Source organism: Siminovitchia sediminis, from assembly GCF_042680885.1.
Taxonomy (GTDB): Bacteria; Bacillota; Bacilli; order Bacillales; family Bacillaceae_C; genus Siminovitchia; species Siminovitchia sediminis.
The window spans coordinates 1-57,671 of record NZ_JBHUEO010000008.1 but is presented as its reverse complement, the minus strand read 5'-3'; the positions used below and the strand labels follow the sequence as shown (position 1 = coordinate 57,671).

The window sequence follows — 57,671 nt, the reverse complement described above, 5'->3', positions numbered from 1 at the left end:
CGTAAAATACCCCTACCATCACTCCTGCACATAATTGAATTTGAACCGTTTGGCTTACTTTGGACAGGCCGCCGGTAAATACTCCTTTTGTGTTTTTACGGACAGACGGGAAAATAAAGCTGACGATAATCGCAACTATTATGGCAGATACGACTTGGAAGGTAACCCCCTGAACGATCGGGATTTCCTTTAGCGGATCTAAAATTGCTGCGAAGAGAGCCCACTCTGTGAAAATATTATATTCAAACAGTGTGTTCGCAATCACAATGGCTACCAGTACGGCAAGCGGTACTAATGTTATCCATTTTTCCTTTAAAATTTGAAAAATTGATTGGGTTGTCTTTAAATGTTCCGGCATCTTTTTTCCGCGGACAAACCGGAATGACTCCAAAATAGCGAAGAGCCCTCCGATCGCCACAGTGACATAAGCGAGTTTGATCACCGGGCTCGGATCAATTCCCACTAAAGAGGCAGAAAGAAACACCCCTTGGGTAATCGGCGGCATGAGGGACCCTACGGATGCGCCCACTAAGATCATCATTCCGATCTGTTCAGGTTTGACTTTCAGCTCATGCAGGGAATTGATGACCAGAAAACCAATAACGGTGGCTGCTGCAATCGCATCCCCAAGGAAAGATCCGGCAATGATCAAGGTAATAAATACCGCGGCAATCAAACCCTTTGGAGAATTGCCGAACAGCGCTCGAAGGCTGTTTAATGTCGTATCCATCGCACCGAGCTTTACTTGTGACTCTGCATAAAGGGCTCCGAAGACAGAGAGCATGATGACCCAGGACAGACGGTCAATTCCATCGATAAAAGCGAGCAAGGTTTCCAGCGGTCCAAGACCGGAAATAATGGCTGACGAAACAGCAGCAGCCAAAAGAGCAATTTTGATGTTTCCGCCAATCTTTGGTATTTGTTTGACCAACGCAATAATAAATAACAATAATAACGGTATAACAATTTCAAGCATATGGTGATCCCCCTTATACTGGAAAAAACCCCAGTTCATTTATGCTCATCTACATCATTGATCGGGGACTTCATGTACATTCTTTTAATCTCGAAAGTTGGTTTATAACGTTAAATACATATAGTTCGTCAATGTCGTAATATCATATATAGGCAGATCTGTCACTTCACGGATTACATGTTTATAAGGAGGCATATTGGTACATTCCAGAACCAGCGCTTTCAAATCAGGGTGCTTCGAAACAAAATCCGCTGCTGCCTGTTTCATTTCTTTGGAAACTGCCGCTTCATCCAAATCTCTATCTTCTCTAATAATGGCCCCTGAAAACGCCGGCATGCAGTCCATTCCTTTTACAATAACGTGATGTCTATGGGCATTGACCCCTTTAAAATGAGCTTCCGTCAAACTGGTTTTCGAAGCTGTCAGAACGCCAATCGGTTCACCTGCTGCTGTACATGCCAATGGAATCTGCAGTAAACTGGAGGAATAAAAAGGTACGCGCAGCTGCTTCTGAATCTCTTTTTGAAAAAGAGCCAAAAATCCGCAGCTCGTTGTAATCGCCTGAACTCCCTCAGCCTCCAACTCCTTTGCGGACTGAATAAATGGTTTCAATAAATCGGGGTCACCTTCTATTACTACCCGCGAAGGACTCGCCCCTTTCACCTTCTTGTACAAAACCGGAAAGGAAAACGTATCTTTGTTGCCAATATCTCCTGCCGGCCTATGAAACTGGGTATCCAACATAAGAATGCCTATTTTTGCCTGAATCATCTCAAAGGGATTCTTTGTCACCTCCTGATGTAAGATGATACTAGCCGCAAATGACAGTTATTCAATGTAGAATGCATGTACATTAATTTATATGCGAAAAATAAAACACACATACCACTTTCATTCACTGGGAACATCCAGCCTGACTTGGGACTCCGCATATAATCTTCTGAAAATGGATAAGGCGATGACACATAATAAAATTCAGCCAGTCAACAGATGCACTTAGTATTTTCCATAGCAGAAAGCCCCAAAATAAACGTGAGTGGTGCCACCAGTAGAGCCACACGGATATTTCGCAAAAACGGTATTGTATTCACTAAGGCAATAATAAACAGCAGCGCGATGGGTATAATGATTTCCCCCATCGCCCACATCCTCATTCAAAACATTGACTTCTCAACCTTTTGCTGACACCTCGGTTACTTCATTGATAAATGATAAAAAAATATGTCCTTTTTTAGCCCCTGATTACATGATTTTCATAGGGGCGTATCCCGTTATATAGGAGAGTGAAGGTACAAGGCTCCAAATTCCTTTAAAGGATATACTTTTGCCACTTGAACAGGTAAAATGAAAAATAGATCATTTACAAAAAAAGTGGGGATAAAATGATTAAGGCTTTATTTTTTGATTTAGACGATACGCTTTTATGGGATAAGAAAAGTGTAAAAGAGGCTTTTGCCGCAACGTGCAAAACAGCGGAGGAACGTTATGGGCTGGATCCGGAACAACTGGAAAATGCTGTTCGCGAGAATGCCAGAAAGCTATATTCCTCCTATGAAACTTATCCTTTTACCCAGATGATCGGAATTAATCCTTTCGAAGGATTGTGGGGAGAATTTAAAGATGAAACAGAGGATTTTCAAAAGTTAAGCCAAATCGTACCGGAATACCGCAGAGATGCCTGGACTGCCGGCCTGAAAGATGTGGGAATAGATGATCCGGAATTTGGCGCTGAACTTGGGGAGCTTTTTCCAAAAAACCGTAGAAAAGTCCCTTTTACATATGAAGATACGTTTGAAGTGCTCGATACATTAAAAAGAGACTATCAGCTTGTAATGATCACCAATGGATCACCTGACCTGCAAAATACAAAACTGACGATTACCCCGGAGCTAGTCCCGTATTTTGATCATATTGTCATTTCCGGCGGTTACGGAAAAGGAAAACCGGACAAAGGTATATTTGAACATGCCCTGTCATTGGTTTCTTTGAACAAAGATGAAGTGTTAATGGTGGGTGACAACCTAAATACAGACATTTTAGGCGCCAACCGGGCGGGCATCAGATCCGTCTGGATCAACAGGGAGCAAAATAAAAGAAACGAAGTAAAGCCAACCTATGAAATTCAACGGTTAAGCGATTTATATGAGATCTTGAAAAAATTAAATGACTGATGGGCTACGGCTTGTCAGTCATTTACTTTCGATTTTATTTAGACTCCCGAAGAATCACTCGAACTGCAGGTATGTACCAGGGTAGAGAAGTTTAAATTTTCAATGTGAGGAGGGTTTGATTTGTCAAAATTTCCAATAAAATCAGCTCTGGCCATTGGCTTGCTTGTGTGTATATGGGGAATTTCCTGGCCTATCTATAAAGCGGCACTAACGTTTACCCCGCCCCTCCTCTTTGCAGGTATGCGGGCGCTGATGGGCGGCGTTCTTTTGACACTTATCTTAATGCCCTCGTGGAGAAAAATAAAATGGCGTGAACATTGGCGGAAATATTCTATAGGTGCCTTGTTTAATGCCTTTTTCTTTTATGGTTTTCAAACAGCCGCTCTACTTTTTTTACCGGGAGGATTATCTTCAGTTTTAGTTTTTTTGCAGCCCGTTCTGGTTGCCTTGTTTGCCTGGCTATGGCTGGGAGAGCAAATGTCCATCCTTAAAATGATTGGAATGCTTTTTGGGTTTTTGGGGATTCTTATCATAAGCATGGATGGATTCACAGGTACCTTATCACCTATAGGAATTATAATAGCTCTCATGGGGGCTGTCAGCTGGGCACTGGGTACGGTTTATGTCAAGACAGTAAGTAAACAAGTGGATGCCTTATGGCTTGTCGCTATACAATTTACCCTTGGTGGAGCCGTTCTTACGGGGATGGGGATGACCACTGAAAATGTTTCAGACATCGTGTGGAATCTTCCTTACATAAACGGGCTGGTATTCGGCGGTGTGTTTGGGGTAGCGGTTGCATTTGGGCTCTATTTTAAATTGATTCATGCGGGGGAAGCAGGCAAAATCGCTTCATTTACTTTTCTCGTTCCTGTGATTGCCGTCATCTCAGGGAATATATTTCTAAAAGAGCCTTTTACACTGTCACTTCTTACTGGTTTGGCTTTAATTGTCCTCAGTATTTCCCTCGTTAACTATCCGGTTGGCGGGAGAAAGATAAAAAAGAAACTCTCTGCTTGAGAATTTTACACCAGTATGGGGATACAAACAGAAAAGCCCTCCTAATGACGGAGGGCGATGAATAAGAAAATCGTTCTGAAGAAAATGAATAGAAAAACCGGTGATTTTACTCACTCACATAGGTAGCAGGAAATGAGCTCTCGAGTCCCCCTTCAGTGAGAAAGCATAGAAAACGGCTCCCGAGACACCGGTCTTTCCTTTTTAAAAATATTGAATAACCGCTCCACCTGCTGCACCTGTCAAAACAATGACCCAAGGAGGCAGTTTCCAGAACGCAAGCATGCTGAATAAAATGGCTGCAAAGGCAAAGTCGACAGGTGCTAAAATGGAGCTTGTCCAGATCGGCTGATAAAAGGCTGAGATGAGGATCCCCACCACAGCTGCATTTACGCCCATTAAGGCACCCTTTACTTTAGAGTTCCGGCGAAGGCTGTCCCAGAATGGCAGCGTGCCCAATATGAGTAAAAAAGCGGGAAGAAAGATGGCAACGGTCGCCAATAAGCCGCCTCCCCATCCATTCATGACAGCACCCAGATAGGCAGCAAACGTAAACAAAGGCCCCGGGACAGCCTGAGCGGCCCCGTACCCTGCAAGGAAAGCTTCCTCACTTACCCAGCCAACAGGGACAAATTCCCGTTCCAATAAAGGCAAAACAACATGTCCTCCCCCAAACACCAATGAACCGGACCGGTAGAAGCTGTCAAACATGGCAATCCAATGAAGGGAAGTAGCTTCCCTAATAATCGGAAGCAGGACGAGTAATCCAAAGAATAATACTAAACAGGCGGTTCCAAATTTCCGTGAAACTGGAAAATGCAGTTTGGCATCGTCATCTGCCTGATGCTGTGTATAGAGCAGATAACCGGCCAAGCCGGACAGGAGGATGACTCCTACCTGCGTATAAGCTGTTGGCCATAGCAAGGTAACGGCCAATGTCAGCAGAACTATTGCTTTTCTTTTTAAATCAGGTGCCAGCTTTTCAGCCATTCCCCATATGGCATGCGCCACAACAGCCACGGCAACAATCTTTAAACCGTGTATCCAACCTATTTCGCCGATCTCCAGTCCTTGAAGGATCAAAGCAAATAGTATGAGAGCAAGAACAGATGGCAGGGTAAACCCGAGAAATGAAACGATCCCCCCTAAAATACCCGCCCGCATGACGCCGATGCCAATCCCGACCTGGCTGCTCGCCGGCCCGGGTAAAAACTGACATAGTGCCACCAGGTCAGCATAGCTTTTTTCATCCATCCATTTTCTTCTGCGTATGTATTCCTCATGAAAATACCCCAGATGTGCGACAGGCCCTCCAAATGAAGTAAGCCCCAGCCTTGTGGAAACTAGCAGGATTTCCAACAATGACCGTACAGAAGGATTGCGGTGCTTCACTTCTTTATCCCCCATATACTTCTCTCCTTTAATCCTTAATTTCTTTAAAAAGCTCATATGCTTTATTTCTGGCCTCATCTAAAACAGTGATTCCTTTATCAGTTGCTCTGTAATATTTTCGGATTTTCCCTTCCACTTTCTTTTCCTCTTTTTCCAGAAGCCCATCAGCTTCCATCGAATGAAGAATCGGATACAAAGTCCCCGCACTGATGCTGTATCCATGTTCCTTCAGCTCTTCCAGCATCCATAAGCCAAAGATTGGATGTTCTTTTGCATGATGTAATATGTGTATTTGTATGAAACCAAGAAATAACTTACGAAGAATTTTATCCTCCATGTTTTTCCTCCTATCGATCTCCGTTATTGTTTTCCAATATCGGAAACCGAAATTAATTATATCACAGACCCATATTGAACTGGTATGATTTACAAAATCTTTACATTGCAAAAAATAAGTGTTGATGCACCTATGAGAATCCATTCTTTTGGCCTATGTGAATAGGCACGTAATAATGGATTTATGTGTACTGAAACCAGGTAAAGCGACGAAACTTTTGAAATTAGTAATGATTTACCAGCTGTTTTATAGTACTATTTTAGTAGGCCGGCAAATTTAGGAATTGCCTCCCAATATTCAACAGGAAAGGAAGTTCATGATGAGAATTATGCTCCAAAACGACGCAGGATTATCAAAGGAGGTTAAGGTTGGATTCAGCTGGACGACGTTCTTTTTCGGTTTCTTCCCTGCTTTATTCCGTGGGGACCTGAAATGGGCAGCCATCATGCTTATAGCTGAACTCGCCATCGGCTCATTTACACTGGGTCTTGGTTCTTGGGCAGTAGCTATTATATTTGCTTTCATTTATAACAAAATTTACATAAAAGAGCTGATTGAAAAAGGCTATAAGCCTGCAAACGAAGAAGCGAAAGCAGTATTAAGGCAAAATGATATATTGTCAGAGACTGCCTGATGATTGATTAAAACCCAACTACTGTGTATCTGCAGCTGGGTTTTTTCTTATTTACACCCTCTCCCCCGCTCCTCTCTTCCCAGCAACTGACCCCTACACTTTTTATAAAAGTGACACTTTCTAAGATACCAAACCTCTGTTAAAGTTATGAATAAATCCGAAGTAACAGATAACTTCAATAGTGTTTATGAAGAAAGAAGGTTTGTATGATGGAAAGAACAACGAGCTATTCTACAACCACATCCAAAACATTTGATCTGATTTTAACAGCCCTGTTAATCGCTCTTGTCTTCGTGGCTACCATGCTGCTGAATATTAAACTGCCTATCTCTGCAAACGGAGGCCTCGTCCATCTTGGTACAGGCATGCTATTCATTGCATCCATTTTATTTGGCCCAAAAAAAGGGGCGATGGCAGGAGCTGTGGGCATGGGGCTGTTTGACCTCGTATCCGGCTGGACCTTGTGGGCGCCTATCACCTTCCTGTCCCGCGGTATACAGGGATACATCGTTGGAAAAATTGCGTGGTCAGGAGACCGTCGGGGAGGTAGCCTTGGATTCAACGTGCTTGCCATGCTCGTATCCACTCCTCCAATGATTGCCTGCTATTACTTGTGGGAGCGCATCCTCTATGGAAGCTGGATCGTCCCGTTGGCATCCATCCCTGGAGACATCGTCCAAAGCGTCATTGGTATGGCTGTGGCCATTCCGGTTTGTATCGTGTTGAAGAAGACGCCTATGTTTAAGTAGGTCATATGTCGAAAAACCCGTATGCATGCGCATACGGGTTTGTTGTTTTCTTCATTCATTTTTGCTTTTATCAAGGTTTTTCCAAAATTCTTTGGCTACGAGCCGGTAGCCTTCTTTACTTAAATGGATGTTGGACGGATTAGGAAGATACATTTCATAGTGTTTGGCTATAATCCTTTCAGTTGGCACAAAGGTATCGCCATTCGCCGCCGCTCTTGACTCAATAACCTGATTCAATGCATCCAATAACAGCAATAGCGCATCCTGCTGCTCCGACGGCAAGTATGGGAACGGGTTATAATACCCCATTACATATACTTTGGCATTCGGGTTCAGCTGATCGATCGTACTTAAAATAATTTGTAAATTAACAGTCACCGCTCCGATTACCGCAGGTATTTGATCAGGTGTATTCAGGGCTTGCAGTAAATCATTTGCGCCAATATCAATGGTTATGAACTCAGCCTCTGAAATTTTTTCCTGAACATCCTGCCTTATTAGAATGTCTTGCTTTAGGTCTGTTGAAGTATATCCAGATACTCCGAAATTGGTGTAACCGACAGTATACTGAGATTGTTCCATACGATTGACCAGATAGTCAGGGTACCCTAATCCAACGCCACCCGTGGGGGTGTATTTGGCAATCAACTTTTGTATGAAATGGCAATTAAGAAAGTTAGAGTATCTGTATTTTTATGCATACATCATGAGGCTTGACATGGAGCCTCTATGGTCATGAAATCAGGCAGCACGGCAAGCTTATAGCTTGCCTGGCATAGGAGCCTATCATGACCACCTCTCCACGTAAAGCCGTGGTTATTCATAAAATAATGCATACGCTTAATTGATACATTATTTAAATGCCACATACAGTGGGGGTCACACCTGCTGCCAGGGAATCCCCCAACGCTACATAATCGACTACCTTTTTATCTACCTTTTTTGCAAAAGTGGCCATTGGCAAGGAAGTGACCAAGGCGCCTGCTAATAAACAACTAGCCAGCATTTTCTTCATTTTCACCGACCCAACCCACCCTTCCGTTCTTTATTGAGAATGCTTTCATTATAACAAGAAAGCGTGACGCAGGTAAATATATTTTATCTTAGATATCAGATTTATCTTCTGTAAGTCTTACTGGAACTTCATTTTACTGCTGCAATGTGCACTTTTTTCCTAGCCATCAACATTTTGCTTTTATCTAAGAAATTTTAATGTATTAAACTGCAAATATACCTGCTTTAACACGATAAGGACTAAAGTGGACGTATATAAGTAAAATTTGAGTGTGGACGTTTCTTACTTAATCTAAAAGCATGAAGAATTACTTTGTGAAGCAAATAGTTCAAAGGCGCTTTGCCGCCTCTAATAGCGGAAAACTTAACTTTAATGTTTGCAAGCGCTTTTAATTTTCTGATCGAACAAAGTGATTCAACTTGTCATCGTGCAATTCCTATATATTATTAAGCGGCGGAATCTCTGTAACATTTTTTTGGGGAGTGCCAGGCACTCCCCGAATTTTGTCAAGGCCCCTAACGGCTCAATGAGGCCTCCGGAATCAGTTTAAAGCCCTCGATCATTGTATCTTCGTCCACTTCAATTAATAAGCAGCGCTTCCCGTCAATGGTCACCTGTCTCACATACTTTAAATCTTTTGGACTTATGGAGATATTGGCCACTTTCGTTTCAATTTTAATAGACTTGGAATTGTACTTAGGTAAAATGCTGCTCGCTTTGAGCTCATATTTCTCATCATCAATGACTTTTTTAAATGCCATTTCGACTTTGTCTGTATTGACATCTTCTACCCCACTGACCTTTAACACGCGTTCCACGTCCTTATAATCCAAGGTCGGAGTCTCTTCCTCCTCATCCTCCTCATCTTGAATCATACGGTTAATCTCTTCATATACATTGGAAAGTGTGTACGCGTCGACTTCTTCCCCCGCCACATCTTTCACGATTTCTTCAAAAACAGCTTTATCTTCCTGGGCAGTTGCGATCTCCTCTCCATTTAACACATCCTCGATAAAGTGATAATCCGGCTGATTCGCTTTGCCTGCTGAGTATAAAATATGGTTGACATCTACTGCGTTTTCGGTATACGCAGGATACAAAAATCCTGCTGCCGGAGAAGTGAGATTAATTATAGAGTCCACCACAACGCTTGATTTAAATTCTTTCTCAATATAATCAAATACCAATGACTTTTTAGGCTGCTCCGTCTGGTTCATGCTGCACAAGATGAAGGAATAGGAGTACATTTCGTCCCTTTCGCTTTCTTCCGTTACTTCACTTTTCCTTTTCGTAGGCTTCTCGTATTCACCACGAATAAAGGTGACCACCATATCTTTTTCATATTGTACATCCCGGAACATTTTCTCAACGATCAGCAGCATTTGTTCCTTCCAATCTTCAACATCATCTGTCTGAAGGCCGTCATACAGTATAAACCGTGTGTGATTTTCAACTTGTTCCCTAAACTTCACTTCAAATAATTTTACATCCAACTGACCGGTCAGCACTTTTTTAAAATTGCTCATAAACAACTCCTGCTGCTCCCGGTCCAGCATCGAAAAAGGCTGGCTCTCCTGGTGGTAAATCTCGCTGCTGTCCTTCCGGATATACACATTAAAAATATCGCCAATCTTTAATAAATCATTGTCCAGCTTAAACTGTTTACGAATATTGGCTACGTCTTTTTTATTCATGAGTGCCTGTCACTCCCCGAATTTTGTCAAATCATTTAAAAAAGGAGTCCATCTGGCTCATGGACCCCCCTTATTATATCAGCATCATCGGCTAATCTACTTATATTATTTTTTTAATATCTACCAGTAAACGGACTTTCGTGAGAAAAGCTAATATCCCTTACCAGCCATGTTTATAAGAAATTCCTCATCACGGCGTTGAAGTAATCACCCAAACCTCCAACTTATTTCTCCGTTACCATCCTTATTTTCAATTAACTGAATAAAATCTCAATTACCCTCATTTATTCAATCCTTTTAAATGTATAACCACTCATTAAAACCCTTACATTTTCAGCTTTGTGAACATTCTTTGAAAGTCATTGTTTAATAAAAATAATTATAATATATTCCTTGACTTTAATAGTTTGTCCTATATAATAATAATTGTAAATAAGAAATAGTTATAGATAGTTGATTTAAGACTATCTATCAAAAAATTTAGGAGGAATGTATACCATGTCTCTTATTGGTAAAAAAGTAGAACCATTTACAGCACAAGCTTACAGAAACGGTGAGTTTGTTGAGGTAACAGATGAAAACCTGAAAGGTCAATGGAGTGTTGTTTGTTTCTATCCAGCTGACTTCACTTTCGTCTGCCCGACTGAACTTGAAGACCTGCAAGAACAATACCCGGCTCTTCAAGAACTTGGAGTAGAAGTTTTCTCGGTTTCAAGAGATTCTCATTTCACGCATAAAGCATGGCACGATACATCCGATGCCATTGGAAAAATTACTTATACAATGATTGGTGACCCTTCACACCAGCTTTCTCAAATGTTTGAAGTGTTTGTTCCAGAAGAAGGCCGTGCAGACCGCGGTACGTTTATTCTCGACCCAGAAGGTGTTATTCAAGCAGTAGAAATTAATGCAGAAGGCATTGGCCGTGATGCAAGTACACTGATTGACAAAATTAAAGCAGCACAATATGTGCGTAATAATCCAGGTGAAGTTTGCCCGGCTAAATGGAAAGAAGGCTCTGAAACACTTAAGCCAAGCCTTGACCTTGTTGGTAAAATTTAAGGAGTGCGATCAACGATGTTGGATGCAGAGATCAAATCACAACTGGAACAATATCTTAAACTATTGGAAAATGATATCGTACTAAAAGTCAGTGCGGGTACAGATGACGTATCAAAGGACATGCTTTCTTTGATTGATGAGCTGACATCCATGTCATCTAAAATTAAAGCAGAAAACGTTACTTTAGAAAGAACACCAAGCTTTAGTGTCAACCGTGTTGGAGAAGATACCGGCGTTACCTTTGCCGGTATCCCTCTCGGACACGAATTTACATCACTCGTTCTTGCTTTGCTGCAAGTCAGCGGACGTGCACCAAAAGTAGAGCAAAGCGTGATCGACCAAGTGAAGGACCTAGAAGGCGAGTATCACTTTGAGACTTACGTAAGCTTAAGCTGCAACAACTGTCCTGATGTTGTCCAGGCACTGAATCTGATGAGCGTTCTTAACCCCGGAATCACACATACAATGATTGACGGGGCAGCTTTTAAAGAAGAAGTGGAAAGCAAAAGCATCATGGCAGTCCCTACAGTTTATCTAAATGGAGAAGAGTTTGGCGGCGGCCGTATGTCAATCGAAGACATTCTTGCCAAGCTGGGAAGCTCTGTGGATCCATCTGAGCTTTCTGCCAAGGAACCATTTGATGTACTAGTTGTTGGCGGCGGTCCAGCCGGAGCCAGTGCAGCAGTCTATGCAGCAAGAAAAGGCATCCGTACGGGTGTTGTAGCTGAACGCTTTGGCGGCCAAATTATGGACACGCTCGCCATTGAAAACTTTATCAGCGTCAAGCACACGGAAGGTCCTAAACTGGCAGCAAGCCTTGAAGAACACGTGAAACAATATAATGTGGATATCATGAGTTCACAGAGTGCAAAAGGTTTGGAAAAGAAAGGCTTCGTTGAGGTTGAATTAGAAAACGGTGCTGTTTTAAAAAGCAAAACGGTGATCCTCTCCACAGGTGCGCGCTGGCGTAATGTTGGTGTCCCCGGTGAAGCGGAATTCAAGAATAAAGGCGTTGCCTACTGCCCTCACTGTGATGGGCCATTATTTGAAGGAAAAGATGTAGCCGTCATTGGCGGAGGAAACTCCGGTATTGAAGCAGCCATTGATCTTGCTGGTATTGTGAAGCATGTAACAGTACTTGAATTTGCATCGGAATTAAAAGCTGATTCTGTATTGCAGGAGAGACTGTACAGCCTTCCAAACGTAAAAGTGATCAAAAACGCGCAAACAAAAGAAATTACCGGTACCGATAAAGTGAATGGCATTACGTACGTTGACCGTGAAACAGGGGAAGAACACCATATCGAATTGCAGGGTGTATTTGTACAGATTGGACTGGTACCAAATACAGATTGGTTAGGCGACAGTGTGGAACGTACAAAAATGGGTGAAATTGTTGTAGACAAGCATGGAGCTACAAGCATGCCTGGTGTGTACGCTGCCGGCGACTGCACGGACAGCGCTTATAAGCAAATCATTATTTCCATGGGATCGGGTGCCACCGCTGCCTTGGGAGCATTCGATTACCTCGTACGAAATTAAAAAAATTTAAGTTGAAGGCCTGTGGCTGATCCGTCGTTTAGAAAGCATAAAATCCCTCCACTTTACTATCTAATCAACAGACTGGCCACATCTCCTCAACTTATTTAATATAGATATGAATGATAGAAATCACTATTCGGCTCAACTGCTGAATAGTGATTTTTACTATTAGTATTAGCCAACTCCCTGGATAGACTTTCCGTCAACTTTCTTCCATGCCCTGCCCCCATTTTCCATATATAACCAGCCCCACGAAAGAATCCTATATTCCCATATTAAATTAAGGACATTCCCCTGTTGCAAAAAGCCAACACGCTCAAACGTAGAATTGAATAGCTCTCCCTGCTCTATTTAAGACAATGAAAGTTTGGCCCCAAAAAAAAGCACAATTGCCAAAGGCAATCATGCTTGTTGAGTACTGTCTGCTGTTTCTTCCGTGCTTTTTAGTTTTTCGACTTCCAATAAGCCAAGGATGCGGGATGTGGAATCATAGATCTTTTCAAAAAGCTCGGGGTTTTCCGCTAACGACAGACCATAAGATGGAATCATGTCCCTAATTTTCGGTTCCCATTCCAGCATTTGTTCAGGGAAGCACTTGTGTAATACTTCAAGCATGACATGAACAGCAGTGGAAGCTCCTGGGGATGCTCCGAGTAAAGCAGCGATCGATCCATCGGATGCGCTGACGACTTCTGTGCCGAATTGAAGGGTTCCCTTGCCAGCTTCAGTATCTTTAATGACTTGAACACGCTGGCCTGCCACGACAACTTCCCAATCTTCGTCCTTCGCACTTGGAATAAACTCACGCAGCTCTTCCATGCGCTGGTCGTTGGATAACATCACTTGCTGGATCAGATATTTGGTCAATTTCATTTCCTTAACGCCGGCAGCCAGCATAGTGATAACGTTGTTTGGTTTTACGGAACCGATTAAGTCAAAATGAGATCCTGTTTTTAGAAACTTGGGAGAGAAACCGGCAAAAGGTCCGAACAACAGGGTTTTCTTGTTGTCTATATATCTCGTATCCAGATGAGGCACAGACATCGGCGGTGCACCGACTTTCGCTTTACCATACACTTTTGCATGGTGCTGGTCTACAACCTCAGGATTGTTGCATACTAAAAACAGACCGCTGACCGGGAAGCCGCCAATATGCTTGGATTCAGGAATACCGGTTTTCTGCAGCAATAGAAGACTCCCGCCTCCTGCACCGATAAATACAAATTTAGCCGTGTGATATTCGACTTTATTCTCATCCATATTATGAACTTTCAATTCCCATAAGCCATTGCTGGTACGCTTGATATCTTCAACGCTATGTTTATAGTTGACTTCAACGTTTTGTCTTTTCAGATGGTCAAACAACATGCGGGTGAGTGCACCAAAGTTTACATCCGTGCCTGAGTCAATCTTTGTAGCCGCAATCGGCTCATCTACTTGACGCCCCTCCATGATTAACGGTACCCATTCTTTCAGTTTTTCAGGGTCATCGGAAAACTCCATTCCCTTAAAAAGAGGATTTTGGGAAAGCGCCTCGAAACGTTTTTTCAAAAACGCTACATTATCTTCCCCTTCTACTAAACTCATATGTGGTAAAGGCATAATAAAATCTTGCGGATCTTTAATAAGATCACTTTCCACAAGATAAGACCAAAATTGTCTTGAAAGCTGAAATTGTTCATTAATTTTTACAGCTTTTTTAATATCTATAGATCCATCAGGTTTTTGGGGTGTATAGTTGAGCTCGCAAAGCGCAGAATGCCCTGTACCTGCATTATTCCATTCATTGGAGCTTTCTTCTCCTGCTTCTTCGAGCTTCTCAAAAACTTTAATTTCCCAGTCTGGCGCTAACTCTTTCAGCAATGATCCTAAAGTCGCGCTCATGATTCCGGCACCTATTAAGATAACGTCTGTTTTCGTTTGTTTATCGCTCATAATACCCTTCCTTATACCTTAAAATATGGAACCTAGGAACATGCTTTTTTATAATTAAACCTTATATATTATAGCACATTTCTTAAATTGTTATGACACATTTCTTAAATATTTTAGCATAGTGTATTCGTAGTTTAACATACCTATAATCTTATGATCATATAAGCTTTTAACAATGTTTCCAAAAAGTAGATTTTTTAGATCCTGTCCAATAGTTGGATGGAAAAAAAGTCTTTTCGGCTTTATTACGGACATACTAAGCACTTTTACCTTATCCTCCCGGCGGGCGCCCATGCCGGCAGTTTTATCATATGCTACCATTTAGTTCCACGTGAAACATAGAGCTGCTGCAAATATTATATTTTAAAAGTATAATTCCTGCAGTCGAGATTGCAGCTTAAACACTTGTTAAAGGAAAAAATCATATCTCCCTCATGGAGAGTGGCTTAAGGCGGTACAATGAAAAAAGTGCAAAGCTATGTTTTCATATTTTACTGGCTCAGCATGTCTTTTATTGAATAAGAAGCTCTATCATTTCAGATCAAATCTTCAATATCCAGTCTTTCATATTCATAAATCTGATTTTTCCGGCCTTTACTTATTTTGCTGCTCAATATATAGGAGCGCCTCCTATTGAATTCCAGAATGGATGATCCTTTGCAGGTATCCTGCTAATAAAAAGCTGCTGAAAAAAATGCAAATTCAAGTACGTTAGTTTCGTTGTTTAAAAAGCTTAAACCGTATTCCCTTTGGGTAAAACATAGGAAAATAACACATCCTATGAATGTTTGCCTCACCATGATCTTATCACTCTTTTTTCACATAAAGCTCCCGGGGAAATTTTGTCATCATTTTAAACGATCCTTTCTGCCAAAACATACTAACCATAATTATGTTACCATGTAGAAGTTGTCAGGTAAGTGAACAGTATTAATTTTCAAGAGGTGAAGTATGAGACAAGCAACTCAAGTTTTTTGGTATGCACTGGCTATTTCTGTAATAGTGGCAATTTGGGGAGCCTTTGCTCCTGAAAATTTAAATTCCTTTACAACCAATTTGACAAATCTGATTTACAGGGATTTTGGCTGGTTTTATCTCCTTCTTGTCATCGCCATTCTTCTTTTCTGTGTTTTCCTGATGTTTTCTCGCTACGGCAGGATGAAACTGGGAAAAAAGGACGACGAGCCCGAGTTCAGCAACGCCTCATGGTTTGCCATGCTTTTTAGCGCTGGAATGGGCATGGGATTGGTCTTTTGGACCACGGCCGAACCGATTTCACACGCCTTCATTAGCAGTCCCATACATGAAGAAGGAACAGATGAAGCAATTAAAGACGCACTGAAATATTCTTTTTTCCATTGGGGGATACACGCGTGGGCCGTCTACGGAATTGTGGGTCTGATTCTGGCTTACTTTAAGTTCAACCGGGGAGCTCCCGGCCTCATCAGCGCCACTTTGACTCCTTTATTTGGAGAAAAGCTTATGAATGGTGCACTGGGAAAGTGGATCGATGTACTGGCTGTGTTTGCAACGATTGTAGGTGTAGCCGCCACACTAGGCTTTGGATCAGCACAGATTACAGGCGGGCTATCCTTTCTGTTTGACCTGCCCGGCAGTTTTTGGATCCAGCTGGTTGTACTTATTATTTCAACCGGTTTGTTCATTTGGTCCGCCTGGTCCGGGATTGGCCGGGGAATCAAGTATTTAAGCAATATCAATATGGGGTTGGCTGTAGTTCTGCTTGTACTTCTCTTCATTGTAGGGCCAACTATGGCTATCTTGAACATGTTTACCCATACGCTTGGCACCTATATTTCCGACTTCTTCCAAATGAGCCTAAGAATGGCCCCGCTCAATGAAGATAACCGAAATTGGATCAACAGCTGGACCATTTTCTATTGGGCATGGTGGATCTCTTGGGCACCGTTCGTTGGCATTTTCATTGCAAGAATTTCAAAAGGACGGACTATAAGAGAGTTCCTGTTCGGCGTTTTGTTTCTGCCTGCACTCGTATGTTTCATCTTCTTTGCGGTATTCGGGGTTTCCGCACTAAGGCTGGAGCAGCTTGGGATTTCAGCCATTTCCGAGTTCTCATTGGAGACATCGACGTTTGGTGTACTCGCTGAATACCCGCTGGGAACCTTCCTGTCCATCATGACCATTTTTGTCATTGTGATTTTCTTTGTTACCTCTGCGGACTCCGCTACGTTTGTCCTGGGCATGCTGACAACAAACGGACTTCTAAATCCTGCAAATTCCATCAAAATCGTGTGGGGACTCATTCAATCAACAATTGCAGCAGTCGTGGTTTACTCCGGCGGGACGCAAGGCATCCAAAACATGCTGATCATTGCTGCCCTGCCTTTCGCCATCGTCATCATACTCATGGGGATATCCTTTATGAGGGGAATCAAAAGGGACTACCGCAAATTCGGGGCGTGACTGTGGTCACATCCTGAAACTTACCGAAACAAAAACCAACGCCCCACAGTGGTGGCGTTGGTTTTTATCTTTATTTTGTTATTGCATTTGGTTCTCCGCAAGTTCCTGAACTGATGGACTCTTAACGGATGCGTAATCGGTCTCTCCTTTGTTCGGGTTGAAGCGGCCCTCCCACTTAGACATAACGACTGTTGCCAATGCATTCCCAACTACGTTGACAACTGTACGTGCCATGTCGAGAAGTCTGTCAATTCCTGCTATAAACGCAAGTCCTTCAAGCGGAATTCCCACTGTTCCCAGAGTAGCAAGCAGCACTACAAAGGAAACGCCCGGCACACCCGCGATACCTTTAGAGGTTACCATCAGAACCAACACGAGGGTTATTTGATCGGCAATACTTAAATCAATCCCGTAAATTTGAGCAATGAAAAGTGCTGCAAGGGCTTGGTATAATGTAGAGCCGTCCAGGTTAAAGGAATAACCGGTTGGAACAACAAAAGAAACAATGTCTTTTGGACATCCAAACCTTTGCATTTTCTCCATCACTTTTGGCAACACCGTTTCCGAACTGGAAGTGGAATAAGCTAAAAGCAATTCATTTTTCAATACTTTAATAATGTGAAATACGTTTGTTCCTACAATCTTTGCGATGCCTCCAAGCACCACTACAATAAAGAATAACATCGTTGCGTAGACAAGGACCATTAATTTTCCAAGCGGAATTAATGATTCTAAACCAAATTTAGACACCGTTACACCAATTAAAGCAAATACGCCAAATGGGGCAAACTTCATAATTAAGTTTGTCACCCAGAACATAGCGTCTGCCACACCTTCAAAGAAGGATAGTACAGGTTTTCCTTTTTCACCAATCGCTGCAATCCCCAAACCAAACAATACGGAAAAGAAGATAATCGGAAGCATATCTCCTTCAGCCATTGATTGGATAATATTACTTGGAACAATGTTGACTATAATATCCAATATTCCATGGCTTTCATTTTGTACTTGTTCCGTTGTTTGGACGTATTGATCAATATTGCCTTTGGAAAGAGAGGACATGTCCAAACCTGCACCGGGTTTGAATATATTTGCAGCCATTAACCCAACGATAATGGCAATCGTTGTTACGATTTCAAAATAAAGAAGCGTTTTACCCCCTAACTTTCCTAGTTGTTTTAAGTCCCCAGTTCCTGCAACACCCACAATTAAAGTAGAAATAATGATAGGCACCACAATCATTTTAATCATGTTGATGAACATCGTACCAATGGGCTGCAAATACGTTTCTACCGCAGGGTTACCATAGAAAATGGCTCCAACGATAATACCGAGGACTAATCCGACCAGGATTTGAGTGGCTAAAGTAAATTTCAATTTTTTCTTCATTTATCTAAGGTCACCCTTTCTAAAGTAATCGCTTCCAAACGAAACAGCTCTTTATCTAGTTTACGGGTGACCTACCGGATCCTACAAAATCCTACATATTATTTTTGCTTTTTTCGTTATACTGTTCTAACGTATCATGATACAGCGCTAGGAGAAATTTTTTTATGTTTACTTTTACTTTTGCCTGTTCACTTTTCTCTTCCTCCATATATTTCATTTGCTTTCTAATCATCTGAAAGTCAAAGTAGCGAGGTGCATAGTATTCAAAAACTGGGTTCATGTAATCAATGGATCCCAAAGAAGCAACATTATTGACGGCTGTCAATATTGTTCTTCGAATCCGCTGCTCAATCGCTTTGCTGTTCATATGATGGATTCCTGACTTCGAGGCGATCGCTTTATATAAGTCCTTTAATGGCGGTAATTGAATCATTTTTCCATATGTATCAATTAAGTATTCCATCATCGTAATGATATCGTCGCTCCCCGCCTCTCCTGCGATGCCCAAATCGTTTAATATTGATAAAACAATCTCCTTAACACTTCTTCGCTGGCTGGTTTTGGCTGATTCACTATGTGCCAATGATTCCTTAATGACAAGTAAAGAATTTCTCAGCCGAATTTGCTCTGCGATTTTTTTTAATATACTTTGGACTTCTATGCGGTTAATCGGCTTATGGATAAAAAATTCTACCCCTTTTTCATATGCTTCCCCAACCATTTCTTTGTTTTCAATTTGAGAGATCATAATAAATTGACCTTGGAACCCCTTCATTTTTAACTGCTCCATGGTTTCGATCCCGTCCAAGCCAGGCATTAACAAGTCAATCAAGACAACATCAGGTTGTATTGTCAATACAGACGAAAGACAATGAGCTCCGCTTTCCGCCTCACCTATGACAACACCAAGATCACCATCTGCTATAATGTTTTTTAACATGGTTCGGCTGGCTTTATCATCATCTACAATAAAATAGCGCAGTTTTACTCAGCTCGCTTTCGAATATTTTTAGTCGGAATGAGGATTCGAAAAACAGCACCCTTATCTGGACGTTCCAGTTGAATCTGCCCCTCAAGCCTGTAAACGATCTCTTTTACATGCGATAATCCAATTCCCGTGGCAGCTGCACCTTTATCGTTAAACTTTGTCGTATATCCCGGTTCAAAAATCGTGGATACATCCTCTTGTGGAATCCCCTTTCCGGAATCTTTTATAACGAAAATCGTCTTCGTATGATCTTCGAATATGCAGAAAAATACATCCCCTTTATCATCGATGGCTTCAACAGAATTAGCGGTCAAATTGTTCAGCAATGCCAACAACGGAATGTGGTGATTCGTTTCAAAATCAACGGAGCAGTCCACATGAAAAGTGATGTCCTTCTTCAATAGCTCACTGTATTTTTGATTAGCAGAAACCACAAGTTTTACCACATCTGAAAGATGAAAAGTTTGTTTGATATTCCGCTCACTTATTTTTGTAAGCCCTGATAAAATTCGCTGCGAGTCTTTTTTAACTTCATGAATTTCTTGGGCAATGCTAAGAGCTTGAACGCCTAAATGATACAGCCCCTGCATTTTCAGATTCCGGTATAACTCATGGCTGGCAACAGTAATTTGTTCGATGTGGTTCATCGATTTTTGCAAATAGAGAGTCTCCGAATATAATTCCGAGCCAACTTTCACCATTTCCTGCACTCGTTTTACTTGTTCCGAAACAGTAATAGAGCTGTATAACCCCACTACAAAGTAACTGCGAATGACCGCAACTCCTCCAAGTAAGGCCCAAGTCATCAAGTCAAATGTAAATTGGCCAAGCATCCATTCCCGAACTAGATGCTCAACACTATTCCCCATAAATTCAAATAATACGGCCCAAGCCCCTAATACAAGCGGAAGCGTTTTGTATCTTTCCACTTTAACGATATGTAAGCCCAGTGCAAATATAAAGTAATACAGACATGTCGGCAAGTGATCTCTAACACTTGCCGAAAATAACACATCGTATAAAAGGATATCCTCTACTATCCTAAAACAGACAACGAGGATCCCTGTTATAAGTCCGGTTCGAATAAGAGAGGCAGGGGGCCAAATTAGGATCAAGAGAAAAAAAGTAATACTGCCCAATCCAAAGCGAAAAGCCTCCCCGCCAAAAGGAATGACTTTAATCTCACTGGTAATGGCAGTTAAAGTTGCAGTCAGAATGAGTGCGATTATATCCATATTTTTAATAAAAACTTTGTTTGTCGATAACATTGGGATCTCCTGTGTGATGAAGGGGTGTTTTACTAAAGGTTTCTCCATAATTTAGAATGTCAGCCGTTGATTGTCAGTTTCCTATCGATAAGTATTATATATCATCTGATGAAAATCGGGGAGTGACTGGGGCACCTCGATACCTGATATGGTAAAGCAAAAAGTGATGTTCCGAAACTCATATTAATAAATGGGTCTATTTCTATTCGTAAGCTGGTGTTTGCGCCATGAGACCAAAGGAAATGACGATCCTTCCAATAGTATTTTTCGCTTCAATAGAGGCCTTAATAACCAAAGAGAAAATATACTTCGTAAATCATTATGATATTTGACCACAAAAAACACCCCAAAAGTACAAGCAACTTTTGGGGCTGATCTCACGGACTCTTCTTTTTATCTACACAAGCTGATGTTCTTGGATGAAATCTTTCAGGATATCTTTTAAATTTGGACTGCTTATTTCCTCTAAATCATAGTGTACACGTGTACTCGGTTTATTAATGGAAATGACGCGAGTTAAATCGATCGGTGTCCCAATGATGACTGCATCACAGTCGGCTCTATTGATTGTTTCTTCCAAGTCTTTTAATTGTTGTTCGCCATATCCCATTGCCGGGAGTACATTTCCAATATGTTTATATTTATTAAACGTTTCGGTTAATGTACCTACTGCAAATGGACGCGGGTCAATGATTTCCTTCGCTCCCAGGCGTTCAGCTGCGACTGTACCTGCACCCAGTTTCATCTCTCCATGGGTCAACGTCGGGCCATCTTCTACAATTAATACACGTTTTCCGGTAATACTCTCCGGATCATCCACTGTAATCTTCGATTCAGCTTTAATAATTGTACTATCCGGGCTTGCTGACTTTATATTATTTTCTACGGTTTGAATAGCTTCCTCTGCTGCACTATCCACTTTATTAATGATGGCTACATCGGTTGTTCTTAGACACACTTCCCCAGGATAATATTTCAGCTCATGCCCAGGTCGGTGTGGATCCAGGACAGTGACAGCCAAATCAGGCTCATAGAAAGAGAAATCATTATTTCCCCCATCCCATAAGATAACATCACATCCATCCGGATCATTCTCAGCTGCTTCTAAAATGTCTGCATAATCTACTCCAGCATACACAACATTTCCACGTGCCACATGCGGTTCATATTCTTCCATTTCTTCAATGGTACAACGATGTTTCTTTAAATCCTCCAATGTCGCAAAGCGCTGAACACGTTGTGCGTTTAAATCGCCGTACGGCATGGGGTGTCTCACTGCAATCACTTTTAAATTATGCTCCAGCAGTGTTTCAATAATTTTCCGGGATGTTTGGCTTTTTCCAGTTCCTGTTCGCACAGCACAGACAGAAATGACAGGCTTATTACTCTTTAACATCGTTTTCTTTGGACCCAACAATGTAAAGTCAGCACCGGCAGCATTCACGATTGCACCTACGCCCATAACATCTTCGTAACTCACATCACTATATGCAAAAACACATTCATCTACTTGCAGTTCCTTAATCAGTTCCGGTAATTGGTCTTGTGAATAAATCGGTATACCTTCCGGGTAAAGTTCACCCGCTAATTCACCGGGATATTTGCGTCCATCAATATCCGGAATCTGTGCTGCTGTAAATGCAACAACATTATATGCTTTATTATCACGATAATACGTATTAAAGTTATGAAAATCTCTTCCTGCCGCACCTATAATCATTATATTTTTTCTTTCCATCAGTACTCTCTCCTACAATTCCAAATGAGTTATTATAATTATAACTATTTATGCATATTAATACAATACCTTTTTATCATTGTCTTAAACACCGTAAATAAAAGGGCAATCCGGAAAAGAATATGAAAACCTTTTTCCGAATGCCCTTTTTTAGCTTAATTCAGTATGGATCATTGCTTCCCACTTTTTTCATATGCTTATGCAAACCAGGATGTGTTTTACATAACTGGTAATCCCGGTCAGTTACCCGAACCCGTAATAATCACTAATTACATATCCGACTGCTTTCGCAGCAACCATTGAGGCATCTTCGTCAATATCAAATTTCGGATTATGGTTAAAATAAGGCTTTTTTACCCCTTTTGGCGTACAGCCAATGTAAAAGTAACAATATTAAAGAAGTGGTTAAATATCCGATGATCTCTCCTTCGGAGGATTGAGCCAGCGGCTGACAATGCTTTGTACAGCAGTATCAATATGGGACCCGGCCACAATCGTATCATTTGCCAGATGCGGGGACGAGCCGTGACCCCAACACCTGTATCCCCAGTTTAAGATAAGATCTGCCAACATGGAGAATCCACTTCGATAGCCGACATTGCCGGCCGGACCCATAGGAAGTAGTGAATACCAAAAATATGTTCCACATCATCAAGTGATCTTGAATCGACAATGTTTTTGGCACCGCCAGTCGGTTCCTCCTCCGCATGCTGATGAATAATTTTGATTGTCCCTGGAAGATCTGCTTTTAACTGAATAAGACAATCCGCCAAGACCATTAAGTAGGCTGTATGTCCATCATGTCCGCAGGCATGCATTACCTCTTCATTTTTGATTTAAATAGGTCATCCGTTTCAGCGTTTTGGCAAGAATATAGTACTAATTCCTTTATTCAAAAAGATGGCGATCATTCTTAAACCTATGGATGATAAAATCGATAAAATACCGGCTTGCGATGGGCAATGTTTTCTTATTTTTATACGCAATGCCAATCGTCCGGATAATAGGCGGAGTAACTTCTTTTGCCACAAACCGGTAGCTGACTTTATTCATAACCAGCTCTGATAGAATGGATATGCCCAGTCCATTTTCTACCATAGACATGATCGTGTAGTCATCAATCACCCGATATTCAATCTTAGGCTGCAGGCCATTTGCTTTAAAAGCTTCCAGCGGCTCGCTTAATTTACCTTCCTCCAGCAGAATAAAAGGTTCGTTGGACAGTTCCTTCAGCGATACTGTTGGCTGTGATGCAAGCGGATGTTCTTGTGGAAGTACTGCCAGCATGTGATCTTGCTTAAGCTCAACTGTTTCCAGGCCATCGGCCGCTTCGGGATTGACAAACCCAAAGTCCACACTGCCTTCGTTAATATATTGTACGATACTTGTATACTCGCCCTGTTGCAGATGGAAGTGAACAGAGGGATACAGTTGTTTAAAATCCCTCATTACACTGGGCAGCCAATGACATGAAACACTGGTGAACGTACCCATTCGAATATTTCCGTTCTCCAATCCTTGCATTTCCCTGCTTTTTTCCAGGAGTTCCCGGTAAGAATTATTCACCTTCTTGATAAATGGCAGAAATTCTTCCCCGTCTGGGGTCAGCGTAACGCCTTTACGGGAACGTGAAATCAACGTAGTGGCTAACTCCTCTTCCAAGGCATGAATCATCTGGCTTACCGCAGATTGTGTGTACCCCAGTTCTGACGCTGCTTTCGTGAAACTTCCTTTTTCAATCACCTTTAAAAAGACATGATAGCGTTTCAATTGAGTTCTCCTACTCCCATCAGAATTCCTTATGCATTTATTGTATTAATTAATTTTACTAATGTAAATAAGCATGCTAGAATCATTTAATATTGAAATGTACTGTAATACCTTAATTAAAAAACGTCTCTAATACATGACCCTGTCATTGCGCATCATTGGAGGAGAGAATATGAAAACATACATGGGTGAATGGAAAAGCGGGCTAAAAAATGGGATTCCCATTGGAATGGGGTACTTTGCGGTTTCGTTTACCTTTGGCATTCTTGCCAAGCAGGCTGGTCTTAATCCGTTTGAATCGGTATTCATGTCTGTGACAAATTTAACATCTGCGGGTCAGTTTGCCGGGCTTACACTTATAGCCAGTGCCGCAGCTATCCTTGAAATTGCTATTACACAGCTCATTATTAATTCCAGATATTTTCTCATGTCTTTTGCCTTGTCCCAAAAAATCGATCCAAACACTTCTGTTTTCCATAGATTGATCATGGCCCATGGGATTACGGATGAGGTATTCGGGGTATCCGTGGCGGTTCCCGGAAAGTTAAGCCCTTATTATGTGTATGGCGTGATGAGTGCTGCCATCCCGGGATGGGCCCTGGGTACACTATTTGGAGTGATTTCCGGAAATGTTCTGCCGCCAAGATTGATGAGTGCATTAAGTATTGCACTGTTTGGAATGCTGCTCGCAGTCATCATTCCTCCGGCAAAAGGAAATAAAGTCATTGCCGGACTGATATTCGTTTCTATGGTGCTAAGCCTGGTATTTACCCGGGTTCAAATCTTTGCCTCCCTCTCATCCGGCGTAAAAATTATCATCATAACGTTATTCATTGCAGGGATCGCAGCTTTTGTCTTTCCGGTAAAGGAGGATACGTATGAATAATACGATTCTTTATATACTTTTGATGGCCCTTGTGACGTATCTCATTAGGGTTCTGCCGCTTACACTTGTCAGAAAAGAAATCAAAAATATCTATATCCGGTCGTTCTTATTCTATGTCCCCTATGTGACATTGGCCGTGATGGTTTTTCCGGAGATTTTAGATGCAACGGCATCGCCATGGTCCGCACTGGCCGGGTTTATAGCAGCCGTTGTTTTCGCCTACCGGGGAGCCAGCATGGTAAGTGTTGCCCTATTTGCCTGCTTTTCGGTTTTTGTAGTAGAACTGTTTTTGTATTGAGTGAGGAATCATACTAATTATTGAAAAACCCCCTTTTGTAAGGTGCTGCCCCCCAAAGTTATCGTAAGAACTTGGGGTCCAGCACCGAAAACGGGGGGTTTTGCTATGTACTGCGAGGATAAAGAAGATTGCTTGGAGCTATCGAGTAGAATCCTGTCCCATGCAGCTCTATGAACACGGGATAATTAAGGAAGAATAGAACGTCAGGACAAAAAATGACTCCTAATACCAATAAAAACACTTGAAAGCCCTCTTTCCCCTGCTGTACTCAATCTCTATTCATTCGATGCAGTAACTTTTATGCCTTGTTCTGCAAACACTTTTTGAGCTGCTTTTAAAGCGTTCAAAACACTCGGGAATCCCGTATAAGGGATGAGGTGCATGATACAACCTACAATCTCTTCTGGTGTTAAACCAACGCTAAGCCCTGTTTTGATATGCATCTCAATCTGCGGTTTTCCTTGAGCAACAAGAGCTGTAATGGTTGTAAGAACCTTTTGCTTGTTATCCAATCCAGGACGCGAATAAATGTCTCCAAAAGCAAATTCAACAACGTATTTGCTTAAATCAGGAGCAATATCTTTAAAGCCTTCGCCTATGTCCATAAACCCGGTTGGATTTTCATCACCTGATGATGTAAGCTCCTTAATCTTCTCTATACCTTGTTGATAACGATCCTTAGCCAATTTCAAATCCTCCTTGGTAAATTCTCCTCATTTTTTTCCATTCATTACATTTAAAATTTTTCTTAAAACGTCGATAAATGGAAACATTATATTCATATTAACAAAGTTTATACTAAATAAAATTCATTTTTATAACAACATTAGTACAAATCGCTTGGTAAATATCATTTCTTAATGAAATGGGGGACTGTCTGTAAAATTGGCTATTCATGTTATCCGGCTATTCAGAACTTCAATCCAGAATATATACATCTATAATATTTTTTTACTTAGATGCCACAACAAAGTCTGTGTCCTTCTGATTATTCATGATGATGTTACGAGTATATATGGCCATTCTTACCATTAGGATTTTATGATTCTCCTTCATTGAATTCAATTTTTATATAATTTTGCCCGAAAAATTTCAAATTATATAAGGGTCCGTAAATTTGGTATGTTAAACTGACCCCTGGATTTTAGGATAAGTTGACACTTTTAAACATACCACTTATTTGTTAATGTTATGCCATAAAATAAACCGATTGAAAAGGAAAGATTACTATGAGATTTAAACCGAGCTATGCACCAGGACCAACGGACGTACGTGAGAATGTATGCTTAGCTTCAGCTAAAAAAACAAATAACCCTGATTTTGATCAAGAATTTATCCACTATTATCATCAGGTATGCCAAAAGATGGGCCAGGTTATGGGTACTGCAAATGAAGTACTGCTGCTTGCCGGAGAAGGGATTCTGGCTTTAGAAGCTGCTTGCGCGAGTTTGACAGAACCCGGTGACCGTGTCCTTGTACTTGATAACGGTATATATGGCAAAGGTTTTCAAGATTTTGTCAAAATGTATGGAGGAGAACCTGTCGTTCTAAGTTTTGACTATCATAAAGACATACCTGTTGAAGCAGTAAGCGACTATTTAGAAAAAGATCATGACTTCAAATATGCAACATTTGTCCATTGTGATACACCGACATCCATCATAAATGATGTCAGCCAACTTTCTCCCTTACTAAAAGAATATGGCATACTAACAGTCGTTGATTCAGTAGCTGGCATGGTTGGTGAACCCATCGATGTCGACCAAAATCAAATCGATATATGCTGTGGAGGTACTCAAAAGGCGATTTCAGCACCTACTGGCTTAGCTATCGTTTCCATTAGTGAGGACGCTAAAAAAGCGATGAATGATCGAAAAACACCCATTGCTTCATATTATGCAAACCTACAAACTTTCAATGGGTATATGGAAAAAGGGACCTTACCTTATACGATGCCCGCAGGCATGATAGAAGCTTTAGATGTGGCCTTGGACAATATTTTACAAGAAGGTCTATTGGCGGTTTATAGGCGGCATGCGAACATCGCCAACGCCGTGCGAACATCTGTACAAGAATATGGACTCACATTATTCTTAGAATCGGGATACTCCAATACGGTAACAGCAATCATCATTCCGGAAGAAATAGGTGCATTGCAATTGCAACAATATATTCAAGAAACATATAATCTATACCTCGCCACATCTTTGGCGCAATATGAGGATGTCCTCTTGCGTATTGGTCATATGGGGGAAAATGCCTTCTATGAAAAGGTTCTGTCTGTTTTAACCGTGATCGATAATGGCCTGCGTGATTTAGGTTTCAAAGCAAAGGGTAATCTTGGACAACTCTTCCTGGATGCCTACAAAGCAGAAAATGAAGAGCAATAACGATTCTACAAATCGTTTCTCGGCAGCGGCCTTTAAAGGGGGGTTGTCTTAAAACAAAAAATGTCGGGCACCAGCCGTAATATTCGGGAAAAACAGCTGCAAAATTAAGTGGGAGTGAAAACTAAACCGCGAAGCAAGAGGGTACCTACCCCCGAAAGTTAGAGTAGAAAATCTAATTTTCGGGGGTGTTTTTATGGCTAAATATAGTGAAGAATTTAAAATAAAGCTTGTCACCGAGTATTTATATGGCAACCTAGGATATAAATCATTGGCAGAAAAATATAATATGGGTAGTGAAACATCAATAATTGAATGGGTGAAAGTCTATAAGTCTCAGGGAATGGATTTGGTTAAAAAGAAGGCAAACTAGGGAGATGTATCCTGTCCAATTTAAATTAGATACAATACAATTTGTGTTAAAGACAGGTGCTTCTTTTTTAGAAACTGCTGTTCAATTTAATTTGAACAAGCCTTACTAAATTAGGCGCTGGATGAAAGAATTTAAGGAACAAGGTGTAGAGGGCCTGGAACCGAAATTAAAGGGGCGACCTTCTATGTCCAAGAAATCCAATAAACCAAAGAAAAAGGAAGAAATAAAGTTAACACGTGAAGAAGATCTGGAACGTGAGAATGAACTACTATGCTAGAAAATGCGTACCTAAAAAAGTTGAGAGCTTTTCGGGAGAATCTGAATGCCTTCCACGAAAAGCACAAACAAAGTTGGCATTCGAACTCAAAGAAGAAGGATTCCGATTAAAAGATATTCTCCTTGTTGTGGGTATTCCTGAAGCAACCTATCACTATCATGTAAAAAATTTTGGAAAAGAAGATTCAGATGCAGAAATAAAAGAACTGATTAGACACCAATTTAAGCAATTTCATGAACGCTATCGTTATAAACGAATTACAAAGGAATTAAAGAAATTAGGACATTGCGTTAATCATAAAAAAGTGTATCGGCTGGCTTATGCGGGAATTAAGTTGAAATGTGTAAAATTTATGCAGAAATCTCGGAAATACAACTCCTATAAGGGCAAGGTTGGAAAGGTAGCGAAAAACCTTATATCCCGCCGTTTTAACACACCTATTCCTCTTCAAAAATTAGTAACTGACATTACAGAATTCAAATGTCTAGGCGAAGAGAAGTTGTATTTAAACCCTATTCTTGACCTTTATAATGGAGAAATTATTTCGTTTGGAATTAAGAAGCGTACAACATTGGATCTTGTCATGGAACCTTTAGACGAAACAATTGAGATCATAAAGAATCACGCAACCTACCGTACTGACGTCCACTCGGATCAAGGGTGGCATTACCAACACAAACAATGGGTAAAAACATTAAAGAAAAATAAAATATTCCAAAGTATGTCACGTAAAGCACTGCGCAGACAACGCCTCGATGGAGAATTTCTTTGGCATTTTAAAGCAAGAAATGTATTATGGGGAAAAACTAGTAAGCTATGAGGAATTAAAAAGAAGAATAGAAGAATATATCTACTGGTATAACAATGAACGATCCAAAGAAAAATTGACTGGACTAAGTCCGGTCCAATACCGAACTCAATCCAGCCAATCAGCTGCATAATAAAAACTCTAGCTTTGGGGGTAACCACCGAGCCGTACGCTCCCTCACTTACACGGTTTAGTTTTCACTCCCGCCAACATTTAATATCGAACCTTATTTTCAATCTGTCATATATTCATTTACTAATTCATAGCATCTCTCCTTTGTTGATTCGTATAGAGATATATAATATGCGACATTTTCAAAAGTTCCGCCTTCATAATTTTTTCTTTCCTCATTTGCTTTATTTTCTTTCTCTTCTATCCAATTTATTTGCTTGTATTTTAATTCATTCATTTTCTCCGGAGATAACTCTTTTTGCAGGAAATCATAAATATCATTTAATGCTTGGTCATACTTTTCGTAAGAGATTCCATAGTAGTTTTTCATAGCGTTAGTAATACCTTTATCGGAATCCTTCTTTTCCGGTAAGGCATCAAGTTCTTTTTGGATGTTTTGCAATTTTTCAAGGAACTCTGTCCTTCCATCCACTTTTGTTAATGTATTTGTTGTGTTGTCTCCTTGAATATTTTTATTGATAGTATTCGTCGAAACTTCTTTGTCTGTATCATTTGGTTGTTCAATTGATATTGAATCCGAAGGGGTATCAGCACTATTGTCTGATTTGTTTATACTTTCAGTAGTTGAACCCTTAGAATCAGAAGTAGTATCTGCAATCTCAACTTCTTCATTAGACTCTGACTCATTACTGATTGCATTGGTATCTGCAGATGAATTGCTGCATGCAGACATCCAGACTATAAAAAGAACTAATAGGAATGCCACAATAAAAATTCTCACCTTTTCCATTATTCCAACTCCAATCTCTTATTCTTAATTACTTCATCATAACAAAAATAGACTCCTATTATTTAAAGGCCGAATAATACTTTTCAATCCTATGAGCAGTTAAATTAATAAAATATTACTGAAAATAAAAGAAGTATAAAAAGAGTTTGATGATACAGGTCTTGGCACAATGATTAGTAATTGTTAATTATAATTAGAAACTTTACGCCAATTTACATAACTGTATGGGTGGGAAGTAGAGAAATGGAAAAGTTTCTTTTTCTGTAACTTACAAAAAATACACCTGATTATGAAAAATAATAACTTAACTTTGGTTATCTCGCCCTTAGTAATCTATCACTTAATATAATTAGAGATAAACCGAGGGATTTAGCCAAATAAAAAAAGGCATATTTCATATCCATTGTTTGGCCGTCAACTAATTAAAAACCCCATTTACTTATGGTACGGTTCACCCCTTAAAATCCTAAACGCCCGATACACCTGCTCCGTCAAAATGAGCCTCATCAATTGATGCGGAAACGTCATTTTTGAAAATGACAGAGATTCATCTGCACGCTTCATTACCTCTTCGCTCAGGCCGAGTGATCCGCCGATAACAAAAATGACGCTGTTTTTTCCGGACGCTGACAAACGGCCGATATGCTCCGCGAATTGCTCGCTGCTCTTTTGTTTGCCTTCAATAGCCAAGGCGATCACATAAGCATCAGGATGGATCTTATCAAGGATCCGGCCGCCTTCTTTTTTCTTGATTTGCTGCATCTGCGTATCGTTGAGGTTTTCCGGGGCTTTTTCGTCAGGGAGTTCTACGATGTTGATTTTTGTGTAAGCCAATAGACGTTTGAGATACTCAGCAATTCCCTGTTTCATATGCTTTTCTTTTATTTTTCCGACAGCTATTATCGTGATGTTCATTTCATGTAAAGATCCTTTCTCCTAGATTACACACGGGTTACAAACATATAACAAACAGCTTGTCCACAACACTTATCCACATATCCCCATAAGTCATCCACATCTTGTATAGGAATGTTAGTTCCCCACAATATATTCTGCTGCATTTTTGCAAAATTCACAGGGTGTGGGTAACTTATCTTTGTCTTTTTTTGTATCGATCTTCTTTAAAATGGGGGCTGTTTCATATTCATCTACAGCCCTATCCAATGCCAGTTCTACATGCTCTTGACAGCAGTAAATCATATACTTTCCCTCTTTTCCATCATTTTTCTATCTCATTTTTCATTAAGCCCCTTGTCCTTTATCCACAACCCACTTTACCACTAAAAAGTTTACTTTAACAAGGTTTCATTTAAACAAGTCTTCAACCAAAAAAACGGGAAAGCACTCCGGCCTTCCCGCTTTTCTTTATAATCTTGTATCATCTGTTAATTCGAGGGTTGTTTCCTGTTTCTCTCCGCCTCTGTAATACGTGACGGTCATCTGATCGCCGACATTTTTGTTATTGTAAAGATATTTGCGGAGTTCAATGACGTTTTCGACCTCTTGATCGTCAAGTGCGACAATGACATCCAGTTCCTGCAACCCGCCTTGATCTGCAGGGGAATTAGGAACCACTTGCTCAATCATAATACCTGTCGTGACATCTTCAGGAAGCTTTAAGGTCTGTTCTTGGTGATAGGCAGAAATTTCTGCGACATCCCGAAGGGTGATACCCATAGCCGGACGTCTGACTTCACCGTATTTCTCCAGGTCACTAATGATCGGTTCTACATAATTGACAGGAATGGAGAAGCCGATTCCTTCCACTGCCGACTGGGCTATCTTCATGGAATTGATCCCTACAAGCTGGCCGGCAATATTGACAAGGGCCCCGCCGCTGTTCCCCGGGTTAATTGCCGCATCCGTTTGGATAACTTCGGCATTCCAGTCCGGTACGCCGTCCCTATTAATATCTACCGGCACGGTACGGTTAACGCCTGAAACGATTCCCTGCGTAACGGACCCGGCAAATTCAAGACCCAGCGGGTTTCCAATAGCAAGGACAGGTTCACCAATCCGCAGCGTTTCAGAATCTCCAAATTCGGCAATAAACGAATCTTCTATTTCCTTAGCATCAGTGGAGACAACCGCCAAGTCCGTCCATACGTCCGTTCCCTCCAGTTCACCGGGAACTTTCCTTCCATCAGACAAGGTGACTTCCAGCTGCTGTGCACCTTCCACCACATGATGGTTTGTTACTATGTACGCCTTGTCTCCTTCTTTCTTATAAAAGACACCGGATCCAACCCCTGCCGCCTGTTGATCTTCTTCACCCGCTGACCAGAATCCGGCGGTTTGGATATTTGTAATTCCTACGACCGTCTGAGCTGCTTTATCTACAGCCTCTGTTACGTCCGTCGTTACATCAAGAGACACTTTCTCGCTCGGACCCTTTCCTTGTTCTACTGTGGCCGCCTGTTCCCGTTCAATTTCGGAATCGCCGCCTCCACCCAATAAAGGCGGATACAGCATGGCAACAATTAATGCACCGATGATCCCGCCAACCAATCCGGTTAAGAATCCCTTTCCGCCGCCTTTTCTAGGATTTTCCTCATTAAATGCCACTGCTCACCATTCCTTTCATCAGCTCCATGCCAATAAGTTTCCCTTCTATAACATAATTATAATCTCTAGACACTGAAAGCACATAAAAAAGCTGTTGTTTTCAAATAAATGTAAAAAAGAAATGGAAAATAAGCGGTGAATCCCGTCTATCTTTCATTTCTTTTCCTTCATTGGTGAGGGTTAAACCTTTTTACACAGCAGAAAGCTCTGTGGGGATGGCCGGATCAGTATCAAAAAGTTCAAATTGAGTGCCGATTTCAATTCCCCTGGAAGCCAATGTCTGGGCAACACTCATCCTTGCCAGGTCTTTCATGTTATTATCTTTGCTTAAATGGGCCAGATAGATCCGCTTGGTCCTGTCGCCTACAACCTCACTCATCGCCAGAGCAGCATCCTCATTCGAGACATGCCCGACATCGCTTAAGATCCTTCTCTTAACATTCCACGGATACCTGCCCATTCTAAGCAATTCCGTATCATGGTTGCTTTCAAATATATATACATCAGCGTCCTCAATGATTCCTTTCATCCGATCGCTCACATATCCGGTATCTGTTATCAGAACAAGCTTCTTATCACCCATTCTAAAAATATAAAACATCGGTTCAGCTGCATCATGGGACACACCGAATGATTCAACATCCAAACTCCCAAAGGATTTTACGGTTTCCATCCCAAACGTAAATTTTTGATCGGTAGAAATCTCCCCCAGCATGCCGTCCATTGCTTTCCATGTCCGCTCATTCGCATAGACGGGAAGCTTATACTTTCTCGCCATGACCCCAAGACCTTTAATATGATCGCTATGTTCATGGGTGACGAAGATCCCGTCCAGCTTGGCAGGATCACGGTCGATCAGTTCCATCAGCTGCCCAATTTTTTTGCAGCTCAAACCTGCATCCACCAAAAAAGAATGTTCTTCTGTCTCTATATAAAAAGCATTTCCTGAGCTCCCGCTTGCAAGTACACTAAAGTGCATTGACATTCTTTTCACTCCATCATCACCGTTTTGTCCTCTTCCGAATTTCCCTCTATGACTTGTCCTTCAAATGCATTTACAAGCATGGATTCCTGCTCCCCGTTATGCTCTGCAACAATATGCCAGGTAGGTGTCAAAACCTGGGTTGCCTCCATGTTTACGACTGTATAGTAACCAAGCTCCGCTTGGACAATGTCGGAATCAGGCTGCAGCAGCCGATTTCGATAAACAGCTTTCACTGCTCTTATTGCAGGCAGCACTTCCTCTTTTTCACTGATCGGCTCGAACGTTTCAAGCATCGTTTGCTCATAGGACTCGATTTTCCTGTCATTATCCATATAAAAAACAATATGGGCGCTCCTGTTTTTAAAAAGGATCTTATCCTTATACTTCTGGTAAAAAGTTATCGTCCCGGCCTCTTCATCATAATGGCCAAAAACATACTGTTCTCCATACAGGACAGAACTTTTTACAAGCTGTTCAATCTCCTGTATATCAAAATCTTCCTCCACCAGAATAGGATGCCTCAACTCAGAATAGATGATCGAATCATCTACGATGGTGACGGATTGGTCTTTGAGATTTTCTACCTCTTTTTCTGAAAAACTTTTTGTATTGGCACTCATGTACTGATCTTTCACCTGATCATTCGGAAGTCCGCTGTAATCAATTCCATCATTGTTCAAGTTTTCTTCCAAAGAGACATCTGCTTTAACCTCAAGCTTGTTGACCTCTTGCTTATTCAATAATTGTGTCAGGAGGTAAATATCCAGGATTAAGAACGCGATGATAAAAATCGTCTTCAACTTTCCCCAATCCAACTTTATTCCCCCCTTGTTTCCGCCTTGTCATATTGTTCCCAACTGCCGTCGTACAGGTAATACCAGGCAGGTTCCAGAATGAAAACCTTCAAGTTCTCCGGATCTTCATACAGCCTGTATCCCAGTGTCAGCATGTTCAGTTTCCCTTGTTCAATTTTCGGATCTGACAGCAATGAATCCAATACGTCTTTACCTGATGGCATATTTGCCTTTTCAGGGTGCGGCAGCGGTATATCCAAGGTGAAATAAGGCCGTTGGTACTGATAAATTTGTTCCTTCCCCCAGAACAGTTTAATTTCAGACATCCCTTCATTATTAAATACAGGGTACCCTTTAAAGTACAACTGGAACGTTGTTCTCTGTGTAGCAGGATCCACACCAGTATATTTGTAATTGTCGGTCCATCCCGCATGCTCATTAATAAACTCTATGCTTTTCTTTAACAGGTCCGGGTCAAAGGGGTTGCTTCTTGCCTCCAGCGCCTGGCTCGGGTTGATGTAAAAAATCATGTAACTGGTCATATCCACATTCATGAGACTGGTGCCATCGGTGTACTTTTCGCCATCCGGGCTTCCGTTTCTTCTTACATAACTCGGATCCTTAAACAACGCATTTTGAAACTTATCCGGTTCTATAAAATCAGCGTAATATTTATATTTGTACATCACTGATTTTTCAGCGGCAACATACGTCTGCCTTCCGTCCGGAAGCTCATATGATTCAAATGAAAGCATTTCATCCAATTCGCCTCCCAGCCGGCTGAAAAGAGCCCGAATATGGTCATGACTCACATGGCTTTCGTACACTTTGCCTTCTTCCGTCGAAATGAAAAAGGCAACCCCATCTCCGTTCGCCCAGTTATCCGATTGAATAATCAAGCGGTCAAAACTGCCGGACGGAATGGTTTCCGTTTCAAAGCGCAAAATTCCTTTATACACATTAAATGGCATATAATCAGGGTATATCAGCTCCAATGAGTTTTCATTTTGTGACAGAGCCTGAATTTGGTTCCGCGATAACTCCTTTTCTTCGCCCAAGTCATAAAACGTCCAGCTGCTGAGTTCATGGAGTGTTTCTTCCACTGATTTTTCATCCACAATGCCAAAGTGATCTCCGTCTACATGAAGGAGTAGTTTGAATGGCCTGATTACATCACCAACATCTTTAGGATCGGAGATGGACACTTCGTGTACATTTTTTTCATCATCAAATTCATAGGTCGGTTGGAATATCCACAGGTTCCAGGTCAGTACCACACTTGTAATAACCAAAAAAACGAGCAGCACTGATTTGATTCGTTCATATTTCACGACCAATCATCCTCTTGTTCCGAATCATATGGAAGCGTAAAGAGAATGGTTGTCCCTTTTCCTTCTACGCTTCTTGCCCAAATATCTCCTCCATGGGCACCTATCATCTCTTTTGCAATAGCCAGTCCGAGTCCGGTCCCCCCCAGTCGTCTTGTTCGGGCCTTATCCACCCTATAAAAACGTTCAAATACTCTTTCGAGATTTTCTTTCGGAATCCCCAGCCCCTGGTCGCTGATGCTGACTTCAATCTGCCCGTCTAAAACTTTCACCTTAAAAGTTACCCGACCGCCTTCAGGCGAATATTTCAGTGCATTGGAAATGATATTATCAATCACTTGGGTTAATTTATCTTCGTCTATCTGGATGAAAATAGCCTCTTTCGGCAGAATTCTCTTAAAGACGATGTGACTTTCTTTGATCATCTCAAAACGGTCGATGATATCATTGAAGAAAGTGACAAAATCTACCCAAGTCTTATTGATTTCATAGTCCTTGCTGTCCATTTTGGACAGTTTTAAAAGGTCATTTACAAGCCGGATCATTCGCTCCGTCTCATTTTGGGTAACATCCAGAAAACGCGGAGCCAGCTCTTTATCCTGAATAGCCCCCTCAGCCAATGCTTCCAGATAGCTGCGCATTGTTGTAAGAGGCGTTCGCAGCTCATGAGATACATTCGCTACAAACTCCCTGCGTTCCGCTTCGATTTTTTCCTCTTCGGTAACATCATGGAGCACAACAATCAGCCCGTTCACAAATCCTGTATCCCTTTGGATTACCGAGAAATTGGCGCGTAAAATAAAAGCTGAATCCTTTGTGCTGTAGTCCAAAAGAATAGGTTCCTGCTGATCGAGCAAATCATCAAACGTATAATGGTCATCGAGCAAAAGCATTTCTGTTACAGGCTGGGAAATTACTGTTTCACGTGAAACACTCAACATTTTGGATGCCTGCTCATTGATGAGAATGACTCTTCCTTTCCGATCTGTCGCAATCACGCCGTCCGTCATATTAGAAAGGACAGAAGATAGCTTGCGCCTCTCCCCTTCAGTCATTGCCTGTGCTTCCTGGAGCTTTTTCGTCAAATGATTAAACGAATAGGCCAGCTGTCCAATTTCATCATCACCGTAAACATGGACTTTTCTTGAAAAATTTCCTTTTGCCATCGCCACTGCCTGCCTTTTCATATCGGTAATCGGTCTTGTGATTGTCCTGGCCACAAGGATACCGAGGACAGCAGTAATACACATGGCGATTAATGTACCGGTCATAAAGATTTGATTAATGTCTTCCAGCTGTTCAAAAACCGTTTCTATCTTTGCGACAAGATATATGGACCCTGCAACTTCCCCGCCAATCTTAATAGGAGCCGCTAAAATCCACACGCGGTCCCCTGACTGTTTATCGATAAAAATCTTATCTTCTTTTTTTCCGCCGGCCAAAATCCTTTTGACCATGACATCGGTTGTTTTCTGACCGACGATACTTTGATTGCTTCGTTCCGATGATCCAACGATGATGCTTCTGTTGTTAATGACGCGGACTTCTGATATATCCTGGGCCGAGAAGTCCATAAGGAGCTTCCTTACTTCATCTTCAAGCGGAGGAACGGTTTCGTCCGCGCGGTCTTTCATCATTTCTTCGACTAAGCTGTATTCGAGCAAGGGGAGTCTTCCTTCAATAGACTGCTTGAAATTCTGGATAAGCTGTTCTTCCAGTTTGTTTACGAAGTAGACTCCTATGATTTGCATTGCCAATAAAATAAGCAATAAATAGACCGTGACAAATTTTACATGGATCGATCGAAAAAAACCTAATTTTTGCATAAAGGACTACTCCTGTTCAGGTACGCGTAAATAGTAGCCTACTCCTCTTCTCGTAACAATCCACGCAGGATGGCTCGGATTGTCTTCTATTTTTTCTCTGAGACGGCGTACCGTTACATCCACCGTCCTGACATCCCCAAAATAATCATAACCCCATACCGTCTGGAGCAAATGTTCACGGGTCATCACTTGGCCGCTGTGCTTTGCCAAGTAATGGAGAAGCTCAAATTCACGGTGTGTCAGTTCAATCGTTTCTCCATTCTTGGATACAACATACGCGTTTGGATGAATGGTCAGCGAACCAATTGTTATTTCATCATTTTCTTCATCGGTCATTTGATCTGAAATTTGCGCATGGCGGCGTAAATTTGCCTTGACCCGGGCAATCAATTCCCTTGTGCTGAAAGGCTTCGTAACATAATCATCCGCACCTAACTCAAGTCCTAGCACCTTATCAATTTCTGAGTCCTTGGCTGTCAGCATAATAATCGGCATTTCGTGTTTTTTGCGGATTTCTCGGCATACTTCCATGCCGTCACGGTTGGGAAGCATAATATCCAGCAGCACCATGTCAGGCTGCATTTCTTCAACGAGATTCAAGGCCTCATCACCATCGTAAGCACATTGAACAGAGAATCCCTCTTTCTTTAAGTTAAACTGAAGAATATCTGCAATCGGCTTCTCGTCATCCACTACAAGGATTTTCTTTTCCACAGCCCTTCTCCTCCCATTTCAATTACATATCTAATATATTGAACTGCGTTTATTTTTAATCTCTCAATCTCCCTATTTTAGCATAAAAAAAGGATTGGTCCAAGCAGGCTCCTGATGAGCCGGACCAATCTCTCTTGATTAATAAAAGCGGACAGGCACTGCGGCCAACACAGGCAAAGTCAGTTCCCGAAAAGGCAGCTTTTCTAAGCAGCCGGCTTCAGCTATAGTGTAAGGGGAGCTTCCCGGAATATGGCAAGTTCGCTGCTTCGACTATATATGCCCTGAAAGTGCTGGGGACAAAGTGTGCTAAGTAATAGACTTAAAGCTGGACACTAGAAATATAGAAGACTGGCGCTTTGAGGTAACATAGGGCTGCCCCGCTTCCTGCAAGGCCGGCAGCGCCGGTTCCTCGTCAGAGGAAATGTTAAAAATAAAAAAGCACTGCGAGAGGCTATGTCGTCGCAATGCTTTTTGAAATATGATGTAATGTCTAAAATATTATCATACACATTTTTCATGTGCAACAAGTATCGACACGGTTTTCCAGCCATTTAAACCTGTTTTTCACAATTGTCACAGATTGTTTAAAATTGAAAGCGCTATCCTGTGATTATTCTCATTGTATGCCTGTCAATATTTTTTATGATAGTATTCCTGCCACTTATGATTGCCTTCATCATAAATTTCTCTCCACACTTTGTTTCCGCCGTCGTAGGCTTCCCGCCATTTTTCATTTCCTGTATCATACCCGTATCTCCAAATTTTTTGCTGGCGGTCATAGAGTATACTCCACACTTTGTTTGTCAGATCATACTCATCTTGAATTCCTTCTTGGGAAAGGGCTTGCTGCAGGTCCTCAGCACGCTGGAACTCTGTCTGGGACTTATCCATAATGGACTGGCCCAGGTCTTGTGCTTCCTTCAGCAGCTCCTGCTGTTGGTTATGTACCTCTTTTAAGCTTTCATTTTTCCATTCTTCCCAGGCATCCATCAGCCGCTGATACTCTTCCTGCCAGTATTTCTCCACATCCTGCCTGGAGTTGGCAAGTGTAAATTCTCCGTTTCCGGCTTTGGCTACTTCTTGGAGCATCTTCTGTGCTTCATTGTCTATCTGAAAGCCAATGATGTTAATAATCGGTTTGACTCCTTCTGCAGCCAGTTCCTTTGCTTCTTTCACCGGGTCCCCATCACAGGTTTCAATCCCATCGCTGACGACATAAATAACAGCAGAACCTGCATCTTCAGGTATGTCGTTGCGTGTTTCAGCAATCGCCTTTCCAATCGGTGTCCAGCCTGCGGGCTTCACTTCTTTCAAGGCAGACTGGATGTCATCAGGTTCTTTGCCGCCATTATAGATGGTTTCTGTAGATATGCAGGAACGCGCCTGATCCTCATCGCTGCCGGTCCCTTCATGTCCATAAACACGAAGTGATACTGTACTTTCCTTTGGCAGGACATCGATAAAACTCATTATGGCACTTTTCGCTTCTTCCATTCGGGTACCGCTCTTGTTCTGCGCATTCATGCTGCCGCTCGCATCCAATAATATTGCGTAGTGAACGCCGCCCATGGCCGGCTCCTCTATTTCCTCATCGGGACGTTCGCCTGATGCTTCAACTGCAGGATCAAATTTGATCAGCTTTTGCACTTCTTCATGATAATCCTCAGCGGTCAATTTTAAAATGGCTTCGGCATATTGCTCAGCTGTCAGGTCAGTAGGCAGATCTTTTAATTTTTGAACGGCCGCTTGCCCATCATATTGATCCCCGCTGAATTCACCGGGCATCCTCATTAAATACTGTTCATTTTCCGTCAAATCCCTAGGCAGATCTTGAGGTTCATAAAATTCCGGATCTCTTTCCCACCATGCCTCTTTTGTTTCCCCCTCCTGCTTGGCATTGGCTCCCTCTTCTTGGGATTTGGCCTTTTCTTTTTGTACATCTTCAGCCTTACCGCAGCCGGCAGCCAGGAAGCTGCAAATGAATAACATCCATAATGTTTTTTTCACAACCGTCTTCCTTTCCACACAGTCTCTATTCATCATAGCTTTGTACGAAGATGAGAAAAATCCTTCCTTTTTCCTAACAAAGTGGCCCACACAGGAAAAAAGAAGGATTCTATGTTAGTTCTCCAAGTATCGGTAAAGAGTTGATTTGCTTATGCCAGTCTGTTCCCTGATTTCGTTCAAGCTGTATTGTTTGCTTTGATACATTTCGATTGCTTTTTGGACATTTTCATCCGGCTTTCTCGGCCGTCCTGTTGAGATCCCCTTTTGTTTTGCTCTGTTCAGTCCCTTTTTTGTTCTTTCACTGATTACATCACTTTGGAATTCCACCATGTGCTTGACAATGGTGCGAAATGAATATCCTTGCACATCGTTTGTGTTGATTTCTTCACGAATGGACTGGAGGACGGCACCCTTTTGGTCTATAACATCCAGGAGTTCCACCAAATGGCGGGTAGAGTCTGCCAACACATACAGCTTGGCCACCACCACCTGATCCCCTTTTTGGAGATGGTCAATCATGTCACTCAGTTGAACTCTTCGTTTGGCTGAGGCATGTTCTTCTCTGGCGATACGGTCGCAGTGAGCAAGTTTTTTTAACTGATCTTCGCAGGTTGGATCTTCCTGCAGGGGTCGGACATACCCAATCAACATGTACGTTCTCCTCATTTCATTCTTGCTTTTTATATCTTACCACAAAAAATAATGGTTTTTCTTCCCTAAATGGTTCCTTTTTGGGACGAATGATGTTAGACTGTAGCTTGTGTTGTTTTTTCTTAATGCCAATCAATTATTTTACTATATAGAAAAGGAGAAAGATAGAGTGACCGAAAGAATAAAGAAAGAATGGTTTTCAAATATCCGAGCAGATATTTTGGCAGGGATCGTTGTTGCACTTGCTCTCATTCCCGAAGCCATTGCATTTTCCATTATAGCCGGGGTCGACCCGATGGTTGGCCTGTATGCATCTTTTTGTATTGCGGTAATTATTTCCTTTGTCGGCGGCCGGCCGGCCATGATTTCAGCAGCAACCGGCGCCATGGCCTTGCTGATGGTGCCATTAGTGAGAGACCATGGGTTAAATTATTTATTGGCTGCAACGGTTTTAACAGGAATCATTCAGCTGCTGTTTGGTATTTTTAAAATCGCCAAGCTGATGAAATTTATTCCTAGAGCAGTAATGATCGGTTTTGTTAACTCCTTGGCCATCCTGATTTTTATGGCTCAAGTGCCGCATTTTTTGGGAATATCCAATACGACTTATCTATTTGTCGCGCTCACCCTCGCTATTGTGTACATTGTTCCAAGGTTTGTGAAAGCCATACCTGCACCGTTGATTGCCATCGTGCTTTTAACAAGTGCAGCCATCTATGCCAATATGGACATGCGGACAGTCGGAGATTTAGGTAACATTACAAGGTCATTGCCGGAGTTTTTTATCCCGGATGTGCCGTTTAATTTTGAAACATTAGCCATTATATTCCCATATTCCTTCGCTCTGGCGATTGTCGGATTGCTGGAATCCTTATTAACCTCTTCAATTGTTGATGATATGACAGGAACGGACAGCGATAAGAACAAAGAATCTAGAGGACAGGGAATTGCCAATATCGTAACAGGTTTTTTTGGCGGTATGGCCGGCTGTGCCATGATCGGCCAATCGGTTATTAACGTGAAGTCTGGCGGACGCGGAAGATTGTCCACATTTGTTGCAGGGGTTTTCCTTATGTTCCTCATTATCGTTCTGGGGGACCTTGTCGTCCAAATCCCCATGCCGGTCCTTGCGGGAATTATGATTATGGTATCCATCGGAACATTTGATTGGTCTTCCTTTAAGTATATTGTGAAAGCTCCCAAGAGTGATGCAGCAGTCATGCTGGTTACAGTCGCCATTGTACTGGCCACAAACGACTTATCAAAAGGGGTTATTGCCGGCGTGGTCTTAAGTGCAATTTTCTTTGTTTCGAAGATTTCCAAGATCAAGGTTAAAGAGAACATTAAGCAAGACCGTTTGACTTTTGAGGTGCATGGACAGTTGTTTTTTGCTTCCGTTGAGAGTTTCGTAGAATCATTTGATTTCTCATTAAAAGACTCGACCATCACCATTGACTTTGCAAACGCCCATATCTGGGATGATTCGGCCGTGGGCGCAGTAGACAAAGTCGTCTTGAAATTGCGGGAAAATCATAATACAGTTCATATTACAGGATTGAATTCTTCCAGCAAGAAAATTGTAGACCGATTGGCTGTTTACAATGACGCCAAGCTGGTAAGTTAGCACATATTCAAGGGGGTTATTTATGAGTAATCGAATGTTACTGGCGATCGACGGTTCAGAGCATTCCCTCAGAGCTGCAAAAGAAGCAATAAAATTGGCATTGTTAACCCGCTCAATCGTGGATATTGTACTGGTCGCCGACTTTGCCAAAACTAAAAGCGAAGTGCTGCATACTAAAAATAGAGAAGATTTGGCCATGATCCGAAGAAAGAGGCTCCGGCCTGCAGAGGAATTGCTGGAAGCCAAAGGGATATCCTATCAAACTCATATTCTTCATGGAGACCCCGGTCCTGCGATTGTAGAATTTGCTAATCAAGGAGATTTTGACATGGTTGTCATCGGCAGCCGTGGGTTAAATAAGTTACAGGAGATGGTTCTTGGCAGTGTGAGCCATAAAGTCATGAAACGAGTCAACTGCCCTGTTTTAATTGTTAAATAAAGAATGAAGGTCCAGCTTTAATAGCTGGCTTTTTTTATGAGGATTATTGATCGGGAACGTTTCACCCACTTACGTTACCAAACGAGCAACAAGCCTTCCTGATCGGGAATGAAATTTTCAAAACAGTATTCTGCAAACAAAAAGACACAGAGTCCGCAAACTCTGTGTCCTTTATTTAAGGGTATTCCCGCTCTTTACCTCTCAGCTGCAATCAATCAATGTTTTATCTCCACACACTCCGAACAACATTCGTCTGTGAACGGTCAGGACCAACTGAGAAAATAGAGATCGGCACGCCTGTCAATTGCGATACACGCTCCAGGTAATGACGCGCATTGGCAGGCAATTCATCCAATGTTTTGCATCCGGTGATGTCTTCCGTCCAGCCTGGAAGCTCTTCATATACAGGCTTACAATCCTTTAGAATATTCAAATTAGCTGGATATTCCTTGATTAACGTTCCTTTATAATCGTACGCTGTACAAATTTTTACAGTTTCCAGGCCTGTCAAGACATCAATGGAGTTCAATGATAGATCCGTCAGTCCGCTGACCCTGCGGGCGTGACGCACGACCACACTGTCAAACCAGCCGACACGGCGCGGACGGCCTGTTGTTGTTCCGTATTCACGGCCGACTTCACGGATTTGGTCACCAATCTCATCGTTCAATTCAGTTGGGAATGGACCATCTCCCACACGGGATGTATATGCTTTACATACACCCACAACATGGTCAATTTTCGTCGGTCCTACACCGGACCCGATCGTGACTCCCCCGGCAACCGGATTGGAAGAAGTGACAAAGGGATAGGTTCCCTGGTCGATGTCGAGCATTACGCCTTGCGCTCCCTCAAATAAAACCCGTTTCCCTTCATCCAATGCATCGTTCAAGACAACCGATGTATCACACACATATTCCTTAAACTGCTGGCCGTATTCATAATACTCTTCCAAAATATCTTCCAGCTCGAAGCCTTCTGTCTCATAAAAACGCTCAAGCAGCCGGTTCTTCTCCTGAAGATTGCGTGTCAGTTTTTCCTCGAACACTTCACGGTCCAATAAATCGGCAATCCGGATACCGATACGGGCTGCTTTATCCATATATGCAGGGCCAATCCCTTTTTTCGTTGTACCGATCTTGTTGGCGCCTTTCCGCTCTTCTTCGACCTCATCAATTTTCAGATGGTAAGGCAGGATCACATGGGCTCTGTTGCTGATCCGCAAGTTATCTGTTGAAATGTTGTGTCCGTGTAAATACTCAAGTTCTTGAACAAGTGCCTTGGGATCTACAACCATCCCGTTTCCGATTACACTCGTTTTATCTTTATAAAAAATTCCGGAAGGAATCAAATGCAGTTTATATGTAACCTGATTAAATTGAATGGTATGACCGGCATTGTTGCCCCCTTGGTACCGAGCAATCACTTCTGCGTTTTCAGATAGAAAATCAGTGATTTTCCCTTTTCCTTCGTCTCCCCATTGCGTACCGACTACTACTACTGATGACATGCAAAAAGCACCTCCGCAAGTCCCTAAAGGAACCCTATTATAGAACAAACATATCTATTCTATCAGCGCAATCATCACGCGTCAAGAAAAAGCGAACATTAAAGCCCTTACAAAATAAATTCGTTCGCTTTTAGCGTTATCTTGTTCCCTTTATATTATAACCTAAAAACTTGGTAAATTAACAGGATTTCTATAATCCCCATTCCTTTTCAATTCTAGAACGAAAAGTGGGATCGGTTAATATTTTAAGTTGAAAACTATTGATTTTCCTTGTCGGCAGCATGTGTTCAAATCTGTTCAGATCATTTGAGAAAAAAGCAATTTCCGTTTGATTGCCTTCCTTATCTTGTACATACATGGCCAGTGTTAAGACCAATGCGGTTGATCCGCCTTTTTGTCCTCCATGATAGAGCCACTCTTGATTTTTGGGGTTATACATCGACTGTTCCAGAATCGGATCCAAGTAAGTATAAATTTCTTTTGAAAAAAATTCCTTTCTATTCAGCTTTTCCAATAGTGAAACATAATCTTGCGCAGTTCCTCTTGGCAGACGATCTGACCATATTCTTTGGAACTTCACATCCAAAGTATCTGCCGCCGTCTGCTTTTGATTAGATGCCAAGGGCATTTCATCCCATGTTTCAAATATTTCTATTGCTTTTTGCCGATACTCTCCGAGGGTCATATTCTCCCATGCTTCTTCCTTTGACAGATGTTGTTCCTCCATCAAATAAAAAGATACGAGCATTCCGCCGCCAATAGGATATATCGGTTCATGCCTGTTTCGGCTAAAACTTGCTTTACATTGTCCAAGCCAAGACGTTTGATCAGATAATCTGTATTTGCATTTGAACTAAAGTCATCATGCCATTGGCAATTTCACTGACAGATACCTGTTCTTTGTCTTCTAAGGAATCTATCCATGCCTCATGCGCTCCCCATCCGTTTGTGGTACATAATATTTCTCCAACTCTTTCAAAACTCACTTGTTGATCCGGATGGATTGTTCCTGCGGCTGCCTGCTGTGCGCATTCAATGGCAACAATGATTTTCATGGTACTGGCTAACGGAAGCGGAGAGTCGCCAATGACATCTGTGATCCGTTTCCCATTAATTTGTGTTGTCAGCGCCATATTTTTATCTTTTTTCCGGTCATTGATCAGCCCCAAGACAAATTCTGGATCATCCCTCTTGAATGTATCGTATATATACCAAATACCAACTACCAATGCCCACACAGCCATAAAAGAATTTCCTGCAATCATCCATAAAACTTTTTTCAAATCGGTATCCTCCCTCATATGGATCTATACGAGGGAAGATCTTTGTTGTTTTAGGCAGAAAAAAAAACACCTCTAAAGTAGGAGGTGCTTTTAGACTTATGCCCCTGGCGGAGCATCCGCTTCGTCAAATCTTCGCTCAAGATTAACGAATTTATTATATTCTTTTACAAAAGCAAGCTGCACTGTGCCTGTTGGGCCGTTCCTCTGCTTGGCAATAATAATTTCAATGATATTTTTGTTTTCTGTTTCTTTGTCATAGTAGTCATCACGGTACAGGAAAGCCACAATATCTGCATCCTGTTCAATGGACCCGGATTCACGGATATCTGACATCATTGGCCTTTTATCCTGCCGCTGCTCGACACCCCTGGATAGCTGGGATAAGGCGATAACCGGAACTTCCAGTTCACGCGCAAGCGCCTTAAGGGAACGGGAGATTTCGGAAACTTCCTGCTGGCGGTTTTCCTTGGAGCTGCCGCTCCCCTGGATAAGCTGCAAGTAATCAATCAAGATCATTCCCAGTCCGCTCTCCTGTTTTAAACGTCGGCATTTCGAGCGGATTTCACTGACTCGGATTCCCGGTGTATCATCGATATAAATGCCTGAATTTGATAGACTTCCCATGGCCATGGTAAGTTTCCGCCAATCTTCATCTGTCAGGGCTCCCGTCCGTAGATTTTGGGAATCGATATTACCTTCAGCGCAGAGCATCCTCATAACCAGCTGCTCTGCTCCCATTTCCAAACTGAAAATCGCTACGTTTTCTTCTGTTTTCGTTCCCACATTCTGGGCAATATTCAGAGCAAAAGCAGTTTTACCCACGGATGGCCGGGCTGCAACGATGATCAGATCATTCCGTTGAAAACCAGCGGTCATTCGGTCCAGCTCTGAAAATCCAGTCGGGATCCCTGTCACTTCACCTTTATGGTTGTGAAGCATCTCGATATTGTCATACGTACGAACCAGAATATCTTTTATATTTTGAAAGGCACCTGTATTTTTCCGCTGGGCCACTTCCATGATGCTTTTTTCAGCTTCATCCAGAAGTGACTCCACTTCGCCTTCACGCGCATACCCTTCTGTCGCGATATCTGTAGCTGTTCGGATCAGCTTGCGGAGCAATGCCTTTTCTTCGACGATTTTCGCATAGTAGCCGACATTAGCCGCAGTCGGTACGGATACCGAAAGTTCACTTAAGTAGGATACACCGCCCACATCCTCCAGCTGCTTAGCGGCAGCCAGCTGTTCTGTGACGGTGACCAAATCAATGGCCTCTCCCGTTTCACTCAAATGAAGCATGACCTCAAATATCTTCTGATGGGCACTGCGGTAAAAATCTTCGGGCAATAAAATTTCAGAGGCGAGGATAAGAGCGGCAGGATCAAGAAAAATAGCCCCAAGCACCGCTTGTTCCGCTTCAATATTTTGCGGCGGTGTCCGGTCCACCATCAACTCATTCAATGTACAGGTCACCCCCATTCGTATAGCCAACACATAAAAAATGTGACCGGCCTAGACCAGATCACATGGTTATCATTTATTCTATTCTATCATGAATTGATCCATAGAAATATATTATTTTTGTTCTACTACATGAACATGGAGGGTAGCGGATACTTCGGAGTGAAGCTTGACGGGCACCTTTGTCACACCAAGTGAACGGATCGGCTGATCCATTTCAATTTTCCGGCGATCTATTTTAATATCATGTTTCTTTTTCAACTCATCCGCCACTTGCTTATTCGTGATGGAACCAAATAACCTGCCGCCTTCTCCGGATTTCGCTTTAATTTCTACCGTCAGTTTTTCCATTTTTTCTTTTAAATTTTTTGCCTCTTGAAGGGCTTGTTCTTCGAGCTTTTTCTCTTTCTTTTGCTGATTTTTCAAGTTAGCCAGGTTCCCGGGTGTCGCCTCTACCGCCAAACCTTGTTTAAAAAGAAAGTTTTGGGCATATCCAACAGCCACATCTTTGACTTCCCCTTTTTTTCCTCTTCCTTTTACATCTTTCAAAAAAATCACCTTCACGATGATTGACCTCCTTCAAAGTATTCATCCAGCACTTGCCGCAGCTGTAGCTCTGCCTCCACTACGGTCACATCCTTTAACTGGGTTGCTGCATTCGTTAAGTGGCCGCCGCCCCCGAGCTGTTCCATAATGATTTGTACATTGATTTTGCCAAGTGACCGGGCACTGATTCCTACGACGTCTTCCGCCCGTTTAGAAACAACAAAGGATGCTGAAACGCCGTCCATTGTCAAAAGCGTATCTGCCGCCTGGGCAATCATGACCGAATGATAGATTACATCTTCGTCACCGGTAGCAATAGCTGCGCCATTTCCATAAAACTCCATCGTTTCAATCAGCTTGGCCCTTTTTACATAAGAACCAATATCCTCTTTCATAAAGCTTTGGACAAGTATGGTGTCCGCACCACGGGCCCTTAAATAAGAGGCGGCATCAAATGTCCGTGATCCCGTCCGCAATGTAAAGCTCTTTGTATCTACGATTATTCCGGATAAAAGTGCAGTTGCTTCAAGTATATTGAGTTTCTTGCCCTTAGGCTGATATTCAAGCAATTCAGTTACCAATTCAGAAGTAGATGAAGCGTACGGTTCCATATAAACCAAAAGCGGTTTGTTAATAAAATCTTCACTTCTGCGATGATGGTCAATCACGACCACGCGATCTGTTTTATTTAATAGTTTTTCATCAATGACTAAAGAAGGTTTATGAGTATCTACAACAACCAGCAGGGTATCCTCTGTGACAATTTCCATTGCACCTTCCGGAGAGATGAATCTGGCGTACAGATCGGGTTCCTTCTTCAATTCGTTCATAAGCCGTTTGACGCTATTGTCGATTTCATTGAAATCAATAACGATATACCCTTCTACATCGTTCATTTCAGCAGCTTTTCGGATTCCAATAGCTGAACCAATGGCATCCAGGTCAGGAAACTTGTGTCCCATGACAATGACCTTGTCGCTTCCCACAATCAGATCTTTCAATGCATGGGAAATGACACGGGCACGGACCCGGGTTCTTTTTTCCATTGGATTGGTTTTCCCGCCATAAAATTTCATTTTTCCATTTGGCAGCTTCATCGCCACCTGGTCCCCGCCGCGTCCCAATGCCAAATCCAGGCTAGACTGTGAGAGGGCTCCCAGTTCAGGAAATTCTGAAACTCCAAGCCCCACACCGATACTTAAAGTAAGCGGAAGATTCTGTTTGGAAGTGGTCTCTCTCACCTCATCCAAAATAGAAAACTTATCCTCTTCCAGATCACTTAATATTTTTTCGTTTAACAGTGCAATAAACCGGTCAGATGAAACTCTTTTCAAGAAGATGCCATGATCGAGCGCCCATTTATTCAACAGCGCCGTAACCGTACTGTTCAGCTCACTTTTTATCTGATCATTCATCCCTTGAGTGGCGTCATCATAGTTGTCAATTAAGATCGTGGCAATGACTTGGCGGTTATCCTGGTAACGCCGCATGATTTCCATTTCATCCGTAACGTCAAAAAAATACAACAAACGCTCTTCGCTTTTAATTTCCACCCGGTACTTCCGTTCATTTAATGTAACCAATTCGCTATCCCGCTCCTGCTGGATCGCAGGAACAAGCGCTTCTGATATATCAAATAAAGACCGGCCAATCAGTGTATTTTCATTAAGGCGAGAAACAATGAAAGGATTTGCCCACTCAATCATATGGTCATCATTCACCAGCATGACCCCAATCGGCATTTCCAACAGGGCTTCCTCTCCAACCTTTTTAACCCGGTGAGAAAGCGTTGAAATATAGTCTTCGATCTCCTGTATTCGGTCCCTTTGAGCTTTAAAGAACAGCCCCAAAAAAACCAAGAGCAAGAGAGCTCCTATCGCTCCCGCCCACCAGTATCGAAAACTGATGAACACAAGAAGAATGGCGCTCAAAGCCACAATTCCGAAAAAAGGAGGAAGGCTCTTCAGTCTATTTATATACGGCGGCATCCTTTCAGCTCCCTTTACACAAATTTAAACTTTCATCATTTATTTGCCAATCGCTTTCTTAAATCAAAACCTATATCGATTATACCCAATAACCGGACAAGTGAAAAAAACAATGGCAATAAAAGTGTCATGACCGTGGCTGTAATAGGTATTGCTTTTGACCAGCTTTTTTTATGGCTGTAGTAATAGATAAAAGCAAGCCCCTGAATGAAAAGTAGAATTTGTAATATATACGCAGCATTTACGATCGCCATGTATAAGAACGTTCCTTCCTCCATTTGAATAAAAAGCGAAACGATTAACGTAATTAAATAGTACCACAAGATGCTTTTTGGAAAGGTGATAGTCCGAAACGGTGGAAATGCCGGTACTTCTACACCAAACCTTTTAATAATGGGAAAATTAATGACCATAAACAATATAACAGAAACAAATGCACCGCCCAATAAAAGGCTCGGAGCCAGTGTCTTCATCATTCCGATCATATCTTGAAGCTGCTGTTCCATGTTCGGATCAGGTGTTTGTCCCAGTGACCGCATAATTCCGGAATATTGCTCCGCCGAAGCGGAGAAGATTTTTGCCAATTCATCCAAAAAGTTCATGCTGAATAATTGAGCCGCCACAATATAAAACAAAACCACATTGGCCAGAAATACGAGGCTGGAAGCTATGTAAGCAACTACTTTACTTTTCCCCGACCGAATGCAATATCCCATCATTGTACCTGTGGTTCCATACAAAATGGCAATAGGCACCGATAGAATCGTCCCAATGATCATCGACATAAAAATAGCTCCAACGATTAAAACGATAGAGTTTTTTATAGGATATTTAGAGCTGTACAGCAGGAAGGGAAGAATTAAGAAAAACTGTGTAGCCAGCATTGCCATGGGTACATAAACTGTAAGGAGTAATAGTACGGTAAAAACAGCCAGCATTAAGGCCCCTTCCGTAAGCATTCGGGTATTTTTCACTTTTTCACCTCATTCAATCTATACCTGTATATTTTAACAAAAAATGCCCGATAAGTCTTGTGAGGACTAAGAAAATGATAAGGTGGAAGCATGTCTGCGAGCTCAAAAGCGGTTTTTGATCAGGGAGCAGTATTTCAGGCGGATTTCAGTCCGATGGCGCTTAAAGCCAGACACTCTCAACATTCACCAAACAATGAAAAAAGCAGCAAGGACTTTATCATTCCTCACTGCTTTTTTTCTATTATTCACCTGAAACAAATGGAAGAAGTGCCATTTGACGAGCACGTTTGATGGCTACAGTCAATTTACGCTGATACTTAGCACTTGTTCCTGTCACACGGCGCGGAAGAATTTTCCCACGCTCAGAGATGAATTTCTTAAGAAGATCTACGTCCTTATAATCAATGTGTGTGATTCCGTTCGCGGTAAAGTAACATACTTTCCGGCGTTTACGTCCGCCTCTGCGTCCTGCCATAATAAAAACCCTCCTTTATTTAACAATTAAAATGGAAGATCGTCATCTGAGATGTCAATCGGTTGTCCATCATTGGAGAATGGGTCTTCATCTGTCCGAGTATAGCCCTGATTTCTTTGGTCACCATATGAGGAACCTTGATTTCTTTGGCCTTCGCCAAAAGGACTTTCGCCAAAGTTTCCGCGATCCTGTGAAGCTGCACTTCTAGGTTCCAAAAACTGAACATTGTCTGCAACTACTTCAGTTACATACACTCGTTTTCCGTCCTGGTCATCATAGCTGCGGGTTTGCAGTCGGCCGTCCACCCCTGCCAAACTCCCTTTTTTCAAGTAGTTGGCGACATTTTCTGCCTGGCGGCGCCAAACCACACAGTTGATGAAGTCAGCTTCCCGCTCCCCTTGCTGATTCGTAAACGTCCGGTTTACAGCCAAGGTAAAGTTTGCAACCGGAACTCCATTCGGAGTGTAGCGCAAGTCTGGATCTTTAGTCAATCGGCCGACTAATACTACTCGGTTCATCATCAGAATCAACCCCTTCCCGATTTACCGTATTGTTTCACGTGAAACATTTTTTGTATTATTTATCTTCTTCTTTTACAACGATATGACGAATGATATCATCGTTAATTTTAACGAGACGATCAAATTCTTGAACTGCCTCAGGATTGGCATTCGTTTGAATCAAGTGGTAAAATCCTTCACGGAAATCCTCGATTTCATAAGCCAAGCGGCGCTTGCCCCAATCCTTTGATTCGATGATCTCTGCCCCTTGAGATGTAAGAACGTTATCGAAGCGCTCAATTAAAGCCTGCTTCGCTTCTTCCTCAATGTTTGGGCGAATGATGTACATAATTTCGTACTTTCTCATCAATAATCCACCTCCTTATGGTCTGTGCGGCCCTTAATGAAAATAAAGGGCAAGGAGCAACTTTCATTACTCACAGAGTAAAATTATATCATAAAAGTCGATAGATCACAAATACAATTCTTTCATTGCGAAAGAACTAAAGCCGCTTTTTCCATTATAGAACATTCGTTCCTATATTTCAACTGTATATTTTTAAAAGATGGTGAGTTATTTCTACATGATTCTTACTGGTATAATTTGTGGAGGCCTCGCCCGGGAAAAATGGATGAAGAATGTTAATATAAGAGTTTTAGCTGCCGGATTATCCAGAGGGGCTGATCTTAGTCAAGTCATTACAATGAAAAACCAAGCAGACACTCGGTATGCTTGGTTTTTCTCAATTTATTCTTTTTCTTTATCATATTCTTCTCTGGAGGGATTATAAGCCAGGTCAAGATCCGGTTCTTCAGCAAACTCTGTAGCGTAATTTGGCCGCAATTCTGTTTCATCTTGAACGGGACTTGTAAATTGGTTGTTATTCTCTGCAGTTTTTTGTTCAAAGAAATAAGACAGGCAAATGAGGCCGCTCAGTCCTACTAGGGAATAAATCAACCGTGCCAATCCACCCTCGCCAAATAAAGCTGCCACCAGGTTAAAATTGAATAAACCGATTAACCCCCAGTTTATCGCTCCAATGATGGTTAAAGCCAAAGCTATTCTTCTCAGTGTGTTCATCAACTTACCCCCTTTTCTAGAGTCTTTTATATCTTTTCTGGAAAAGGGGGCTTTTATGCATTCATTAATCAAGATGTCAGCTTTTCAATGATTGTAGCATTGGCCATGCCGAAACCTTCACAAATGGCCATCAACCCAAACTTCTTATTTTGCCTTTCAAGTTCGTGGGTTAAAGTAGTCATTATTCTCGCTCCGGTAGCTCCCAACGGATGTCCCAAAGCGATGGCGCCTCCGTTTACGTTTAAATTGTCCGGGTTTGCGCCTGTTTCTTTCAGCCAATGGAGAGGAACAGAGGCAAAAGCTTCATTGATTTCAAATAAATCAATATCTTCAAGGTTCAATTGCGCCTTCTTTAACGCCTTTTCTGTTGCAGCCACAGGTCCCGTCAACATTAGAGTGGGATCTGATCCAACGACAGTACGGGCAAGGATACGAAATCGCGGTTTTAAACCTAATTCCTCTGCCTTTTCACGAGACATCAGTAAGACCGCTGCAGCCCCATCACTGAGTTGACTTGCATTTCCTGCCGTTATTTTTCCATTTTTTACAAATGGAGGTGTTAACGCAGCTAATTTTTCCATTGATGTATCTTCTCTTGGTCCTTCATCTGTTGTAATCGGTCCATTTTCCGTGTGAATTGCCATTATTTCACGGTCAAACCGGCCTTCCTTGATCGCCCTCACCGCTTTTTGATGACTCGACAAAGAGAAGCGGTCTAAATCTTCTCTTGAAAATCTCCATAGGTCCGCAATTCGTTCGGCGGACACCCCCTGGTGGATGATGTCATATTGGGCTGTCAATTGTTTGCTATGTTGGGCTCCCTGTATATTTGAAAACATGGGAACACGGGACATGCTTTCCACTCCGCAAGCGATCACTATATCCATATCTCCGCTCATGATCGCCTGTGAGCCAAAATGAATAGCCTGAAGGCTTGAACCGCATTGCCTATCTAACGTGACGCCTGGAACCGTTATTGGAAATCCTGCAATGAGAGCAGCCAGTCTGGCTATATCATTGGACTGCTCGCTTGTTTGTGTGACACACCCGGCAATGACATCCTCTACATGGATAGGATCTAGCTTTGCTCTTTTTGTCAGCTCTTTTAAAACCATTGCCAGCAGCTCATCCGGACGAGTATCTCTTAGGACACCATTTCTCTTGCCTACAGGAGTTCTGACAGCTTCCACTATGACTGTTTCCCTCAACAGCGTCTCCTCCTTAATTTCGTTCAGCATACACCATATATACTCTACATTTCGCTGTTCTTTCACTAATTTCCTTCATTACTGTTTCGGTTGATACCCAATACTTGTCAAAATCTTCTTCCCCTAAATAAAAAAAGCCTGCAAACACAACGTTTACAGACTTTTTTCTCACTTTTTTATACGTTAAACCGAAAATGAATGACGTCCCCATCTTGTACTGCATACTCTTTTCCTTCCAGGCGGACCTTCCCCGCTTCCCGGGCTGCTGCCATAGAACCGGCATTCAGCAGATCTTCATAAGAAACGGTTTCTGCCCGGATAAATCCTTTTTCAAAATCGGTATGAATGATTCCGGCACATTGTGGAGCCTTCATTCCTTTTTTAAAGGTCCAGGCTCGGACTTCTTGCTCTCCTGCAGTAAAATAGGTCGCCAATCCCAGCAGGTCATAGGCAGCACGAATGAGCTGATCCAGTCCTGATTCTTCAATTCCCAGTTCTTCCAAAAACATCGCTTTTTCATCATCATCCAAAACGGCAATCTCTTCTTCAATTCTTGCACTGATGACAATGACTTCCGCATTGTCTTTTTCCGCATAATTCATGACTTGCTTCACAAATTCGTTGCTGGATGGATCTGCTACATCCTCTTCAGCGACATTCGCTACATACAGCACAGGCTTACTTGTCAGCAAATGAAGATGTTTTACGATCTTTTGCTGGTCATCCGAAAATTCAATCGATCTCGCGGGCATGTCCGATTCAAAAGCAGCTTTCAATTTGCTTAGAACTTCAAATTCTGCCATAGCCTCTTGATCTTTTTGCTTGGCCATTTTTTCTACACGGCCGATCCTTTTATCAACTGTCTCCAAGTCAGCCAATATCAACTCAAGGTTGATCGTCTCAATATCATCAATTGGATCCACTTTTCCTGACACATGCGTAATATCACCATCCGCGAAACAACGGACCACATGACAAATGGCATCCACTTGGCGAATATGTGATAGAAATTTGTTCCCGAGTCCTTCCCCTTTGCTGGCTCCTTTTACGATTCCTGCAATATCGGTAAATTCAAAAGCCGTTGGTACTGTCTTCTTCGGCTTGACAAGTTCGGTTAATTTCTGAAGACGATGATCAGGCACTTCCACGATCCCTACATTTGGGTCAATCGTACAGAATGGATAGTTCGCCGCTTCCGCTCCTGCTTTGGTTATTGCGTTAAATAAGGTGGACTTGCCCACGTTTGGCAATCCAACGATCCCTGCTGTTAGGGCCATTTCGGTCACTCCTCTTTACTGGGACAGACTCTGTCCCCAATCCATTCCTAATTATAGAGAGTCGGGAACAAAAGCGCAAGCCGCTTTCAGGCACGAACAAACCTTGAAGCCAGGCTATTGGCTTACAAGAAGCGGCTTTTTAATGATCAAAATTGTAAAAATTGCTTAGTTTTCTCAGAAAAAAAAAGCACGAACTACTCCTCGTGCTTCTCTAAAATTTTTTTCATTTTTCTCGTGAATTCCCTGCGCGGCAGCATGACGCTGTGGCCGCACCCTTCGCATTTCATACGGATATCCATTCCCATTCGAATAATCCTCCAGCGGTTTGTTCCGCATGGATGCGGTTTTTTCATTTCAACAACGTCATGAAGGTTAAACTCTTTTTTCTCCACTTTTATCCCCCTTGTCGGTCACCAAAATGATCACCTGGCTGGTGTTCGTTTCCTGTCATCATGACAATGCGCTGGTATGGGACTTCTACCTGATGAGCATCCAGTTCCATTTTGATCAACTTTCTCATTTCCCTTGCAATGAACCAATGTTGAACAGGCAATGTCTCCGCAATGACCCTCAACATGACTTCAGAGGCACCCAATTGCTGTACGCCCATGATCTTTGGCTTGTCCACGATCTGTTCGTACTTTTCCGGGAGTGTTTCAAGAAGATTTTCTATAATGGTTTCCACTCTTTTTAAATCCGCCTGGTATCCAAGGAGTACATCCACAACGGCTACACTGTTATGCAAAGAATAGTTTGTTACTTCTGTTATGTTTCCGTTCTGAATAATGTATAACTCCCCTGTCCAGCCCAGTATCTTCGTTGTCCGCAAACCTATTTCCTCTACGGTTCCTTCATATTGTCCAATCGCAACATAATCCCCTACAGAAAACTGATCTTCAAAAATAATAAAGAAGCCGCCAATGATATCTTTGACAAGGTTTTGAGCACCAAAACCAACGGCCAAACCCAAAATACCTGCACCAGCCAAAATTCCTGTAACATTGATCGTTAACGCAGACAGAATCATGATAATGGCCATGAAATATACTGTATACGCCAAAATATTTTGCAGCAGCTTAACAAGTGTAGCTTCCCGCCGTTCAGAAAACTGCAAAGGAGTTCTCCTTCTTCTTTTAAATACTCTCTCAATGGCGGCTTTTCCCACACGAATGATGATGCCTGACAAAATAATAATCAGGAGGATTTTTACAGCAATCCACCCGATATTGATCCATAATTCAGGGTTGGTCAGTTTTTCTATAAAGATGTTTGTGTTTTCCACAGTTTCCTGAAGCTGCTCTTCCAACATAATCACCCGACCCGGTACTAAAATTCGTTCTTATTTTACCAATAAATCTTGATCCTTGCCAATCTCATCATTTATGGGTTTGAACATGTATAGAAAGTGGGAAAGATTCGTATACTGGTTAACACAGACAAAAAGTGCAAATTGTTTTGAACTGCCGGCTTCGGGCGAAGATCACGAATGAAATGGGGGATTGGGGTGGAACAAGAAAATCAATTGGACACGATTGTACATGTGGAGGACCAGAATGCAATATTTCATTTATCTCAAGCACTTGAAGACCTTCTTCCCTCCCGGTTGTATCAGCCCGTAGTCGTTATTTGTATCGGGACAGACCGGTCAACCGGTGATTCCCTTGGACCCTTAATTGGGTCTTTCTTGGATGAAGCGGGAATGAAAGCTTTTCATGTATACGGAACATTGGAAAACCCCGTTCATGCCATGAATTTGAAAGATATATTAAAAAAGGTGAATAGAACTTATAAAAGGCCCTTCATTATTGGGGTTGATGCCTGTCTCGGACGCCTTGCAAGCGTCGGGGAAATCAAGGTTGGCAAAGGCCCCGTCAAACCTGGCGCGGGAGTAAACAAGCAACTTCCGGAAGTTGGGGATGTTTTTATCACCGGAATTGTAAATTTGGCAGGGCATATGGAATTTGTTGTCTTGCAAAATACCCGCCTCAACACCGTCATGAAACTGGCGAAAAAAATTGCAGGTGCTCTGATTGAAGCCGATCACACCTATCATAAAAAACGAACCTTTCAATCTGCGGGGCTTAGTTTTCTGAGAAGAAAGCCGGCAAGATAAGACTTCAAGAACGGATGATCTTATTGTGGACGCAGAACTCTGTTTTACATCTCCTTTGTGTTGATAAATGACATGAAAAGTTAATACCTTCTAAAAAATCGAACAAAAAAAACAGGCCTACGCCTGTTCAGCTTGTAGAGAAAGTATATGTTTTTTTCTCTACAGGCTTTTTTATTTTACATTTAGACGACTTGTATCTAGATTTTTGTGTTTTTATTTTTAAGAAAAAGATTCCCATCCACCTAGACCTGT

The 57,671-nt window shown here is 42.0% G+C and carries 56 protein-coding genes and 1 pseudogene (1 of these 57 running past the window's edge); 16 read left to right on the top strand and 41 right to left on the bottom strand.

Annotation, left to right across the window (positions count from 1 at the left end):
* Together ACFSCZ_RS04970 and ACFSCZ_RS04965 are read right to left on the bottom strand one after the other, a co-directional pair.
* On the bottom strand, positions 1-976 hold the 5' portion of the coding sequence (locus ACFSCZ_RS04970) for a hypothetical protein (RefSeq protein ID WP_380772669.1). It extends 377 nt beyond the left edge of the window; 976 of the gene's 1,353 nt are visible here — the first part of the coding sequence; the start codon lies at positions 974-976; its stop codon lies beyond the left edge, outside the window.
* A gap of 102 nt (positions 977-1,078) precedes the next feature.
* On the bottom strand, positions 1,079-1,747 hold the full coding sequence (locus ACFSCZ_RS04965) for an aspartate/glutamate racemase family protein (protein WP_380772668.1): 669 nt from the start codon (positions 1,745-1,747) through the stop codon (positions 1,079-1,081).
* 611 nt (positions 1,748-2,358) lie between these two features.
* On the opposite strand from ACFSCZ_RS04965, the gene ACFSCZ_RS04960 reads away from it, so the two are divergent.
* Together ACFSCZ_RS04960 and ACFSCZ_RS04955 are read left to right on the top strand one after the other, a co-directional pair.
* Complete coding sequence (locus ACFSCZ_RS04960; protein ID WP_380772667.1) at positions 2,359-3,147, top strand: HAD family hydrolase; 789 nt, start codon at positions 2,359-2,361, stop codon at positions 3,145-3,147.
* A gap of 120 nt (positions 3,148-3,267) precedes the next feature.
* Complete coding sequence (locus ACFSCZ_RS04955; RefSeq protein WP_380772666.1) at positions 3,268-4,167, top strand: DMT family transporter; 900 nt, start codon at positions 3,268-3,270, stop codon at positions 4,165-4,167.
* A 201-nt stretch (positions 4,168-4,368) separates the two neighbouring features.
* On the opposite strand, the gene ACFSCZ_RS04950 is transcribed toward ACFSCZ_RS04955, so the two are convergent.
* Both ACFSCZ_RS04950 and ACFSCZ_RS04945 read right to left on the bottom strand, forming a co-directional pair.
* The gene (locus tag ACFSCZ_RS04950) at positions 4,369-5,571 is read right to left on the bottom strand and encodes a chromate transporter (protein ID WP_380772665.1); all 1,203 of its coding nucleotides are present in this window, start codon (positions 5,569-5,571) and stop codon (positions 4,369-4,371) included.
* Positions 5,572-5,584: 13 nt separating this feature from the next.
* The gene (locus ACFSCZ_RS04945) at positions 5,585-5,893 is read right to left on the bottom strand and encodes a PadR family transcriptional regulator (RefSeq protein WP_380772664.1); all 309 of its coding nucleotides are present in this window, start codon (positions 5,891-5,893) and stop codon (positions 5,585-5,587) included.
* Between the two features lie 319 nt (positions 5,894-6,212).
* Between ACFSCZ_RS04945 and ACFSCZ_RS04940 the strand changes: the two genes are divergently transcribed.
* Positions 6,213-6,527, top strand: coding sequence for a DUF2628 domain-containing protein (locus tag ACFSCZ_RS04940; RefSeq protein WP_380772710.1), 315 nt, complete (start codon positions 6,213-6,215; stop codon positions 6,525-6,527).
* 209 nt (positions 6,528-6,736) lie between these two features.
* Entirely contained in the window at positions 6,737-7,276 is a 540-nt protein-coding gene (locus tag ACFSCZ_RS04935) for an ECF transporter S component (RefSeq protein WP_380772709.1), read from the top strand.
* Positions 7,277-7,327: 51 nt separating this feature from the next.
* On the opposite strand, the gene ACFSCZ_RS04930 is transcribed toward ACFSCZ_RS04935, so the two are convergent.
* From ACFSCZ_RS04930 to ACFSCZ_RS04920, 3 genes are all read right to left on the bottom strand, one after another.
* Entirely contained in the window at positions 7,328-7,924 is a 597-nt protein-coding gene (locus ACFSCZ_RS04930) for an SGNH/GDSL hydrolase family protein (RefSeq protein WP_380772663.1), read from the bottom strand.
* Between the two features lie 208 nt (positions 7,925-8,132).
* Entirely contained in the window at positions 8,133-8,297 is a 165-nt protein-coding gene (locus ACFSCZ_RS04925; RefSeq protein WP_380772662.1) for a hypothetical protein, read from the bottom strand.
* Positions 8,298-8,806: 509 nt separating this feature from the next.
* Positions 8,807-9,985, bottom strand: a complete 1,179-nt coding sequence (locus ACFSCZ_RS04920; RefSeq protein WP_380772661.1) for a DUF4317 domain-containing protein — start codon at positions 9,983-9,985, stop codon at positions 8,807-8,809.
* 498 nt (positions 9,986-10,483) lie between these two features.
* Here ACFSCZ_RS04920 and ahpC point away from each other — a divergent pair, with 498 nt between their 5' ends.
* Together ahpC and ahpF are read left to right on the top strand one after the other, a co-directional pair.
* Positions 10,484-11,047 (top strand): alkyl hydroperoxide reductase subunit C, encoded by a 564-nt coding sequence (gene ahpC, locus ACFSCZ_RS04915; protein WP_380772660.1) that lies wholly within the window; start codon positions 10,484-10,486, stop codon positions 11,045-11,047.
* Positions 11,048-11,062: 15 nt separating this feature from the next.
* Positions 11,063-12,589, top strand: a complete 1,527-nt coding sequence (gene ahpF / locus ACFSCZ_RS04910; protein ID WP_380772659.1) for an alkyl hydroperoxide reductase subunit F — start codon at positions 11,063-11,065, stop codon at positions 12,587-12,589.
* A 402-nt stretch (positions 12,590-12,991) separates the two neighbouring features.
* Here ahpF and ACFSCZ_RS04905 read toward each other — a convergent pair whose 3' ends face one another.
* Positions 12,992-14,524, bottom strand: a complete 1,533-nt coding sequence (locus tag ACFSCZ_RS04905; RefSeq protein ID WP_380772658.1) for a malate:quinone oxidoreductase — start codon at positions 14,522-14,524, stop codon at positions 12,992-12,994.
* Between the two features lie 951 nt (positions 14,525-15,475).
* Here ACFSCZ_RS04905 and ACFSCZ_RS04900 point away from each other — a divergent pair.
* Positions 15,476-16,966 carry a BCCT family transporter gene (locus ACFSCZ_RS04900; RefSeq protein ID WP_380772657.1) on the top strand — a complete coding sequence of 497 codons (1,491 nt, stop codon included), beginning with the start codon at positions 15,476-15,478 and terminating at the stop codon, positions 16,964-16,966.
* Positions 16,967-17,044: 78 nt separating this feature from the next.
* Here the strand turns inward: ACFSCZ_RS04900 and ACFSCZ_RS04895 are convergent, their stop codons facing one another.
* The 6 genes and pseudogenes from ACFSCZ_RS04895 to ACFSCZ_RS04870 form a co-directional block, all read right to left on the bottom strand.
* Entirely contained in the window at positions 17,045-18,355 is a 1,311-nt protein-coding gene (locus ACFSCZ_RS04895; protein WP_380772656.1) for a cation:dicarboxylate symporter family transporter, read from the bottom strand.
* Between the two features lie 91 nt (positions 18,356-18,446).
* Complete coding sequence (locus ACFSCZ_RS04890; protein ID WP_380772708.1) at positions 18,447-19,337, bottom strand: response regulator; 891 nt, start codon at positions 19,335-19,337, stop codon at positions 18,447-18,449.
* Between the two features lie 2 nt (positions 19,338-19,339).
* Positions 19,340-20,611, bottom strand: coding sequence for an ATP-binding protein (locus tag ACFSCZ_RS04885; protein WP_380772655.1), 1,272 nt, complete (start codon positions 20,609-20,611; stop codon positions 19,340-19,342).
* A 397-nt stretch (positions 20,612-21,008) separates the two neighbouring features.
* On the bottom strand, positions 21,009-22,349 hold the full coding sequence (locus ACFSCZ_RS04880; protein WP_380772654.1) for a cyclic 2,3-diphosphoglycerate synthase: 1,341 nt from the start codon (positions 22,347-22,349) through the stop codon (positions 21,009-21,011).
* Between the two features lie 243 nt (positions 22,350-22,592).
* Positions 22,593-23,182 (bottom strand): annotated as a pseudogene (locus tag ACFSCZ_RS04875) (M20/M25/M40 family metallo-hydrolase); the annotation flags it as partial.
* Positions 23,183-23,237: 55 nt separating this feature from the next.
* Positions 23,238-24,119: a LysR family transcriptional regulator gene (locus tag ACFSCZ_RS04870; RefSeq protein ID WP_380772653.1), complete on the bottom strand. Its 882-nt coding sequence runs from the start codon at positions 24,117-24,119 to the stop codon at positions 23,238-23,240.
* Between the two features lie 172 nt (positions 24,120-24,291).
* On the opposite strand from ACFSCZ_RS04870, the gene ACFSCZ_RS04865 reads away from it, so the two are divergent.
* Positions 24,292-25,005 carry an AzlC family ABC transporter permease gene (locus ACFSCZ_RS04865; RefSeq protein WP_380772652.1) on the top strand — a complete coding sequence of 238 codons (714 nt, stop codon included), beginning with the start codon at positions 24,292-24,294 and terminating at the stop codon, positions 25,003-25,005.
* Complete coding sequence (locus tag ACFSCZ_RS04860) at positions 24,998-25,303, top strand: AzlD domain-containing protein (RefSeq protein ID WP_380772651.1); 306 nt, start codon at positions 24,998-25,000, stop codon at positions 25,301-25,303. The genes ACFSCZ_RS04865 and ACFSCZ_RS04860 overlap by 8 nt, the downstream gene beginning before the upstream one ends.
* Before the next feature lie 275 nt (positions 25,304-25,578).
* On the opposite strand, the gene ACFSCZ_RS04855 is transcribed toward ACFSCZ_RS04860, so the two are convergent.
* The gene (locus ACFSCZ_RS04855) at positions 25,579-25,989 is read right to left on the bottom strand and encodes a carboxymuconolactone decarboxylase family protein (protein ID WP_380772650.1); all 411 of its coding nucleotides are present in this window, start codon (positions 25,987-25,989) and stop codon (positions 25,579-25,581) included.
* A 543-nt stretch (positions 25,990-26,532) separates the two neighbouring features.
* Between ACFSCZ_RS04855 and ACFSCZ_RS04850 the strand changes: the two genes are divergently transcribed.
* The 4 genes from ACFSCZ_RS04850 to ACFSCZ_RS04835 all read left to right on the top strand — a co-directional run bounded on the left by ACFSCZ_RS04850 (position 26,533) and on the right by ACFSCZ_RS04835 (position 29,281).
* Positions 26,533-27,693, top strand: a complete 1,161-nt coding sequence (locus tag ACFSCZ_RS04850; protein WP_380772649.1) for a pyridoxal-phosphate-dependent aminotransferase family protein — start codon at positions 26,533-26,535, stop codon at positions 27,691-27,693.
* 193 nt (positions 27,694-27,886) lie between these two features.
* Positions 27,887-28,063, top strand: a complete 177-nt coding sequence (locus ACFSCZ_RS04845; protein ID WP_380772648.1) for a transposase — start codon at positions 27,887-27,889, stop codon at positions 28,061-28,063.
* Positions 28,064-28,323: 260 nt separating this feature from the next.
* Positions 28,324-29,160 (top strand): IS3 family transposase, encoded by an 837-nt coding sequence (locus tag ACFSCZ_RS04840; protein WP_380772707.1) that lies wholly within the window; start codon positions 28,324-28,326, stop codon positions 29,158-29,160.
* Positions 29,096-29,281, top strand: a complete 186-nt coding sequence (locus ACFSCZ_RS04835; RefSeq protein ID WP_380772647.1) for an IS3 family transposase — start codon at positions 29,096-29,098, stop codon at positions 29,279-29,281. The genes ACFSCZ_RS04840 and ACFSCZ_RS04835 overlap by 65 nt, the downstream gene beginning before the upstream one ends.
* 99 nt (positions 29,282-29,380) lie before the next feature.
* On the opposite strand, the gene ACFSCZ_RS04830 is transcribed toward ACFSCZ_RS04835, so the two are convergent.
* The 11 genes from ACFSCZ_RS04830 to ACFSCZ_RS04780 all read right to left on the bottom strand — a co-directional run bounded on the left by ACFSCZ_RS04830 (position 29,381) and on the right by ACFSCZ_RS04780 (position 40,940).
* Positions 29,381-30,070, bottom strand: a complete 690-nt coding sequence (locus ACFSCZ_RS04830; protein ID WP_380772646.1) for a lysozyme inhibitor LprI family protein — start codon at positions 30,068-30,070, stop codon at positions 29,381-29,383.
* Between the two features lie 435 nt (positions 30,071-30,505).
* Positions 30,506-30,985: a 23S rRNA (pseudouridine(1915)-N(3))-methyltransferase RlmH gene (rlmH, locus tag ACFSCZ_RS04825; protein ID WP_380772645.1), complete on the bottom strand. Its 480-nt coding sequence runs from the start codon at positions 30,983-30,985 to the stop codon at positions 30,506-30,508.
* 117 nt (positions 30,986-31,102) lie between these two features.
* Positions 31,103-31,270 carry a CxxH/CxxC protein gene (locus ACFSCZ_RS04820; RefSeq protein ID WP_380772644.1) on the bottom strand — a complete coding sequence of 56 codons (168 nt, stop codon included), beginning with the start codon at positions 31,268-31,270 and terminating at the stop codon, positions 31,103-31,105.
* Positions 31,271-31,435: 165 nt separating this feature from the next.
* Positions 31,436-32,542, bottom strand: coding sequence for a S1C family serine protease (locus tag ACFSCZ_RS04815; RefSeq protein ID WP_380772706.1), 1,107 nt, complete (start codon positions 32,540-32,542; stop codon positions 31,436-31,438).
* Positions 32,543-32,825: 283 nt separating this feature from the next.
* Positions 32,826-33,620, bottom strand: coding sequence for an MBL fold metallo-hydrolase (locus ACFSCZ_RS04810; RefSeq protein ID WP_380772643.1), 795 nt, complete (start codon positions 33,618-33,620; stop codon positions 32,826-32,828).
* 5 nt (positions 33,621-33,625) lie between these two features.
* Positions 33,626-34,435, bottom strand: a complete 810-nt coding sequence (locus ACFSCZ_RS04805) for a two-component system regulatory protein YycI (RefSeq protein ID WP_380772642.1) — start codon at positions 34,433-34,435, stop codon at positions 33,626-33,628.
* Positions 34,436-34,437: 2 nt separating this feature from the next.
* The gene (locus ACFSCZ_RS04800) at positions 34,438-35,745 is read right to left on the bottom strand and encodes a YycH family regulatory protein (protein WP_380772640.1); all 1,308 of its coding nucleotides are present in this window, start codon (positions 35,743-35,745) and stop codon (positions 34,438-34,440) included.
* Positions 35,742-37,568 (bottom strand): cell wall metabolism sensor histidine kinase WalK, encoded by a 1,827-nt coding sequence (gene walK / locus ACFSCZ_RS04795; RefSeq protein ID WP_380772638.1) that lies wholly within the window; start codon positions 37,566-37,568, stop codon positions 35,742-35,744. The genes ACFSCZ_RS04800 and walK overlap by 4 nt, the downstream gene beginning before the upstream one ends.
* A gap of 6 nt (positions 37,569-37,574) precedes the next feature.
* Entirely contained in the window at positions 37,575-38,282 is a 708-nt protein-coding gene (gene yycF / locus ACFSCZ_RS04790) for a response regulator YycF (RefSeq protein ID WP_380772637.1), read from the bottom strand.
* 630 nt (positions 38,283-38,912) lie between these two features.
* Positions 38,913-40,289 carry a VWA domain-containing protein gene (locus ACFSCZ_RS04785; RefSeq protein ID WP_380772635.1) on the bottom strand — a complete coding sequence of 459 codons (1,377 nt, stop codon included), beginning with the start codon at positions 40,287-40,289 and terminating at the stop codon, positions 38,913-38,915.
* Positions 40,290-40,403: 114 nt separating this feature from the next.
* A complete protein-coding gene (locus ACFSCZ_RS04780) occupies positions 40,404-40,940 on the bottom strand; it encodes a recombinase family protein (protein ID WP_380772634.1) in 537 nt (178 codons plus the stop codon).
* 169 nt (positions 40,941-41,109) lie between these two features.
* Between ACFSCZ_RS04780 and ACFSCZ_RS04775 the strand changes: the two genes are divergently transcribed.
* Complete coding sequence (locus ACFSCZ_RS04775; protein WP_380772633.1) at positions 41,110-42,564, top strand: SulP family inorganic anion transporter; 1,455 nt, start codon at positions 41,110-41,112, stop codon at positions 42,562-42,564.
* Positions 42,565-42,586: 22 nt separating this feature from the next.
* Positions 42,587-43,003 (top strand): universal stress protein, encoded by a 417-nt coding sequence (locus ACFSCZ_RS04770; protein ID WP_380772632.1) that lies wholly within the window; start codon positions 42,587-42,589, stop codon positions 43,001-43,003.
* 223 nt (positions 43,004-43,226) lie between these two features.
* Here the strand turns inward: ACFSCZ_RS04770 and ACFSCZ_RS04765 are convergent, their stop codons facing one another.
* From ACFSCZ_RS04765 to ACFSCZ_RS04695, 15 genes are all read right to left on the bottom strand, one after another.
* Positions 43,227-44,513 (bottom strand): adenylosuccinate synthase, encoded by a 1,287-nt coding sequence (locus tag ACFSCZ_RS04765; RefSeq protein WP_380772631.1) that lies wholly within the window; start codon positions 44,511-44,513, stop codon positions 43,227-43,229.
* A gap of 190 nt (positions 44,514-44,703) precedes the next feature.
* A complete protein-coding gene (locus tag ACFSCZ_RS04760; protein ID WP_380772630.1) occupies positions 44,704-45,261 on the bottom strand; it encodes a hypothetical protein in 558 nt (185 codons plus the stop codon).
* 79 nt (positions 45,262-45,340) lie between these two features.
* Entirely contained in the window at positions 45,341-45,796 is a 456-nt protein-coding gene (locus tag ACFSCZ_RS04755; protein WP_380772629.1) for a serine hydrolase, read from the bottom strand.
* 96 nt (positions 45,797-45,892) lie between these two features.
* Complete coding sequence (gene dnaB, locus ACFSCZ_RS04750; RefSeq protein ID WP_380772705.1) at positions 45,893-47,275, bottom strand: replicative DNA helicase; 1,383 nt, start codon at positions 47,273-47,275, stop codon at positions 45,893-45,895.
* Positions 47,276-47,371: 96 nt separating this feature from the next.
* On the bottom strand, positions 47,372-47,821 hold the full coding sequence (gene rplI / locus ACFSCZ_RS04745; RefSeq protein WP_380772628.1) for a 50S ribosomal protein L9: 450 nt from the start codon (positions 47,819-47,821) through the stop codon (positions 47,372-47,374).
* Positions 47,818-49,791 (bottom strand): DHH family phosphoesterase, encoded by a 1,974-nt coding sequence (locus ACFSCZ_RS04740; protein ID WP_380772627.1) that lies wholly within the window; start codon positions 49,789-49,791, stop codon positions 47,818-47,820. Before ACFSCZ_RS04740 ends, rplI begins: the two co-directional genes overlap by 4 nt.
* 35 nt (positions 49,792-49,826) lie before the next feature.
* Positions 49,827-50,765, bottom strand: a complete 939-nt coding sequence (locus ACFSCZ_RS04735; protein ID WP_380772626.1) for a YybS family protein — start codon at positions 50,763-50,765, stop codon at positions 49,827-49,829.
* 241 nt (positions 50,766-51,006) lie between these two features.
* Positions 51,007-51,240 carry a 30S ribosomal protein S18 gene (rpsR, locus tag ACFSCZ_RS04730; RefSeq protein WP_380772625.1) on the bottom strand — a complete coding sequence of 78 codons (234 nt, stop codon included), beginning with the start codon at positions 51,238-51,240 and terminating at the stop codon, positions 51,007-51,009.
* Between the two features lie 26 nt (positions 51,241-51,266).
* Complete coding sequence (gene ssb / locus ACFSCZ_RS04725) at positions 51,267-51,761, bottom strand: single-stranded DNA-binding protein (RefSeq protein WP_380772624.1); 495 nt, start codon at positions 51,759-51,761, stop codon at positions 51,267-51,269.
* Positions 51,762-51,816: 55 nt separating this feature from the next.
* On the bottom strand, positions 51,817-52,107 hold the full coding sequence (gene rpsF, locus ACFSCZ_RS04720; protein ID WP_380772623.1) for a 30S ribosomal protein S6: 291 nt from the start codon (positions 52,105-52,107) through the stop codon (positions 51,817-51,819).
* Positions 52,108-52,488: 381 nt separating this feature from the next.
* Positions 52,489-52,821 (bottom strand): DUF378 domain-containing protein, encoded by a 333-nt coding sequence (locus tag ACFSCZ_RS04715; RefSeq protein WP_380772622.1) that lies wholly within the window; start codon positions 52,819-52,821, stop codon positions 52,489-52,491.
* 68 nt (positions 52,822-52,889) lie between these two features.
* Complete coding sequence (locus ACFSCZ_RS04710; protein ID WP_380772621.1) at positions 52,890-54,029, bottom strand: thiolase family protein; 1,140 nt, start codon at positions 54,027-54,029, stop codon at positions 52,890-52,892.
* A gap of 176 nt (positions 54,030-54,205) precedes the next feature.
* Positions 54,206-55,306, bottom strand: coding sequence for a redox-regulated ATPase YchF (gene ychF, locus ACFSCZ_RS04705; RefSeq protein ID WP_380772620.1), 1,101 nt, complete (start codon positions 55,304-55,306; stop codon positions 54,206-54,208).
* A 194-nt stretch (positions 55,307-55,500) separates the two neighbouring features.
* Positions 55,501-55,698: a DUF951 domain-containing protein gene (locus ACFSCZ_RS04700; protein WP_380772619.1), complete on the bottom strand. Its 198-nt coding sequence runs from the start codon at positions 55,696-55,698 to the stop codon at positions 55,501-55,503.
* Between the two features lie 2 nt (positions 55,699-55,700).
* Complete coding sequence (locus tag ACFSCZ_RS04695) at positions 55,701-56,615, bottom strand: mechanosensitive ion channel family protein (protein ID WP_380772618.1); 915 nt, start codon at positions 56,613-56,615, stop codon at positions 55,701-55,703.
* A 195-nt stretch (positions 56,616-56,810) separates the two neighbouring features.
* Here ACFSCZ_RS04695 and yyaC point away from each other — a divergent pair, with 195 nt between their 5' ends.
* Positions 56,811-57,419 (top strand): spore protease YyaC, encoded by a 609-nt coding sequence (gene yyaC / locus ACFSCZ_RS04690; protein WP_380772617.1) that lies wholly within the window; start codon positions 56,811-56,813, stop codon positions 57,417-57,419.
* The last annotated feature ends 252 nt before the right edge of the window (positions 57,420-57,671 follow it).

Bases quoted from the DNA above. Each gene is read 5' to 3' on its own strand.
- ACFSCZ_RS04965 (WP_380772668.1), bottom strand. From the start codon at position 1,747: ATGATTCAGGCAAAAATAGGCATTCTTATGTTGGATACCCAGTTTCAT.
- ACFSCZ_RS04960 (WP_380772667.1), top strand. From the start codon at position 2,359: ATGATTAAGGCTTTATTTTTTGATTTAGACGATACGCTTTTATGGGAT.
- ACFSCZ_RS04950 (WP_380772665.1), bottom strand. From the start codon at position 5,571: ATGGGGGATAAAGAAGTGAAGCACCGCAATCCTTCTGTACGGTCATTG.
- ACFSCZ_RS04945 (WP_380772664.1), bottom strand. From the start codon at position 5,893: ATGGAGGATAAAATTCTTCGTAAGTTATTTCTTGGTTTCATACAAATA.
- ACFSCZ_RS04940 (WP_380772710.1), top strand. From the start codon at position 6,213: ATGAGAATTATGCTCCAAAACGACGCAGGATTATCAAAGGAGGTTAAG.
- ACFSCZ_RS04935 (WP_380772709.1), top strand. From the start codon at position 6,737: ATGGAAAGAACAACGAGCTATTCTACAACCACATCCAAAACATTTGAT.
- ACFSCZ_RS04920 (WP_380772661.1), bottom strand. From the start codon at position 9,985: ATGAATAAAAAAGACGTAGCCAATATTCGTAAACAGTTTAAGCTGGAC.
- ahpC (WP_380772660.1), top strand. From the start codon at position 10,484: ATGTCTCTTATTGGTAAAAAAGTAGAACCATTTACAGCACAAGCTTAC.
- ahpF (WP_380772659.1), top strand. From the start codon at position 11,063: ATGTTGGATGCAGAGATCAAATCACAACTGGAACAATATCTTAAACTA.
- ACFSCZ_RS04905 (WP_380772658.1), bottom strand. From the start codon at position 14,524: ATGAGCGATAAACAAACGAAAACAGACGTTATCTTAATAGGTGCCGGA.
- ACFSCZ_RS04900 (WP_380772657.1), top strand. From the start codon at position 15,476: ATGAGACAAGCAACTCAAGTTTTTTGGTATGCACTGGCTATTTCTGTA.
- ACFSCZ_RS04895 (WP_380772656.1), bottom strand. From the start codon at position 18,355: ATGAAGAAAAAATTGAAATTTACTTTAGCCACTCAAATCCTGGTCGGA.
- ACFSCZ_RS04885 (WP_380772655.1), bottom strand. From the start codon at position 20,611: ATGTTATCGACAAACAAAGTTTTTATTAAAAATATGGATATAATCGCA.
- ACFSCZ_RS04880 (WP_380772654.1), bottom strand. From the start codon at position 22,349: ATGGAAAGAAAAAATATAATGATTATAGGTGCGGCAGGAAGAGATTTT.
- ACFSCZ_RS04865 (WP_380772652.1), top strand. From the start codon at position 24,292: ATGAAAACATACATGGGTGAATGGAAAAGCGGGCTAAAAAATGGGATT.
- ACFSCZ_RS04860 (WP_380772651.1), top strand. From the start codon at position 24,998: ATGAATAATACGATTCTTTATATACTTTTGATGGCCCTTGTGACGTAT.
- ACFSCZ_RS04850 (WP_380772649.1), top strand. From the start codon at position 26,533: ATGAGATTTAAACCGAGCTATGCACCAGGACCAACGGACGTACGTGAG.
- ACFSCZ_RS04845 (WP_380772648.1), top strand. From the start codon at position 27,887: ATGGCTAAATATAGTGAAGAATTTAAAATAAAGCTTGTCACCGAGTAT.
- ACFSCZ_RS04840 (WP_380772707.1), top strand. From the start codon at position 28,324: ATGAACTACTATGCTAGAAAATGCGTACCTAAAAAAGTTGAGAGCTTT.
- ACFSCZ_RS04835 (WP_380772647.1), top strand. From the start codon at position 29,096: ATGGAGAATTTCTTTGGCATTTTAAAGCAAGAAATGTATTATGGGGAA.
- ACFSCZ_RS04830 (WP_380772646.1), bottom strand. From the start codon at position 30,070: ATGGAAAAGGTGAGAATTTTTATTGTGGCATTCCTATTAGTTCTTTTT.
- rlmH (WP_380772645.1), bottom strand. From the start codon at position 30,985: ATGAACATCACGATAATAGCTGTCGGAAAAATAAAAGAAAAGCATATG.
- ACFSCZ_RS04820 (WP_380772644.1), bottom strand. From the start codon at position 31,270: ATGATTTACTGCTGTCAAGAGCATGTAGAACTGGCATTGGATAGGGCT.
- ACFSCZ_RS04815 (WP_380772706.1), bottom strand. From the start codon at position 32,542: ATGCTGTATCCGCCTTTATTGGGTGGAGGCGGCGATTCCGAAATTGAA.
- ACFSCZ_RS04810 (WP_380772643.1), bottom strand. From the start codon at position 33,620: ATGTCAATGCACTTTAGTGTACTTGCAAGCGGGAGCTCAGGAAATGCT.
- walK (WP_380772638.1), bottom strand. From the start codon at position 37,568: ATGCAAAAATTAGGTTTTTTTCGATCGATCCATGTAAAATTTGTCACG.
- ACFSCZ_RS04780 (WP_380772634.1), bottom strand. From the start codon at position 40,940: ATGTTGATTGGGTATGTCCGACCCCTGCAGGAAGATCCAACCTGCGAA.
- ACFSCZ_RS04770 (WP_380772632.1), top strand. From the start codon at position 42,587: ATGAGTAATCGAATGTTACTGGCGATCGACGGTTCAGAGCATTCCCTC.
- ACFSCZ_RS04765 (WP_380772631.1), bottom strand. From the start codon at position 44,513: ATGTCATCAGTAGTAGTAGTCGGTACGCAATGGGGAGACGAAGGAAAA.
- ACFSCZ_RS04760 (WP_380772630.1), bottom strand. From the start codon at position 45,261: ATGCTCGTATCTTTTTATTTGATGGAGGAACAACATCTGTCAAAGGAA.
- dnaB (WP_380772705.1), bottom strand. From the start codon at position 47,275: ATGGGGGTGACCTGTACATTGAATGAGTTGATGGTGGACCGGACACCG.
- ACFSCZ_RS04740 (WP_380772627.1), bottom strand. From the start codon at position 49,791: ATGCCGCCGTATATAAATAGACTGAAGAGCCTTCCTCCTTTTTTCGGA.
- rpsR (WP_380772625.1), bottom strand. From the start codon at position 51,240: ATGGCAGGACGCAGAGGCGGACGTAAACGCCGGAAAGTATGTTACTTT.
- ssb (WP_380772624.1), bottom strand. From the start codon at position 51,761: ATGATGAACCGAGTAGTATTAGTCGGCCGATTGACTAAAGATCCAGAC.
- rpsF (WP_380772623.1), bottom strand. From the start codon at position 52,107: ATGAGAAAGTACGAAATTATGTACATCATTCGCCCAAACATTGAGGAA.
- ACFSCZ_RS04715 (WP_380772622.1), bottom strand. From the start codon at position 52,821: ATGAACACACTGAGAAGAATAGCTTTGGCTTTAACCATCATTGGAGCG.
- ychF (WP_380772620.1), bottom strand. From the start codon at position 55,306: ATGGCCCTAACAGCAGGGATCGTTGGATTGCCAAACGTGGGCAAGTCC.
- ACFSCZ_RS04695 (WP_380772618.1), bottom strand. From the start codon at position 56,615: ATGTTGGAAGAGCAGCTTCAGGAAACTGTGGAAAACACAAACATCTTT.